Origin of the sequence: Brevibacterium sp. HMSC08F02, from assembly GCF_001807555.1 — a bacterium.
Classification (GTDB): domain Bacteria; phylum Actinomycetota; class Actinomycetes; order Actinomycetales; family Brevibacteriaceae; genus Brevibacterium; species Brevibacterium ravenspurgense.
In genome coordinates this window covers 80,857-138,235 of record NZ_KV789354.1, presented here as the reverse complement: position 1 = coordinate 138,235, position 57,379 = coordinate 80,857, and the positions used below count along the sequence as shown (strand labels likewise).

Sequence of the window (57,379 nt, the reverse complement as noted above, 5' to 3'; positions counted from 1 at the left end):
TCAACGGGGTGTGCCTCACCTCGGCACCCCTGGCTGCCGCTCAGGCGGAAGAAAAGGACGAGGTGCCGGCCGGCCACCAGCCCGAGGGCACCTTCCGTGCCCTGCTCATGGGCGAGACTCTGCGCCGCTCCTCCCTTGGTGCCCTGCAGCCGGGCGATCCGGTGAACCTTGAACGCTGCATGCCGGCGGGCGGTCGTTTTGACGGGCACATTGTGCAAGGTCACGTAGACGGCGTGGGGCGCGTGGCTTCCGTTGAGGACAACGGCCTGTGGCGCACAGTGCGCGTGAACATTCCCGCAGATCTTGCGCCCTACACCGTGGAGAAGGGCTCCATCAGCCTGTCCGGCACGAGCCTCACCCTGACCGCCGTCAGCCCCGCCGATGCTGATGAGCACTGGGTGGAAGTCGGACTGATCGAAGCAACCCTTGAGCGCACAATCTTCGGCCAGGTCAAACCTGGTGACCCCATCAACATCGAGGTCGACATTCTGGCGAAATACGCCGAACGCCGCGCCGAATTCGCAACTCTCACAGCAGGAAAGGACCAGCCATGACCGCCAACCTGGCCTCTATTGAATACGCGATCCAGCAGATCGCTGTGGGCCGCCCGATTGTCGTCGTCGATGACGAAGACCGCGAAAACGAAGGCGACCTCATCATGGCTGCCGACGCCGTAACGCCCGGATGGATGGGGTTCATCATCCGGTACTCATCGGGTGTTGTGTGCGCACCCATTCCCGCGCAGACCGCAAAGCGGCTGGCGCTGCCGCCCATGACGGCGAACAACGAAGACCCCAAGGGCACCGCCTACACCGTGAGCGTCGACGCGAAGGAAGGCACAACGACCGGCATCAGCGCGGCCGATCGCAGCATGACCGCCCGCCTCCTGGCAGAGCCTGGGACTCGCGCGGAAGACCTCACCCGGCCCGGCCACCTGTTCCCGCTCATCGCGCAGGATGACGGGGTGCTCGCCCGCGACGGCCACACGGAAGCCGGCCTCGATTTCGCCCGCTTGGCGGGCCGCAGCCCCGCGGCTGTCATCGCCGAGATCGTGCACGACGACGGGTCCATGATGCGCTTTGCGGCACTGGCCGAATTCGCTCGCGAACACGGCCTGGCCATGGTCACGATCGCCGACCTCATCGCCTACCGCAAAGCCAGCCCAAACGCCCCCATGACGCCGATTCCGGAAGCCGCGGAAGAAGACGGAGCCGAGCGGCGCCTCGTACGCGGAGAGACGGTTCCCCTGCCGACTGACTTCGGGACGCTCACGGCAACCGCCTACACCTTCGACGGAACCGACCACCTGGTGCTCAGCGGCCCACCGACCGCGGATGTCGCGCCGCTCGTGCGCGTGCACTCGGAGTGCCTGACGGGCGATGTCTTCGGTTCGCACCGCTGCGACTGCGGCGAACAGCTGGCCCAGGCGCTGCGCACAATTGCGACAGTCGGCGGACACGTGATCTACGTGCGCGGACACGAAGGCCGCGGCATTGGGCTGGCCGCCAAAATCGCCGCGTATTCCCTGCAGGACACCGGCGTGGACACGGTCGATGCCAACACCCGACTGGGCTTTGCCGCTGACGCGCGCAAGTACGACGCCGTCGCGGCAATCCTTGCCGACATGGGGCTGCACTCGGTGCGGCTCATGACGAACAACCCCACAAAAATCACCGCGCTGCAGCAGAAGGGCATCGACGTCCGCCGCGTGGATGCCGAAGTTGCCCCGCGGCCGGAAAACATCGCCTACCTGGCAGCCAAACGCGACAGGATGTCGCACCTTCTGGAAAGGACACTCTGATGGCAGGACACGGAGCACCCGAAATCTCGCCCCGCACGGCGGTTGAGGCGGGCTCGCTGAGCATGGCAATCATCGCCTCGCGCTGGCACGACCGGGTGATGGGCGGGCTTGTGGCCGGTGCCCAGCGCGCCGCAGCGGAAGCCGGCATCGACGCACCCGTCCACTGGGTGCCGGGCTCGTTTGAACTGCCCATCGCAGCCCAGGCTGCCGCCGAAAAGTATGACTGCGTTGTTGCCCTCGGTGTTGTCATTCGCGGCGGCACCCCGCACTTCGACTACGTGTGTGCTGCCGCCACCGACGGACTGGCGCGCGTGGCACTCGATTCCGCCAAGCCCGTGGGCTTCGGCCTGCTGACATGCGACACGGAAGAGCAGGCCCTCGACCGGGCCGGCCTGGAAGGTTCGAACGAAGACAAGGGATACGAGGCCGCAACCGCAGCACTGGCCACGGCCGACGCGCTGCGCGGGCTGCGCTGAACTTCGGGGCGGCTGGCGCCTCGGCTGGCTGTGCCGCTGCCGAGGTGCCGGTCGCCACAGCACCGGCCCAGGTGCCGAGGTGCCGGCGGCTGGGCCGGCTATCCTTAGCAGGACTGGTCTGACCGTCGAGGGAGTAGAAGTGACTGTTGCCGACATTGATCGCATCCTCCGCGAAGTGGCATCTGCCGGAGACAGATTCAACGCCGTCACCGAAATGCTGCCGGAACTTGCCCGCGAGCGCGCTGGCGAAGCCGCGCAGCGCGCCGACGAAGACCTTCCACCGCGAGCGCTGGAAGGCCAGCCGTTTGCCGTGAAGGACATCGTGTTCATTTCCGGGACCCCCACCTCGATGGGTTCGCGCGTGGACGTTCTGAGCCACCCGGATGCGACGACCGGCACCGCCGATGTCGTCGAACGGCTCATGGCGGCAGGTGCGATCCCGGTGGCCAAAACCAACTGCCAGGAGTTTTCGCACGGTATTTTCGGTGAGCACTCCGCTTTCGGCACTGTGGTCAATCCCGCGGGTGCTGAGCTGTGCACCGGCGGTTCGTCTTCCGGTTCGGCCGCGCTCGTGGCCGCCGGGGCGGTTCCCTTTGCCGTCGGCTCAGACACCGCCGGATCGGTGCGTGTTCCCGCTGGATGTCAGGGTGTTGTCGGCTTCAAACCCACACTGGGTGCGGTCAACACCGACGGTGTTTTCCCACTGTCACCGTCATTCGACACTCTTGGCTTCTTCACCCGCACCGTCAGCGAAGCAGTCCGGGTGTTCTCGGCTGTTGTGGACTTTTCGGCAGGTGCGCCCGCATCGGTCGCGGTCGGCACGTTCGAACTGAGCACACCGCACTGGATTGAAGACGGCGCGGACTACCTCGACACGACGAAACCGGTGGACCTCGAACCGTTCATCGAAGAGTCCGGTGCGCTGTATGACACTGTGCGCAAATACGAGTCCTTCCGGATTCTGGGCCCGCTGGCCGAAGACCAGCCTGAAGCCTTTACCCCCGGTGTTCTCGACCGGGTCAAACAGTCTGCCGATGTTTCTGAATCCGACTACCAGCAGGCTTTGGCTGATGTTGAGGCTCTGCGTGAGCGCGCTCTGGCTCAGTTCGCTGATGTCGACGTCATTGTGTCGCCCGCGCTGGACGGCGGGACCGTCCCGTGGGACAGCATCGGGCCCGATGCCCGCCCGGCCTTTGTCCGCTACTCCCAGCTGTTCAACGTGCTCGGCTGGCCCGCCATCACCATCCCCACCGGCCGCAAGTACGAAAGCGGTGCACCCGCATGCCTGCACATTGCCGGCAAACCCGGCGAAGACGCAACCGTGCTCGCGGTGGCCGCTGAGGTTGAACGCCGACTGAAGGCTGAAGCGAATGCTGCGCAGCCGACTGACCCACAGGCCGGCGCTAACTGAGCAGACCGCCTGACACCATGAATGACCCCGCCTGAATGACACTGCCCTTTTCACGCGGCAGGACGCTCGACCTGCTGCCGCCCACCCAGCGATACACCCGGACCGCCTACCGTGCGGCTTCGGCTGTCATCCGGTCCTATTCCACCTCGTTCTCCTTTGCCGCATCACTGCTGCCAAAGCGTATGGAGCGCAGCATCGCAAGCCTCTACGCGGTGGTGCGGATTGCCGATGAAATCGTCGACGGCGCCTACCCCGCCGGCCCCGCCGCGCAGGCGGAGGCTCTCGATGACTTCCGACTGCGGATAGCTGAAGCGTGCCGCACCGGGTTTTCGTCTGACCTCATAGCCCACGCTTTTGCGGACACCGCGCGGCGCACCGGGATCGGGCCGAAACTGTGGGACCCGTTCTTTTCGTCCATGTACCGCGACATCCGGCCCGAACACCATTCGCCGGTTTCGCTGGATTCCTATATTCACGGTTCGGCGGAAGTGATCGGGCTGATGTGCCTGGCGATTTTCATGGAAGACGAAAACCCCACCGCGGAAGAACAGCCGATCCTGGAAGACGGCGCACGAGGTCTGGGCGCGGCCTTCCAACGCGTCAACTTCCTGCGCGACCTTGGGTCCGACACGGCTGAACTCGGCAGAACCTACCTGCTGGACAGCGAAGGCAAGTTCACAGAAGAGGAAAAAGCCCGCCAGCTGGACATTATTCAGGCAGATTTTGCCGCGGCGCGTAAAGCCATGCCGCTGCTGCCGTGGCGCGTGCGCACCGCAGTCGGCACCGCGCTGGGCATCTTCGAAGAACTCGCCGAACGGGTGGCGGCGACTCCCGTCGATGAACTCCAGCGGACCCGCCTGCGTATCCCCGCACCGCGCAAGGCTGTCTTCGCAGCCCGAGCCGCCGCGGTTCGCGGTTGGTCAGGTGCCTGATGCGCTCACTGACGGTCGTCGGCGGAGGTATTGCCGGTCTGGGCACAGCGGCGCTGGCTGCCGCGCGCGGCTGGAAGGTCACGCTCCTGGAATCCCGCAGCGAAGTCGGTGGGCGGGCCGGTCTGCACACGGAAGCTGGTTTTGCGTTCGACACGGGACCGTCGTGGTACCTCATGCCGGAGGTGTTCGACCGCTTCTTCAGCCTGCTGGGCCAAGACAATCCCCTCGACCTGCACGACCTCGACCCGGGATTCCGGGTCTGGCCAGCGGGCCTGCTGGAAACCGAACGGTTGCAAGACAGCGGGAGCGGCACCTCGGCAGTTGATGTTCCCCGTGGAACCGAGCCCTTCCTGCGGCTGGTGAGCCAGCGCGAACCCAGTGCGGCTCAGCGGGTGCGCCGCTACGTGGAATCGGCCTCGGACACGTACCGGCTGGCGCTCGAGCACTTCCTCTACACAAACTTCACTACCCGGGACTACACCCGGTTTGCCCGGCCCGATGTGCTGGCCCGACTCCCCCGGCTGCCGCGGCTTTTCGGCCAGTCCATGCAGCGGCGGATTGAGCAGACGGTGACCGACCCCGTGCTGCAGAAGATCCTGGGCTATCCGGCGGTGTTCCTCGGCACGCAGCCGAAAACCGCACCCAGCATGTACCACCTCATGACGAACCTCGATGTTGTCGACGGCGTGCGCTATCCCATGGGCGGAATGCACACGATCATCACCGCGATGGCTCAGGCGGCGGTCCGGTTGGGTGTGGACATTCGCACCGACTGCACCGTGACGGCGGTGCGCACGCAGGGCAGGCGGGTTGTCGGTGTGACGGCCCGCTGTGGTTCGGCTGATGTGCCGGGGGCGGCTGGCCAGGGTGCTCACGTTCCGAGTGCTGACGAGGTGGAGGCCGGCTCTCGCGGTACGGGCTCTGTTGTCGACTTCGACAGTGACGCAGTTGTTGCGGCCTGTGATCTTGAGGCGTTCGAGGCTCTGCTGCCCCAGCGGCTGCGGACGCGGAGTCAGCAGTGGTGGGCGCGGCGCGATTACGGCATCGGCGCGGTCACGCTGCTGTTGGGTGTTGACCGGAAGCTGCCGCAGCTGCACCACCACAACCTGTTCTTCACGTCTGACTGGGACAGCAATTTCACGCAGATCTTCGGGGCGGACAAGCGTCTGCCGCAGCCGGCGTCGGCCTATGTATGTGCGCCGTCGCGGACGGATGCTTCTGTGGCTCCAGCGGACTCGGAGAACCTGTTTGTGCTGGTGCCGGCCCCAGCTGACCCACAGCTGCGCACCGGTTCACAGGAGCTTGAGCAGTACGCCAACCGGATCATTGACTCTTTGGGCGCGAGCATCGGCGTTGATCTGGCCTCACACCTGCGGGTGCGTCGGGCTTTTGGTCCCGGCGATATCGACCCGCGGCGCGGATCGGCACTCGGGCCGGCGAATGTGCTGTCGCAGTCGGCGATGTTCCGCTTCCCGCAGAAGGCGCGTGCGCGCGGGCTCGTGCACGCTGGCGCCTACACAGCGCCGGGCGTGGGCTTGCCCATGTGCCTTATCAGCGCTGAAAACGCCGTCGACCTACTGGAGCGCACATGAGCTGGGCCTACGCGGGCGCACTCGGCTTTTCGCTGCTGGGCATGGCGATCCTCGACTTTCGCCACGGCCTGTTCTGGGGTGCCGCGCTGCGCAGCAAATCGGGACACGTGTGGGCCCGCACCGCTGGCGTGCACTTCGGTGTGTGGGCCGTGTTCCTGCTGTGGGATCTGCTGGGCATTGGGCTGGACGTGTTCTTCCGCGGCGATTCGCCCTACATGACGGGCATCAACCTGGCTCCGCACCTGCCGATGGAAGAGCTGCTGTTCCTGTTCTTCCTGGTGTGGCTGACCATCAACGTTTTCGTCGGGGCCGCGAAACTGGCGGAATGGCGGGGCTCGCGAGGTGCCGGGTCGGCTGCCGGACGAGGTGTCAGGTCAGGTGCCGGCCGGGAGGCGGATTACCGGACTGCTGGGGAGGCAGGGCAGCCGTGACGTACACGCTTCTCAACGCCTGTTTCCTCATTCCCGCGGCACTTCTTGCGTGGAGTGCACGCAAGCGCATTCCCATCCGCCCGTGGCTGCTGACGGCAGCAGTGCTCATTGCCCTGACGATCATCTTCGACAACATCATGATCGGTGTTGGACTGTTCTACTATTCGCCGGAAACATCGTCGGGCATCACGCTTGGCCTCATGCCGATCGAAGACCTTTCCTACACCGTTTTCGCAGTGCTCGTCCTGCCCGCACTCTGGGCTCACCTGCTCCAGCCGAGAACAGACCAAGCCGCCCGTGACGGCGGTGGTGAGCGGCGCCTCGTCAGCGGTGGTGACGAGAAGTGCTGAAGCACCTGTTCCTGTCATCCCGCCCGCTCAGCTGGGTCAACACGGCCTACCCGTTCGGGGCGGCGTACCTGCTGATGGGCGGCGGGCTGAGCCTCGATTTCTGGTTGGGGTGCCTGTTCTTCCTGGTGCCGTACAACCTGGCCATGTACGGGATCAACGACGTTTTCGACTACGAATCCGACATGCGCAATCCGCGCAAAGGCGGTGTGGAAGGCAGTGTGCTCGACCCCGCACTGCACCGGCCGACCCTTCTTGCGGCCGTCTTCAGCTGTCTGCCGTTCGTGCTGTATTTCCTGGTGACAGCGCCATGGATGGCCAAGGCGATGCTGGTTTTCAGCCTGTTCGCGGTTGTCGCGTACTCGGCGAGGGGCCTTCGGTTCAAAGAAATCCCCGTGTTGGATTCCGTGACCAGCTCCCTGCACTTCTCTACGCCCGCCTGGTTCGCCGTGACGCTGCTGGCCGGGGGTGCTGGTGGTGGTTCTGCAGGGGCTGGGGCTGACGGTGCCGCTTCGGGAGTGCTGGGCTCGGGTGTGAGTACAGCGGGAGTCTTGGGGCTCATCGCGTTCTTCCTGTGGGGCATGGCAAGCCAGGCGTTCGGCGCAGTGCAGGACATCGGGCCCGACCGCGAAGCCGGCCTCAAGTCGATCGCCACGGCATTCGGCGCGCGCGGCACGGTGGCTGTGGCGGTTGCTTTGTACGCGGCGGCGGCCGTTCTCATGGGTCTCACCCCATTCCCGCTGGACATCATGGCGGTCGTCGGGCTGGCCTATACCGCCAACGCGGTGCGCTTTTTGAACATTGATGATGCCTCGGCTGAGCGGACGCGTTCCGGCTGGCAGGTTTTCCTGTGGCTGAACTATGCCGCGGGCTTCGTCCTGACGATGATTCTGCTGGCGGGTGCTCTGCTGTAGGGGTGCGGCAGGCGTTGTTGCCGCGCCCGCGCGGGTTGGCAGATGCTTCTGTGGAGCGCGCCGAATGGGCGCCTCGGCCCCTGTTGTTCCGGGCCTTATTGTGGAGGCATGAGGATCCACATTGCCGCCCTGGGCGGAACGATTGCGTCTGTTCCCACTGAGTCCGGTGGGGTTTCTCCCAGCATTTCCGGCGAAGACATTGCACGCGCCGCCCGCCTCGACACGATTGACGTCGGTTCTGTGGTTGGTCACGTTGCCCCACCCGCGGGGCAGGCGGGTGAGGAAGGCGGTCAGGGGGCTGGCGCCTCGTCATCCGGTCTGCAGCTGACATTCGAGCAGGTGGCGCAGGTCGGTTCCGGCTCAATTACGGTCGAGCACCTGGTGAGCGTCGTGGAATCGGCGCGGGCGGCTGCGAATGAAGGAGCCGTTGGGGTTGTTCTCACGCAGGGCACCGACACGCTTGAGGAAACCGCGTTTGTGCTGTCGCGGATCAACGATTCGGGTATCCCGATTATGGTCACGGGGGCCATGCGCAACCCGTCATTGCCCGGCGCCGATGGCCCTGCGAATGTGCGGGCGGCTGTCATTGCGGCACTGTCGCCGCAGGTCCGGGGCCTGGCGAGCGCCTTGGTGATGGCCGATGAAATCCACGATCCCGTTTTTGTGCGCAAAGACCACACAAGCTTCATCCACGCTTTTTCCTCCGGACCGTCTGCCGGGCCGCTGGGTTGGGTGAGCGAAGACCGCGTCATCCTGCCACATGTTCCGGCGGACGGTGGTTTGGCTGGTGCTGTGGGGGCCGGTGGTGTGGCGGCAGCCGGAGTGGCAGGAGCGGCCGGGGCGACACCTCGTCCCCAGTTCCCCGGCCTGACCAGCGACGACGTCTTCCCTCAGGTGGCTGTTATTGCCGTTGGCTTGGGTGATTCGCTGGCGATTCTCGATGGGGTTGCCGATGCCGGGTATGCCGGCTGTGTCCTTGCCGGTGTCGGCGGTGGGCACGTGCCGCAGTCGGCGCTTCCTGCGGTTGAGCGGCTAGCTCAGCGGATGCCGGTTGTGTACTCGTCGCGCACGGGTTCGGGGTCTGCGCTGGAGAACACCTACGGCTATCCCGGCGCTGAAATCGGTTTGCAGAAGATGGGACTTGTGCCCTCGGGTGTGCTTGACCCCTATAAGGCAAGGCTGCAGCTGCGGCTGGCCCTGGCTGTTGGTGAGAACGGCGGTGCTGGCGGGGTTGGCGCTGATGTGCGAGCTGGCGCTGACGTTCGTGCTGGCGTCGAGGCGGCTTTCGCTCCCTTCCGCCCCGATTTCACAGGCTGATGCAGCTCACCACCCACACCAGACTCACGCGGTAATGCAGACTTGCGCGTTAATGTGGGCGCGCCACCCAGGCCAGACTCACGCGCTAATGCAGATTTGCGCGTTAATGCGCTGCAACAACGCGTGAAACTGCATTAAAGCGCAAATCTGCACCGGCAAGAGGGCAAACACGGCCCGACAGAAACCGTCCGAAGCCCAGCTCCACCTCGCCCACCAAATACGGCACCACCCAGGCCACGCCAGACTCACGCAGTAATGCAGACTCACGCGTAAATGCGCCACAACAACGCGTGACTCTGCACTAAAGCGCAAATCTGCACCCACAAACAGGCGAACCCGGCCCGACAGAAAACACCCAAAGCCCAGCACCACCTCGCCCACCAAACCCGGCACCACCCAAACCACACCAGACTCACGCGCTAATGCAGATTTGCGCGTAAATGCGCCACAACAACGCGTGAAACCGCACTAAAGCGTGAATCTGCACTGGTAAGAGGGCAAAACCAGCCCGGCGGCAAGCGCTGACAACGCGGTTTACAGAGTGGAGGGACAGCAGACGGCGACGGCATCAGCGCCCAGTGCCGTTTACAGCTGCGCGTTTACAGCTTCGGGGCGGGCGGCAGGGTCCACGAGGGATCGGGCTGGAACAGCGTCCAATCCCTGTCAAAAGCCCAGTGACCGGAGCGCATCTGGTCAAGAGCCAGGCGCTTTTCGGCTTCGATCGCCGCGGCAATGCCGTCATCCCATTGACCGAAGCGGACGGCGGCCTCCAGTTCGTCGCGGTCTTTTTCTTCCACCGTCCCGTCCGGCCGCACCAGAATGTCGAGCACGTGATCCGCAGTGAACAGGGAATCCCCTGCAAGGGTGTGCGGGTGCTCCAGATTGATGTACCAGCTGCGGAACTCGCCCGTTCCCGCCCAGAACAGCCACACCGAAAACGGCATGCCCGCAGGCACAATCCGCAGCACACCCGTGCCGTGCCAGTGCCGCCGATAGCTGACACGGTCAGTGGCCGAAGGTGAAAAACGCTCGGCGTAGCCCAGGTCGTGCAGATTGACGTCCTCGCGGCCGGCAAAACGGCTGTCGACCGTCGGAGTACCGCCGGCAAGCCACACAACCAGACCGCGCTCATCATGCTGAACAACGCGCACCGGCTGGACTACCTCGGTGCCGTGGGCTTCAAAATCGTGCCGCCTGAACCGCCAGTTCAGAAGCGAACCGCGGGACAAAAACGGTGCCTGGCCCACTCCCCTGCCTTCCGGATGGGGAACAGCAAATGGCCCCAGCGGATCGAGCGGACCAGAATGCTGGCGAACCCGAACCGAATTGAGAATCTCAGCCACGCAGCTGCGCCCATTCCTCAACCACCCACGGGCTGAAGGCAAAAGGCGCCTGGCGCAGAACATCCGTCAGCGCATCAGGATCAACCCATGCAAAATCCATGACTTCGTCAGTAACCGGCAGAAGCTCGCCGTCGATCTTCGCCGAAAACACGGGGCAGATTTCGTTTTCGACAACACCCGATGCGTCAATCGCCCGATACCTAAAGTCCGGCAGGATCTCGGTGACCTCAACAACCTTGGTGCCCAGTTCCTGCGCGGCGCGCCTTTCAATGGCTGCTGTGAACGATTCCCCCGGCGCGGGATGCCCGCAGAAGGAATTGGTCCACACACCGGGCCACGTGGCCTTGCCCAGTGCCCGTCGAGTCATAAGCACCTGGCCCAAGTCGTTGTACAGAAAACACGAAAACGCCAAGTGCAGCGGGGTGTCAGCCGTGTGCACAGCAACCTTGTCAGCCTCACCAATGGGCTTGCCGTCTTCATCGAGAAGAACAACGTACTCCGTCATGCGGACACTCCTTGGGCTGGCGGACCTTGCGGCTGATGTTCTCACCCTATCGGCTGGCACTGACACGACTATCCGGCCAGCAGTTCAACCGGAGCACCACTGACGAGGTGGAGGGCGCCTCGGCAACCACCGGCGCCTCGGCAACCACCGGCACCTCGGCAACCACCGGCACCTCGGCAGGTACCGGAACCTCCCAGGCTCCCAGCCAGCAGCCGTTACACCTTTTCAGCTGACAGTCGGACTTCCATTTCGGCCGACGGCAAGTGCTTCTCGCGCGGACGGATGAACAGCCAGTACACGCCATAGCAGACAGGCACCACGCCCAAGCCGATGACAAGCGACAGCCTCTGGGTGGGATCGAGCGCCATGCCGACGAACACAGCCAGATTGAGCAGCACCACGAGGATCGGCACCGCCGGGAACAGCGGCACCCGGTAAGGAAGCTGCTTGACGTCCCCACCGGACTTCACGAACTTGATGCGGAACGAGTACTGGGTGAGCGCAATCGTGATCCACGACAGTGCACCGCCGATGCCGGAGACCGACATGAGGAACACGAAAAGCGTGTCCTCTGCAACGAAGCTCGACAGCAGCGACAGCAGCCCGAACACCATCGTGAAGATCAGCCCACCATAGGGCGAACCGTTCTTGAGCGTGCGGGTGAAGAACTTCGGCGCATGCCCATCGTGGCCAAGCGACCACAGGATGCGCGAACACATGTACAGACCGGTGTTGCCCACCGACAGGATCGACACCAACACGACAAAGTTCATGATGTCCGCGGCAAAGGGAATGCCGATCGCTTCGAACACCGTGACGAACGGGCTTTCCGAAAGCCCCGCCTGACGCCACGGGATGAGCGCAATGAGGATGACAACAGCACCCAAGTACAGAAACACCAGACGGAACACGATCGTCCGCACCGCCTTGGGGACCGCCTTGGCGGGGTTTTCCGCCTCGCCAGCGGCAACACCCATGACTTCCGAACCCATGAACGTGTAGATAACCGTCATCATTGCGGCAAGAACCGCACCGATCCCCGTGGGGAAGAAACCGCCGTCAGCGTAGAAGTTCTCCCACCGCGGCCGCGTCTCACCGTCCATGCCGACCAAGCCGACAAGCACCAGGCCACCGATCACAATGAACGCGGCAACCGCTGCGACCTTGACGAACGCCAAACCGGATTCAACCTCCGCGAAGCCGCGGACGCTGAACAGGTTGATGACGAACAGCACGACGATGAACACACCGGACCACACCGCCGTTGGAACATCCGGGAACCAGAACTTCATGACAATGCCGGCCGCCAAGAACTCCAGGCCGATGAAGCTTGCCCACGACAGCCAGTAGATCCAGCCGATCGTGAATCCCGTCCCGGGCCCTAGGAGCTTTGTGGCGTGCGCCTGAAAAGACCCAGAAGCCGGCATCACCGACGACGTTTCACCCAGACACGACATGGTCAGCCACAGGAGGAAACCGCCGACAACATACGCGGCGATCGTCCCACCGGGGCCCGCACGGTTGATGACATCCCCCGTACCCAGGAACAGTCCCGTGCCGATGACCCCGGCGAGCGCAATCATGAACATGTGACGGCTCTTGATGCTGCGTTTGAGCGCCTGCCGCTTGTGTCCGCGCACTCCCTTGGGGATCGGGTCTTCCACACGAACGCTACTGACACGGTTGTTGTCATGACCTGACATCGATGAAGCCTCTCGTTGGTGGGCTTTTAACTATTCGCCCACCAACGGAGATAGTCAAGGCTGCCGCCGGGCTCCCTTCCCGACCGCGGCCGTGCTTTATTCGTCGAGGTCGGCCTCTTCGGAGTAGTCTCCACCGGCATCCCAGTAGCCGATTTCAAGGTCACCCACACCGGCGTTGATGTGCACTGGGATGTCCTCACCGACTTCTGACATGTCAGCCACTCGCTTGGCTTCGATTTCGATTGTGGTGCTGCCCAGGTTGGCCTGCCGGTCATCGACGATGACGTACCCCCGTCCGTTCTCCATGTCTTTCGGATCGGGCAGCAGCAAGCTGGCGGAGCCGGCTGCCACACTGAGGTCGACACCTTCAACAGGCTGTGTATTCGGTCCCAGCTGCAGGTCAGCACTTCCCGCGGTGACGTTGACGGACACTTTCTTCTTCGCATCGAGATGCTCCGCACCGACCTCACCGCCTTGAACTTTGAAGCTCGCATCGTCGAAGACTCCGTCGACGTCGGCCTCGCCGCCCTTGATGTCGATCGCCAGCTTTTCGGCTTCACCTTCGACTTCTACGGCACCGCCGCGTATCGAGGCGGCAATGTCTTTGTACTTGCCGTCGACGTAGATCGCACCCCGACTGAGCTTCAAGTCGATCGCCAGCTTTTCGGCGAGGTCCTTCGGCAGGCCGATGGTCACCTCGGCTCCCCGTACGTTCTGAGGTTTGATGTCAAGAACCGCTGTCGGTCCGCTCTTCTTCACCTTGACCGGGCCTGCGCCGGTGCTGGAGTCCTTGTGCTGCCGGTAGCGGGTGTCGAACCAGCCGGTGACCTGCGACTCCAGCGGCATGTCACGGTCTCCGATCTCCGCGGAATCCACGACGATCACCTCGGCGAGGTTCGTATTGATTTCGAGCCGGTCGATGCCTTCGGGAATCGCGCCGTTCTGTGTTCTGTGCTCGTAGCTGGCTGATGCCACCATCGTGACGGCAATAACGCCGAGCGGCACGATCAGGGCTAGCACCGCCGCGATGGTGATCGCGATCTTCCACCCGATGCGCGATGATTTCCGCGCGGGTGCGGGCTGGCCGGGGTGCTGCCCCGGCTGTACTGGCTGAGCAGGCTGCTGGGCGGGTTGGTTGGGCTGGTTGAAATTACGAGGTGTCGGCATGGGCTGGTTGGTCATGTCATGCTCCTAGAAACTTCAGGACCGCGAGGATGCGGCGGTTGTCGTCGGCTCCGGCTGACAGGCCGAGCTTGGTGAACACCGACGAAATGTGCTTTTCGACTGCTCCGGCACTTAAGAACAGCGCGGAGGCGATGGCCGAGTTCGACTTGCCTTCGGCCATGAGTGCCAGAACTTCGCGTTCACGGGCCGAAAGCTGGTCGATTCCCGTGTCCCGGCGGGAACGCACCATGATCTGGCTGACGACTTCCGGGTCGAGCACCGTGCCGCCGGAAGCGACTTTGTCGACTGCTTCCAGGAAGTCGCTGACGTCTGCCACGCGGTCTTTCAGCAGGTAGCCGAAACCGCCGGAATTGTCGGCAATGAGATCTGATGCGTAGCGCTCTTCTACGTACTGGGAAAGGACGAGAACTCCAACTTCCGGGTTCTGCGCGCGGATGAGCACAGCCGCCCGGATGCCTTCATCCGTGAACGTCGGCGGCATCCGCACATCGACGATCGCCAGATCAGGTTCGTGGGCACTGACCGCGCCGAGCAGATCAGTCGCATCACCCGTCGTGTGGACGATGTCGTGGCCGGCATCGGTCAGCAGGCGCACCAGGCCTTCCCGCAGGAGGACAGAGTCTTCGGCAATCAGAATGCGCATGGCACCTCGACTTTCAGTTCGGTTGGTCCGCCCTCGGGCGATGAGAATTCCCAGCTGCCGCGCACAGCCCGCACCCGGTCCCGCAGACCCGCAAGACCCGAATTTCCGTGCACCGGGAGGTGAGCTCCACCTCGTCCGTTGTCAGAAACCTCGATCTGCAGTCGGGAAAGGTCGGCGGTCATGCCGACCCGCACAGTCGCGCGGGTGGCGTGCGCGTGCTTGTTGATGTTGGTGAGGGCTTCGGCCACAACGAAATAGGCGACGGACTCGATGTCTCGATCGATGCGCCCGGGCAGATTCACGGTGAGGTCCACCGGGACGACCGACTGGGCTGCCAGGCCGGACAGGGCGGCATCGAGGCCGCGGTCGCCCAGCACGGCCGGCTGCAGGCCGCGCACCAGACGGCGCAGTTCCGCAACCGCCTGCTTGGAATCTTCGTGTGCTTCCGCAATGAGAGTGCGGGCCCCTTCGGGGTCGGTTTCGAGTTTCGCCTTCGCCATGCCGATCTTCATCGACTGGGCCACCAGCATGGGCTGCACGCCGTCGTGAAGGTCGCGCTCGAGGCGGGCGCGCTCAGTTTCTGCGGCACCAACCGCTCCCTGCCGGGCGTCGTCGAGGGCCGTGACCTCTTGTGTCAGAGTGTCAGCTTTCGACGGCGCCAACAGCAGCTTGTCGATCGCACGGTCAAGCATGGCCGAGTACCACAGGATGACCAGGGTGAAGACCGTCAGAACCGCGGCGAGTACAAAACGCAGCGGCCTGTCGACGTTGTCGAAAACGATCTCCTGGCTGATGGTGTCCGACACGGCGATGCCGAAGAACACGATGGCAAAGGCGAGTGCCAAAAACGACAGCCCGCCCAGGACGGCACCCGTGAAGGACTTGAGGAAATGATGGGCGGTGCCGCGCCAGAAAACTGCCGAGGTCACAGCTCGGCCCAACCACTTGAGCCAACCGGTGAAACCGGGTCCACGCTGCGGCATCTGCGGTTTGGGGTAGCCCAGGCTGTAAATCGATTCAGCGCGGTGGCGCTCCACAGTGTTGATGCCCCACTGAAAGTAGAACCACGCCAGCAGGAAGATGATGCCGGAACCGGCAGCCGGCAGTGCCGACAGTCCGCCGAAGAACAGGAAGATGGACAGGCAGGAGATCGTCCACCAGACAAAACCGGAGGCCAGCAGGTTCACTGTGCCTATCAGCCCCGGATGCCCGGCTGGTTTGATCCAGCTGCCGTCCTGTGTCTGAGATTTCATGCTTCAATCCTCGCGGGGCCGCAATCAGATTCCCATGGTGAAAGCCCGAGGAACACTGAGGGTTTTCCCTACTTTCCGCTCTACAGTAAACCGCATGAATCAGCATTCCCCGGTGCGTTCCAAAGCTCGCACGCAGATTCTCTTCTTCTTAGCCGCAAGCGCCGGTGTGACCATGTTCGGCATGTACCACGTGCTCGAAGCGCTCGGCTACATTGCACCACCGCGACCGTTCGGTGATTCGATCGGCACGGTGGCATTCGGGGTTGACATCGCTCTGGGCGTTCTGGCGCTGGCGCTGCTGCCGTCCGCTATTCACCACGACCCCATGGAAGTTGAATACGGCTACGTCGGTCCGCCCTCAGCACTCGTAGCCTGCCTGGTGATCCTGTCTGTCTGGATGGTGTCAGTCCTGGCGGCACCCGCCGGAGCCATTGTGCTCATCTCACTGTCGGCCAGGCTGTCGCTGTACTGGACAGTGCCGGCGGTCTGCGCGTCACTCATGTCCGCACTCGTCTATCAGCTGACCCACAGCCCCGCGGATCCGAACATTTCGTGGTCGACCGTGCTGGGCTCGGTTGTTCTCACTCTGGTACTCATCGCAATGGGATCCGTCCGCGGTCTCGTGCTGCGCCGACAGGCCGAACGGGCCAAGCAGGCCAAACAGGCCCGGCAGGCGCAGTCTCCGCAGCAGACGCAGTCTGCTGGGTAGAGTAGCCACCATGACTCACTCCACATCCGAGCCCTCGGCTCCGCGCAATGCGGCTCGTGCGGGTGACGATCCAATGATCCGGGTGCGCGATGCGCAGCTTCACAACTTGAAACACGTCGACGTCGACCTGCCGCGGGATACCCTCGTGGCGGTCACCGGTGTTTCGGGTTCGGGCAAATCCAGCCTGGCCTTCGGCACCATCCACGGCGAGGCGCAGCGTCGCTACCTGGAGTCTGTCTCCCCCTTCGCGCGCCGCCTCATCGGCGGCGCGGTCAACCCGCGCGTCGGCTCGATCACGGGCCTGCCGCCGACGGTGGCACTGCAGCAGTCCACCACCCTGGGCGGCGCGCGCTCCTCCGTGGGCACGATCTCGAATATCTCAAACAGCGTTCGGCTGCTCTTCTCCCGCTCCGGCAGCTACCCGGACGGTATGCGCGAACGGCTGGAATACGGCAGGCTCGACTCCGACGCCTTCTCGCCCAACACCACCGCCGGCATGTGCCCCGAGTGCCAGGGAACCCGCACCGTGCACCGGCCGACAGAAGAGTCAATGGTGCCGGATCCCAGCCTGTCTATCAGGGACGGCGCGATCGCCGCGTGGCCGGGAGCGTGGCTGGGTAAGAACTTCCGAGACATCCTGGGCACCCTCGGCTACCCACTCGACGTCCCGTGGCGAGATATTCCTCAAGAGGACCGCGACTGGATTCTGTTCACGGACGAACAGCCGGTGGTCACCGTCCACCCGGTGCGGGACGAAAACGCCATGCAGGGGTCGTATAGGGGCAAATGGCGCTCGGTTGCCACCTACCTCACCGAGTCCCTGGCGGAAACGGAGTCAGACAAGACCCGCCGCCGAGTGCTCTCTTTCATGCATTCATCGACATGCCCAACCTGCCAGGGCCGCGGTTTCCAGCCGGATACCCTGCTGGTCACCTACGCGGGTTACGCCATCGACGAATTCAACGACTTGGCGTTGAAGGACGTTCTGGCTGTGTTGGAGGACCGCCTCGAGCACTTGGCGGGGATCGCCAAGCAGGAGTGGAACGAGCACGACGAGGCCGAAGAGCTGCTGCTGGATCAGGTGCTGCCCACGGTCCGCGCGGCGATCGAGCTGGGGCTGGGACACCTGAGCCTGTCGCGGCCGGCACGGAGCCTGTCTGCCGGCGAGCATCAGCGTCTGCGGCTGGCCTCCCAGCTGAACTCGAGCCTGTTCGGCACGGCCTATGTGCTGGATGAGCCCTCGGCCGGCCTGCACGTCGTAGAGCGGAAGGCAGTCTCCGAGCTGCTGCAGCGCTTCATCGACGCGGGCAATTCGGTGCTTCTGGTGGAGCACGATATGTCCCTGGTCGCCGGATGCGATTGGATCGTAGATATTGGCCCTCGCGCCGGTGAGCGCGGCGGGCAGCTGGTGTTCTCCGGCCCTACGGACCAGTTCCGCGCCAACGCCGAGCAGCTGGGCTCGCCCACTGCCGCCGCCCTGAACGAGGACTTTCCCGAGCTGACGGACACCCCGGCTGGCACCGGTGAATCCATCAGCCTGCGCGGCGTGCACGCGCGCGCCTTCGACGGGGCCGACGTTGACTTCCCGCTGGGGGCTCTCACCGCGATCACGGGAGTATCCGGTTCCGGAAAATCCACCCTCGTCATCGGGGTGCTGGCCGATGTGGCGTCCCGCTCAGCCAAGCAGGTAGTCGGCACCGAAGAAGCCACTGACGAAGATTCTGATGCTGAGGTCACGGCGGATTCCGACGACTCCCGGAATTTCCGAGTGGACAGCGCAGCGGGGGTCGATGAGATCCGCCGGCTGGTTCACATCACCCAGAAGCCGATTGGGCGCACCGTTCGTTCAACCGTCGCGACCTATACGGGCCTGTTCGATCACGTGCGCAGGCTCTTTGCTGACACCCCGGAGGCCAAGCGGAGGGGAATGTCGGTGTCGGACTTTTCCTACAACACGAAAAAGGGCCGCTGCCCGGAGTGCGATGGCGCGGGCAGCATCGAAGTTGAGCTGGTGTTCCTGCCCGGCACGTACACCACCTGCCCGGCCTGCCACGGCAAGCGCTATAAGCCGGAGATCCTTCAACTGCAGTGGAACGACCGCAGCATCGCGGATGTTTTGGCGCTGACCGTAGACGAGGCGCTGGAGGTCTTCGCCGAAGAACCGAAAGTTCTGCGCTCTGTCGAATTCCTGCATGCACTCGGCTTGGGCTACCTGCGCCTGGGACAGGGCTCCCCGGAGCTGTCAGGCGGCGAAGCGCAGCGCATCAAGCTGGCTTCCGAAATGCAGCGGGGCTCCAGCCGCAAGCACAGCCTGTACCTCCTGGACGAGCCGACAACGGGGCTGCACCCGGCGGATGTGGACCTTCTGCTCACCCAGCTGCGCCGCCTGGTCGACGACGGCGCGACAGTGGTCGTCATCGAGCACGACCTCCGGGTGGTCGCGCAGGCCGACCACGTCATCGACATCGGCCCGGGAGCCGGCGACGAGGGCGGCCAGATTCTGGCCACCGGGACGCCAGCGGCGGTCGCCCAACAGGGTCTGCGCCCGGATTCGCGTTCGGTGACGGCCCAGGTGCTGGCCGAACGAGCCGGCTTGAGCTGAGCCTCGGAATCCGGCTTACGGGAGCACAGCCGCCCACAAGAACGCGCGCCCAAAAACAGACGAGGTGCCGCTCCCCAAAACGGGGACGGCACCTCGACCGGTCACAGCTGAGGTGACCTCAGCTCACGCGAATCATTTCGGCTGCATGCGGATGGCGCCGTCCAGACGGATGGTGTCGCCGTTGAGCATGGGGTTGCGCACGATCGATTCGACCAGCTGGGCGTATTCGGCGGGCTTGCCCAGGCGCGCCGGGTGCGGAACCATTTTGCCGAGCGAGTCCTGAGCTTCCTGCGGCAGCCCGGCCATCATCGGGGTTTCGAAGATGCCCGGTGCGATGGTGACCACGCGGATGAGCGATTCGGCGAGTTCGCGGGCCATCGGCAGGGTCACGGCAGCAACGCCGCCCTTGGAGGCCGAGTACGCAATCTGGCCGATCTGGCCGTCAAAAGCTGCGACCGAAGCGGTGTTGATGATGACGCCGCGCTCTTCGCCGTCCGGTTCGCCCTGCTGCATTGCCGCAGCTGCCAGACGTGCCACGTTGACGGTGCCGACCAGGTTGATGCCGACGACCTTGCTGAAGGTCTCGAGTTCCAGCGGGCCACGGCGCGAAACGAGCTTGCCGGGTGTCGCCACACCGGCGCAGTTGACGACGATGCGCAGGGGGCCGAGCTCAACTGCCTTGTCGACAGCGGCCTGAACCTGCTCTTCGTTCTGCACGTCGGCCTTGACGAAGTGGGCGCGTTCGCCGAGTTCTTCTGCGGCCTTCGCACCGGCTTCTTCGTTGAGATCGATCATGACGACGTTGGCACCGGCCGCGAGCAGACGCTCGGTTGTCGCGCGGCCAAGACCGGACACGCCGCCGGTGACGAGGGCGGATACTCCCTGAATTTCCATAGCTATCTCCTCACTGTGGTGTTGCACAGCTCACTTTAGCGGCAAGTGATGCACCTTACGAACGGGGCTTGGGACGGAAGCGCTCCAGCGGATCGGTGACCACTTCGATGACGGTCGGCGCGGTGATTTCGCCGAGTTCTCCCAGCACCGAATCGAGTTCATCCAGGGAGCTCACGGTGTGCCCGGCAGCGCCCATTCCTCGGGCCATGGCGGCAAAGGACGGCCATTCGACGAACGAGGTTTCGCCCTTGGAACCGAAGTTCTCCAGCTTGTAGAACTCGGCACCGTAGCAGGAGTCGTTGAGCACGACGACCACCAGCGGCAGGCCGTCGCGCACCGCGGTGGAGACTTCCATGAGCGAGTGCATTGCCGCGCCGTCGCCGACCCACACGACCGTCGGGCGCGACGAATCCGCGTAGGCCGCACCGACACCCAGGGGGATGGCCAGACCGATCGCACCGAAGTAGCCGGCGAAGTCCCACTTGCCGGGGTCGACAACCATGTGCTGGACGACCGACGGGAAGTACATGCCGATGTCGGACACCTGGTTGATCTGCTTCTGGCCGTCGTGGCTGATGGCCTCGCTGATCCGCATTGCTGCGTCACGCACGTCAATGTGGTCTTCGCGCGAGGTGGAGCGGTAGTCATCGAGTGCCTCCCGCTGGGGGCGGTCCTCAAGTGCCGCAACGTACTTGGGTGCCGTGCGGCTGTCCGCGTCCGGGTCGGCTTCCAGCAGGGTTCCGGCAAGAGCGTCGACCGCTGCCGCAACATCCGCCTGGATGGCGACGTCGACGGGACCGTATTTGCCGAGCGCTTCGGCGCAGCTGTCCACCTGGATGACCTTCTTGCCTTCCATCAGGTGGTAGTGGTCGGTCTGCCAGTTGTTCAGTGACGCCCCGAAGGCGATGACGACATCAGCGTCGCCCATGTACTCAACGCCCACTTCGTTGGACAGGGTGCCGTGGATACCGAGATTTTCCGGTTCGCCGCGGAACAGGTCCTTTGCAATGAGAGAGGTCATGACGGGAGCGCCGATCATGCGGGCGAAGCGCAGAACAGAATCGCGCGCACCTGCCGAAATGACACCTCGTCCGGCCAGGACCAGGGGACGGCGAGCCGACATGAGGTAGCCCAGAGCGTCCTCGACCCGGTCGGAGTCCGCGCCGAGCACCGATGCGGGCTGGCTGAGGTCGGGCAGTTCGGGCAGGTCGACTTCGTCGTTCATCTGCGCGTAGGGGATGTTGACGATCACCGGCTGCTGGCGAGCGCGCGCCCGCATAACGGCCTTGTGGATCGTCTTCACTGCATCTGCGCCGGAATAGGAGCGCTCATAGGCGGCACCTGTCAAAGCTGCGACTGCCGCGATGTCGATGCGCTGGTAGTGCTCATTGACGTCCGGGGTGTCGCCGGTCAGCAGCACCAGCGGTGTGCGGGCGCGCGCAGCTTCGGTCAGTGCGGTGATGGCGTTGGTGATTGCGGGGCCGAAGGTGACAGTCGCCATGCCGACTTCGCCGGAGAAGCGGGCGTAGCCGTCAGCTGCCAAAACGACAGCGTCTTCGATTGACATGCCGATGTAGCGACCGTCGGTCTGTTCGATGAAATGACCCAGATACGCGAGGTTGGCATCACCCATAAGGCCGAACAGCGGCTTGCCGGAACGTTCGTGGGCAAGGAAGCGGCTGATCGCTTCGTAGTTCTTCACTGCGGACTCCTTTGTAACAGCGGCTGCGCATGGTGCACGCTGCACTGTACCCCGGCAGCGACCCTTTTGTATGCAGAACGATCGTTTGAACCTACGATAGCCTGGCGCTTATGAAACGTTCAGGACAACAGCTCAAGGGCCGCGACGCTATTCTGCGCGCCGCGCGGGAAACATTTGCGGCAAAGGGATTCGACGGTGCATCCATCCGCGACATCGCCAACACGGCGGGGCTGAACCTGTCTGCCCTCTACTACTACTTCGATTCGAAGCAGGCTGCCCTTTTCGAACTCATCCGCACCAGCTACCAAGAGTTCAACACCGCAATCGACGAGGCCCTCAACGCCGCCGAACCGGACCCGGTTGCCCGCGTGGCGGTGTTTGTGCGCGTTCTTGTGCGCTACCGGGCCGCGAACCTCGCAAGCTCCCGGCTTCTGCTGTTCGAAACAGAGCGCCTGAGCGAGGACTACCGGCCTGAAATCGATGAGCTGCGCGTCTTCACCCGCGGTCAGCTGTACGAACAGGTCCGCCTTGGCAAAGAGCAGGGTGTTTTCGACATCGACAACCCCGACCTCGCGGCCCGCTCCATTCTGGCCATCAGCAATGTCCTCCCCCAGTGGTGGAATCCGGACGGCCCACTGCAGGTGGACGACCTCGAACGCGAATACCTCGAGCAGAGCCTGCGGATTCTGGGCTGCACCGAACGCGGTCCCCGCCTGACCGCCACAACGCTGCCGCCGATCCCCTCCGACGCATAAGGCCCAACCGTGGAGTTCTACGCGGCACTTGAGGACCTGCGCAAGGCGATCGAGGCGGGCAAGGCGAGCGGCACCTCGGGAAATGACAATGAAGAACCAACCGGCCGCACGGCAGGCGCCGACCCGGCGGTGTGAGCTGTTGCGCAATTTGGAACAATGAGGCTATGGCTCGCATTGTGAATACTGTTCTCGCGGACAAGGTGATGTCTGCCGAGGAAGCTGCTCGTTTCATCAACCCCGGCGACAACGTCGGAATGTCCGGCTTCACCGGAAGCGGATACCCGAAAGCCGTACCCACGGCACTGGCAGACCGCATAGAAGCAGCACACGATGCGGGGGAAGACTTCTCGATCGGACTGTTCACCGGGGCATCGACTTCGGATGAACTCGACGGAGCACTCGCCAAAGCCAAAGGCGTGCACTTCCGCACCCCGTTCAACACCGACCCCGACATGCGGGCAGCCATCAACAACGGCGACGTCGACTACCTCGACGCCCACCTGAGCCACCTGGCCCAGCAGGTGTGGTTCGGCTTCTACGGCAAACTCAACGTCGCCGTCGTCGAAGTCGCGGCCATCCTGCCCAACGGCCTGCTGGTGCCCGGCGCGTCCGTCGGCAACAACAAAACCTGGCTCGACCTGGCCGACAAGGTCATCCTGGAAGTCAACGAGTGGCTGCCGAACGAAATCGAGGGCTTCCACGACATCTACTACGGCACCCACATCCCGCCGCACCGCAATCCCATTCAGATCCTCGACCCCGCACAGCGGATCTGCGACCCCTACCTGCGGGTTGATGAATCGAAGGTCGTTGCGGTCGTCAAAACCAACTCCCCGGACCGCGACAACAAGTTCAACCCGGTTGACGAAAAGTCCGAGGCGATGGCGAACTACCTGATCGACTTCCTCCGTTCGGAAGTCAAGCACGACCGCCTGCCGAAGAACCTGCTGCCGTTGCAGTCGGGCATCGGCAACGTCGCCAACGCGGTGCTCGCAGGCCTGCAGGAATCCGAATTCCGCAACCTCACGTCCTTCACCGAGGTGGTGCAGGACAACCTGCTGAGCCTCCTGGAAGAGGGCACGTTCACATCCGTGTCCGCCACCGCACTGTCCCTGACCCGCGAAAAAGCCCAGTACTTCAACGACAACGTCGAAAACTTCAAGGGCCGCCTGCTCCTGCGCCCGCAGGAAATGTCGAACCACCCCGAAATCGTCCGCCGTCTGGGGGTCATCGGCATCAACGGCATGGTTGAGGCCGACATCTACGGCAACGTCAACTCCACCCACATCACCGGAACGAAGATCGTCAACGGCATCGGCGGGTCGGGCGACTTCGCGCGCAACGCGTTCCTCAACTTCTTCGTTTCGCCGTCAACGGCCAAGGACGGCGCGATCTCGTCAATCGTCCCGTTTGCCAGCCACGTCGACCACACGGAGCACGACACCCACGTTCTCGTCACGGAACAGGGCATCGCAGACCTGCGCGGACTGTCGCCCATCAAGCGCGCCCGCCGCATCATCGACAACTGCGCTCACCCGGACTTCCGCGACAGGCTCAACGACTACCTCGACCGAGCCATTGCCGCCGACCCCGGCGGCCAGCACACACCGCACATTCTGGAAGAAGCCCTCAACTGGCATATCAACCTGCGCGACAGCGGAAAGATGTGATCATGTTCGAAGAACCCACCTGCTCAGTCACCGAAGTCCCCGAAGACGCGATCGTCCTCGACGTGCGCGGCCGCGACGAGTTCGCCGCCGGCCACATCAATGACGCCATCAACGTTCCGCTTGACGAACTGCAGGAACGACAGGAAGAAGTGCCCTTCGACGTCGATGTGTACGTCATCTGCCGCACCGGACGCCGCTCGGCACACGCCACTCAGTTCCTCAACATGGCCGGTCACGACTGCATCATGGTCGTCGGCGGCATGGACCAGTGGCACCACGAAGCTGAACTGCCGATCGTCGCCGAAGGCGATGCCGCGCCGTACGTGAAGTAAAACTGCGCGTGGAATAAAGCCGCGTGTAAAGCAAAGCCCTCAGAGACAGCGAGCGGGCCGGAAGGAAAACCTTCCGGCCCGCTCTGTTTGGTCAAGGCAAGCAGTCGTTGACAGCCGCCCTCACCAGGGCTGTCAGCGATGCTTCCGGCGTGCCGACAGCCAGTTTTTGGGGCTCACGGCCAATCTGAAGATGGCCGCGGAGCATTGCCCATAATGCACGACACGGTGCCATTTTCGAAACTTTACTGCCGACACCTCGGCCTCATTCCGGACACCCGGAATCCGCTATTCAAGATTTACCGGCCCCACGGTGGAACTGAGCCGATAACTTCGGCACACTCTGCTGTATGAATGACCGCGCTGGACTTCCCGCTTCTGAAAGCGACCTCACCGACATCCCGCAGCTGCTGGATGACTACCACGACATCGTCCCGGACCCTGACGATCCGGCTCAGCGGGTGTCGTTCGGCACCTCGGGCCACAGGGGCACCAGCTCTGCGGGTTCGTTCAATGAGGCCCACATCGCGGCCATCACCCAGGCGATCGTGGAATACCGGCAGGATCAGGGCATCACCGGCCCGCTGTTCCTGGCCCGCGACACGCACGCACTTTCCGAACCGGCTTTCCTCACGGTCAACGAAGTTCTGGCGGCGGCGAACGTTCCCACGTTCATCGACGAACGTGACGGCTACACGCCCACTCCCGTGCTGAGCTTCGCGGTGCTGCGCCACAACCGTGAAGCCGCCGGCACCCACGGGCAGGCCGACGGCATCATCTTGACCCCCAGCCACAACCCGCCGACTGACGGCGGCATCAAGTACAACCCGCCACACGGCGGTCCGGCCGGTGCGGAGGAAACCGCGTGGATTGAGAACCGTGCCAACGAACTCCTTCCCCAGTGGCAGGACATTCCGCGCACCGAGTTCCAGCGAGCGTTCCACCTGGAGAACACGCAGAACTTCGACTACATCGGCGCCTATGTCAGTGCGCTTGACGATGTTGTCGACATGCAGGCCATCCAGTCTGCTGGTCTACGGATCGGCGCTGATCCTCTGGGCGGTGCGGCTGTCGACGTGTGGGCGGCGATTGCCGACACCTACGACCTCGATCTGACCGTCATCAACCCCACGATCGACCCCACGTGGTCGTTTATGCACCTGGACTGGGACGGCAAGATCCGCATGGACTGTTCGTCCGAGTACGCCATGGCCGGACTGATCGAAGCGCGTTCGAGCTTCGACATCGCCATGGGCAACGACCCCGATGCCGACCGCCACGGAATCGTCACCCCGGATGGCGGACTGATGAACCCCAACCAGTACTTGGCCACCGCGATCGACTATCTGCTCACCCACCGACCCGGTTGGACTGCCGGTGCGCTCGGCAGTGCCGGGGTCGGCAAGACGCTGGTCAGTTCGCGCTTGATTGATGCGGTCATCACGTCTCACGGCAGGTCCGTGTACGAGGTGCCTGTCGGCTTCAAGTGGTTTGTTCCGGGTCTTCTGGACTCAAGCTTGGTCTTCGGCGGTGAAGAGTCCGCTGGTGCTTCGTTCCTCGACAAGCAGGGACGCCCGTGGAGTACTGATAAGGACGGCATCATCATGAGCCTCCTGGCCGCGGAAATGCTGGCGGTGACGGGGCAGACGCCTTCGCAGCGCTGCGCTGAGCTCATCCAGAAGCACGGCGAATTCACCTACCGCCGCGTGGAAGCTGCTGCCGACCGCGAACAGAAGGCGAAGCTCAAGTCGATTTCGGCTGACAGCGTCACGGCTGACTCTTTGGCCGGTGAGCCGATTACGGCTGTGCGCTCTCACGCTCCCGGCAACGAAGCGGCAATCGGCGGTCTGAAGGTCGAAACCGAATCCGCGTGGTTTGCTGCTCGCCCTTCGGGTACGGAAGACATCTACAAGATCTACGCTGAATCGGCGCGCGGCAGCGAACACCTGCAGCAGGTCATCGACGAAGCGCAGGCACTCGTAGACTCGGTTCTGACTGACTGAGGACGGCCTGTTTAGGCGGGCGCTGGCTGAGGCGGTTGGCGGCCCCGTGAGGAACAGTTTCGCTGCGCCGTAACGTGGCATTTGGCGTTGCCGTGAGGCGGGCGTTTGGCCCGTTGTGTCGCGGTCTAGGATGAGACCATGTTCTCTGCCTACCGCGATATCTTCGGCATCCCCGGCGCTTTGAAGTTCTCTGCGGCAGGTCTTATCGCCCGATTGCCGATTGCCCTTCTGGGCTTGGGCGTGGTGCTGTTCATTCAGGCAGAAACGGGTTCTTACGCTCAGGCGGGAATTGTGGCCGCCACCTTCATGACCGCGCAGGCGATTTCGAACCCGCTTCTGGGCAAGCAGATTGACCGGCACGGCCAGGCGAAGGTCATGGTGCCCGCGACGATCATCCACGTCATCGGCCTGGCAGGCCTGCTGCTGGTGGTGTACCTGCGGCTGTGGCCGGGACTGCTGTTCACCTCGGCCGCTGTTGCCGGCGCAACCGTCGGCTCCGTTGGGGCTCTTGTCCGTGCTCGGTGGGCCGCGGTGACGAGGAACCAGAAAGAGCTCGACACCGCGTTTTCGTGGGAAGCGGTTGCCGATGAGCTCATGTTCGTTTCCGGACCGGCCGTTGTCACCGCTTTGGCTACCGCACTGTGGGCCCCTTCCGGTGTTGTTCTCTCGATGGTCGCCGTCACGATCGGCGCAATGCTGCTCTACCCGCAGAAAACCACGGAACCTCCCACCAGCAAGCGAGAACCGCGAGCTATGCGGGGCAAGGTGCTGCGCAATCGCGGCATCCTGTTTGCCGTCATCGGCCAGTTCTTCCTCGGGATCAACTTCGGTGCGGTCGATGTTTCGACGATCGCCAGCGCAGAAGAGCACGGGGTGAAGAGTGCTGCCGGCATCGCACTGGCCGCCTACGCCCTCGGCTCGCTCATTGCGGGCATCGTCTACGGTGCAGTGAATTTCCGGGCGCCGGTTCGCGTGCGCTACGCCGCTGCCGCGGGTGCCCTGGCGGTACTGTCGTGGCCGCTGGTGTTCGCACCGAACATGGTGGTGCTGACCCTGCTCATGCTGCTTGTGGGCTTCGCGGTGTCGCCTACGCTCATCACCGGCAGTTCGGTTGTGCAGTCTTTGGCTCCGCCTAAGCGAATGACGGAAGCCCTTGCCTGGATTTCAACAGCCATCGGCTTCGGTGTTGCCGTCGGTTCGGCGCTGTCGGGAATCGTCATCGACCACTACGGCGCCCACGAGGGCTACCTGGTAACTGCCGTGTCCATGACGGCGGGGGCTCTGTTCATCCTGGCGGCCAACCGCTCGTTCGAACCGCCGAAACCGCAGCGCGTCGTTCTCGCCTGACAAACCTCGGGCAGAACTGTCATCGAACTAACGTTCTCACTGATGGCTGTTTGAGCCTTGCACGTCACCGTCGGCCAAATATGTTCACTTGACGGGCGTCCGCCTCAAGAATCCACGGGACAGCACCGTCCGACACGCCCAAATCTGCGTTTGGGAAAAATCTTGACCAAAATCACACATTGTGACTGTTCTTTACGCTCACTCCCAGAGTACTATTGGGTTACCGCGGTGGTCCGGCTGAAAAATGTCTGGCCATCGCGGATTAATTTTGTCCACTTTCGGGCCGCAGACAGCTTCAGACCCCACCCCAGAAAAACACCCCTTAGCCGGGATCTGCGCCTTAGCCACAACAAAACACCCCTTAGCCGGGATCTGCGCCTTAGCAGTCACTGCTAACGGGAGTTTCCATTGCTAAAGCGTGGCTGGGGGTGCGTGGCGAGCAGCGCCTCGTGAGCTTCCCCTCCCTACCCGGCACCCCGTGCCCAAAAAGACACCCGATAGCCGGAATCTGCGCCTTAGCCGCAACAAAACACCCCTTAGCCGGGATCTGCGCCTTAGCAGTCACTGCTAACGGGAGTTTCCATTGCTAAAGCGTGGCTGGGGGTGCGTGGCGAGCAGCGCCTCGTGAGTTTCCATTGCTAAAGCGCAGGTGGGAGGTAAAGGACGAGGCGGAGGATGCTGGGTGGGGCTGAAGAACGAGGCGCCGGACCCTGATCGTGCCCGGCACCTCGCACTGCACCTGCCTCGGACTGTGGCCTCAGCCTGTGGTCTCACACCGCGGCGGGTACGGGTTCTTCGGCCAGAGAAGCCTCGGCCGGTTCTTCGTGGTCAAGCGCCTGCCCGCGGGTTTCCTGCAGCAGCCACGCGCATACCAGCGAAATGACACCCGTTGCGCTCAGCAGCAGCCCGATTCCCGTTCCGCCGTATGTCGCGCTGATGGCACTGGCGACAATCGGCACGATTCCACCACCCAGAATTCCGCCGATGTTGTAGCCCAGACCAGCACCGGTGTAGCGGTAGCGGGGCTTGAACAGCTCCGGCAGGTACGAACCCAGCGGTCCGTAAGCGCAGGCGTAGAACAGCAGCGTCAAGCACTGGGCCAAAGCGAAAGCCGCACCCGTGCCAATGGAAATGACGGGGAAGATGAACAGCGCCCACACGGTGCCGGCGGCAAAGCCGAAGATCAGCAGGCGACGGCGACCAAAGCGATCGGACAGCCATCCGGCGAGCACAACCGTCACACCGAGAACCACGGCGGCGAGCATGTTGATTGCCAGCACAACGGTGCGCGGCAGGCCGATGCCCTCGGGGTCGGAAGCGTAGGACGTGAGGAACGACGTCGAGGTGTGGAAGAAGGCAAACAGCATCACGAGGCAACCGCTGGCCAGCAGAACTTCACGCGCCTGGAAGCGGAACACGTCGATGAACGGCGAGCGCTCACGCAACTTGCGGCCGCCGGCTTCGCCAGCGTCAGCGCCCTCAGCGCCAGCACCACCCGCGGCACCGGCCTCACCAGCCTCAGCTTCGCGCTTGAGCGCTTCCTCCGCGGCGGCCTGAGCCTGAATGAACGCGGGGGTTTCGGCAATGCTCAGACGAACCCACAGGCCAATCGCAATGAGCAGCGCCGAGGCAACGAACGGAATCCGCCAGCCGTAGCTCAGAAACGCTTCGGATGAGTCCCCGGCAACCAGCGCGGAAACGAGGAACGTGGCGTTGGCCAGGAACATGCCGGCGGGCGTGCCCAGCTGTGGAAACGCTCCGTACAGGCCGCGCTTGTCCTTCGGCGCATATTCGGCCGTCAGCAGCGCGGCACCGGCCCATTCGCCGCCCACCGCAAAGCCCTGCAGGAACCGCAGAGTCACCAGGATGATGGGCGCGGCAATGCCGATCTGCGCGGCCGGCGGGATGAGGCCCATGAGCACGGTGGCCGCACCCATGATGAGCAGTGTCGAGATGAGCGACTGTTTGCGCCCGATCCTGTCGCCGAAGTGACCGAAGAAGATCGACCCCACCGGCCGGGCCACGAAGCCCACGCCGAAGGTCGCGAAGGACGCCACGAGCGCCGCACCCGAGCCCAGAGCCGGGAAGAACACGGTGGGGAACACGAGCGCCGCCGCTGTGCCGTAGATGAAGAAGTCGTAGAACTCGATGGTGGTCCCGGCAAAGCTTGCCGCTCGTACGCGGCGCAGCTCCCGCGGTGTGGGCGGTCCGCTGTTTCCCGTTGCCGAGGTGCCAGCCGCCGAGGTGCTGGTTGCCGAGGTGCCGGGCGGGCTGGTGTCGCCGCCGGCGGGTGTCGCTGTTGTCGTCATGAGGTCTCCTTTGTGGTCTGAGCCGCTGCTGCGCGGCGATTCGAAGACGACGCTAAAGACACACCGAGACCGCGTGCGGCACCGTTTGCAACACGGCGACGCGGTTTGTCACACGTTTGTCGCCCGGCGTCACACAGGGCCACTTCGGCGTCATAGACCTGTCGCGGGACGTCATAGAGCCGCGGCACTCACGGAACGGCCGAGACTGCAGCCTGAGCAGTGCCCACACACGCCACCACCGAATGTGACCCGCGTCGCGTTTGACAGAAATTGAACACTGTTCAATAGTTGAACGGTGTTCAATTTCAGTGAAATCGCCGATCGCGCCGTCGCGGGAACCCCAGCGTCCGCTGACGAAGCGCTGAGCATTCTGCGCTCTGACGACTCCCAGCTGCTTGACCTCGTTGCCGCCGCCGGCCGCGTGCGCCGCCACCACTTCGGCATGAAGATCAAGGTCAACTACCTGGTCAACCTCAAATCAGGTCTGTGCCCCGAAGACTGCGGCTACTGTTCCCAGCGCTTGGGCTCGGACACTGAAATCCTCAAGTACTCGTGGCTCAAGGGCGATGAAGCCCGCCGCCAGGCAGAGTTCGGACTGGCCGGCGGAGCATCGCGCGTTTGCCTCGTGGCATCCGGCCGCGGACCGTCGAACCGCGATGTCGAGCGGGTCGCCGGCATGACGGAAGACATCAAGGCCAACAATCCCGATGTCGAGATCTGCGCCTGCCTCGGCATCCTCAAAAACGGCCAAGCTGAGCGCCTGCGCAATGCCGGAGTTGACGCCTACAACCACAACCTCAACACCGCGAAGTCGCACTACGAGGACATCTGTTCAACCCACACGTGGGACGAACGCGCTGAAACCGTCAGCCGCGCACACGAAGCCGGCATGTCGCCGTGCTCCGGCCTCATTGTCGGCATGAAGGAAACCGACGAGCAGATTGTCGAAGCCGTCGAATCGCTGCGCGAACTCGGTTCGGACTCCATCCCCGTCAACTTCCTCATCCCCTTCGAGGGGACGCCGCTGGAAGGCGTCAACTACCTCACGCCCACCCAGTGCCTGCGGATTCTGTGCGCCGTTCGGCTCATGTGTCCGGACAAGGAGCTGCGCATGGCCGGTGGTCGCGAAATGCATCTCAAGACCCTGCAGCCCATGGCCCTGCACGTGGTCAACTCGCTGTTCCTGGGCGACTACCTGACCTCGGAAGGCCAGGCGGCTGAAGATGACCTCGACATGATCGTCGACGGCGGCTTTGAAATCGTCGGCCAGGACGACGCCCGCGCACTGCGGGACCGTCTGCGCTCCCACCGCAAGGCACACGCTGAGGCCATGGGCGGCAACACAGACGACGCCCCTGCAGCCGAAGTCCCGTCAACCCTGCCGTGCGGCAAGAGCGCACCCCCGGCAGGCACCTCGGCAGCCGGAGGCAGCGTCACCGTGCCCACCATCCGTAGGCGCGGAGCGGGAACGGCACTCGCCCCGAACGCCTAAGCGACACTCACCCCCAGCCCCTACCGTGTTGGCGCGACTCACCTCGCGCCAAGCCGCAGACAACAGAAGAACCCCGGCGCAAACCGGGGTTCTTCTGTGCTCTAGAGCTTTAAGATCAGAGGCCGAGCGCCATGGCGTCCGACTGCAGGTCACCGAGGTTGGTCACGCTGCAGCCGCTGAAGCCGATACCCAGCACAAACAGGACAACGGTCACAATCCATGCCAGCTTCTTGTGCTGTTCGTAGCCTTCCAGCGGCTGGCCGCTCTTATCGCGGCCTGCGCCGACCAGGTAGATGATGAGGTCGATGATCGACCAAATGCCGAAGCCGCCCAGCGTGATGAGCTTGAGCACGCCGGTGCCGATCTTTCCAAGGTAGAAGCGGTCGATGCCCAGGGATCCGAGGAACCAGGCAAGCAACCAGGTAACGAGAAAGCTTTTCTGAGGTGTGTGCGTATTAGTAGTCACATGCCAACCCTAGGGGCACTCGGCCGGTCGCGCCACATTCCCCGCCCACCCGCCTGTCCGAAATTCTGGAAGTTCCGCACTGTGGTGAGCGGCACCTCGTACCGGATTTTTGTGCCATGCTGAGGCCATGCGCGCTCTCATCGCTGTCGATAAGTTCAAGGGCACCCTCACCGCGGCCCAGGTGACGGACCACCTGCGCCCCGCCCTCGAGGGGGCCGGCATCAGGGTCGATGCGACTCCCTTGGCTGACGGGGGCGATGGCACGCTCGAGGCGGCACGCGCCGCCGGCTTCTCACTTCACGAGGCGCCGGTCACCGGGCCGCTGGACGGCACCGTGACTGCCCGGTGGGCACTGCGGGGTGGGCAGGCGATCATCGAAATGGCCGAAGCGAGCGGCTTGGCATTGCTGCAGAGGCAGGGAGGTTCCGTCGATCCGGCCAGCGCACGGGCTGCCACGAGCGTGGGCACCGGCGAGCTCATTGCCCACGCGGTCAAAGCCGGGGCACGCTCGATCGTGCTGGGACTGGGCGGTTCTGCCACTACCGACGGTGGGCTCGGGATGCTCATGGGACTTGGTGCTGTGGTCTTCGACGCTCACGGCCAGCGGGTTGACGATCCGCGTGGAGCGCTGGGGCGTGCGGCTGAAGTTGATATGTCGGGCCCGCTGCAGCTTCTGGACGGCATTGAGCTCACGGTGGCGTGCGATGTCGACAATCCGCTCACCGGACCGCGGGGTGCCGCCGCCGTGTTCGGACCGCAGAAAGGTGCAGACGAACAGACTGTCGAAGAACTCGATGCTCAACTGGCCGAATTCGCCCGGCTGCTCAAAGCTCAGGACACTGCCGGACTGGCCGGTGCCGGAGCCGCCGGCGGCATGGGCTTCGCAGCGCTCGTGCTCGGCGCGCACATGGAGTCCGGAGCCGATCTTGTTCTGGACCTCACGGGCTTTGATAAGGCGCTGGCTGAAGCTGATGTCGTCATCACCGGTGAGGGCCGCTTTGATGTGCAGACACTCAGCGGAAAAGGCCCCGCTGTTGTCATAGACCGCGCCCACAGGGCCGACCTTCCGGTTTTTGTGGTCTGCGGTTCTGCTGACTCTGATGTTCCGCGTGAAGGCCTGGCAGGGCTGTTTCAGCTGACAGACAAGGCCCCGGTCGAACAGGCGATGTCCGATCCGGGGCCCGTGCTCACAGCCGTTGCGGGTGATCTGGCTGCGGCAGTCCTCAGTTGTCTTCGGTGATGTTCTTCTTGCGGGTGAACATCATGATGACCGCGGCGAGCGCACCGAGGCCGGCAACTGCCAGGAGAACCAGCACAACCGGCGAAACTCCGGCGCCTTCCTCGCTGGCCTTTTCCTGATCCGAGGCGTTTGACTGCTGGTCGCCTTCGGCCTTGTCTGCTGCCCCGTCCGCGGCTTCGTCGTCGCCAGCACCTTCCACTTCGCCGCCGCTGCCGGCGGAGTCAAGGATGGTGAATTCAACCGTGCCGGAAATGGGGTGTCCGTCCTGGCTTACAACCCTCCAGGCAATCGTGTAGTCGCCAGGCTTGAGATCGTCCGGCAGAGCCGACTTGACGGTGCGGCCCTCCACTGTGATTTCGCCAGCGGAGTAGTCTTCACCGTCTCGCTCGACGCGGATTTCCGTGCCGATGTCCTGGATTTCACCCGAATAGTTCAGTTCGATCCACTCGGGCTGTTTGTCCAGCTTGGCACCCTGCTTGGGATTCGAGCCGATGAGCTGGTCGTGCGCCTGTGCGGGCACCGAACTGAACGCCAGAGCCAAGCAGGCGAAAAGCGCGGCTGCAAGAAGCCGGGAAAGCGAAGAACGGGTAGTCATCAGTACTTCTCCAGTCGGTGTGCGGGCGAGGTTCGTGCCCTCAATTGTCCCTTATGGCGTCTACCGCGGTGATGATCCCCGGCTGTGCGTCAGCGAGCTCTCGGTAAGTCGTTATGAAATCGTCAGCTGTTCCGTACCAGGGATCAGCGACATCGGCGACCGCCGCTGCTTCAGGGTCTTCATTCGGATTCGCACCCTCGTCAAACTGGTGGAGCATGCGCACCATCGGCACATGTCCACCTGCCTGCTTCTCCAAACGGCGGATGCCCGCTACGTGACGCGACGTCATGGCGATTGCCAGATCGATATCAGCCAGGTGCTCTGCCCGCAGCTGGCGGGGACTGTGCTCGGTGACAGGCACCTCGTTCTTTTCCAGTTCAGCACGCGCCCGATAGTCGATGGGATTGCCGACCTCTTCGTCGCTGATGCCGAATGATTCGACCTCGATATCGGTCCGGCCCTGGCTGGCCAGTTCGTGTTTGAGCATCATTTCGGCCATAGCGGAGCGGCAGATGTTGCCGGTGCACACAAAGGCAATGCGGAAGGGCTTCATAGTCACTACGATGGCACATCGACGTTCACCCGGCAGAGCCTGTCAGCGATACCGGCCCCGCCCGGGTAGCGTGGATGCCATGACTTCAGCTGAACTGCCCTACGGAGACCCTTCCGCAACTTTCCGGGACGACCTGTTCCGCCGCGTCAACGGCGCGTGGCTGGAGGACCACGTGATTCCCGACGACCGCGCCGGCGACGGAGCCATGCGCGGACTGTTCGACGCGGCCGAAGAGAACGTCCGCACCATCATCACCAACCTGCAGCAGGCCGATTCGGATGCCGACCCGGACACCCAGATGCCGGCGGACCTCTACGCATCGTTCATGGACGTCGACACAATCGAACAGCTGGGTGTCAGCCCACTGCGCGGACAGTTCCAGGCGATTGCCGACGCCGGCAGCAAGGAAGAGCTCGCCGCCGTCATGGGCCGGCTGGAACAGGAGGGTGTGGGCGGTCTGCTGGCCGGTTTCGTGTCCGCAGACGCCAAGAACTCCGACCGTTACGCGCTGTACTTCGAACAGTCCGGCCTCAGCCTGCCGGACGAGTCCTACTACCGGACGGAAGAATCGGCGCCGATCCGCGAAGCCTTCCTCGTCCACCTCGAGGCAATGTCCCGCCTGGGCGGGCTGAGTGAATACTCTGGCCTGTCGGACGCTGATTTCGCCCGCACCGTCTTCGACTTCGAAACCGCAGTTGCCGAACACCACTGGGACAACGTCCGCACGCGCGATGCCGAAGCCACCTACAACCCGACCACGCCCGAACAGCTGCGCGAACTCGCTGCCGGGTTCGACCTCGACTCGTGGCTTGAAGCCCTCGGCATCAACCCGGAGCCGGAGCAGTTCATCGTGCGCGAGCCCGACTTCGTCACCGGAGCAGCCGGGCTGTGGAACAGCACCGAGCTTCCCACCCTCAAGGCGTGGCTGCTGTTCGGTGTTCTCAGCCGCTACGCGGGCTACCTGAGTTCTGACATCGTCGAAGAGGACTTCGGCTTCTTCGGCCGGACCCTGTCCGGCACTCCCGAACTGCGCGAAAGGTGGAAGCGCGGGATCAGCACCGTTGAAGGTCACCTGGGCGAACTGGTGGGCAAACTCTACGTGCAGAAGCACTTCCCACCGGCCTCAAAGCAGGCCATCACGGAACTCGTCGACAACCTGCTGAAGGCCTACGAAAACTCCATCCGGAACCTCGACTGGATGACAGAGACCACGAAGACCCGCGCCCTGGAGAAGCTGTCGAAGTTCTCCGTCAAGGTCGGCTACCCCGATGTGTGGCGCGAGTACAGCTTCACCGTGACCCCTGATGACCTCGTGGGCAACATCCGCCGATCCGCGCAGGCTGAACACCGCAGGCAGCTGGACCGCATCGGCGGCCCGGTTGACCGCACGGAATGGTTCATGACCCCGCAGACGGTCAACGCCTACTTCCACCCCGTGCTCAACGAAATCGTGTTCCCCGCTGCCATCCTGCAGTCGCCCATGTTCGACGCTGAGGCTTCAGATGCCGCCAACTACGGCGCTATTGGGGCTGTCATCGGCCACGAAATCGGCCACGGCTTCGACGACCAGGGGTCCCGCTACGACGGTGACGGAAACCTGGTCAACTGGTGGACAGACGAAGACCGGGCGGGCTTTGAAGAGCGCACCCGCAAACTCATCGACCAGTACTCCGCGCTGTCACCGTGGGAAGTCACGGACGGAAGCACCGTCAACGGCGAACTGACGATCGGCGAGAACATCGGCGACCTCGGCGGTTTGGGCATCAGCTGGAAGGCCCTGCAGCTGGCGGCAGAGCACAGCGGACAGCCGCTGAGCCAAGCTAACCGCGAAGCGTTCTTCTGCCAGTGGGCCGCCGCGTGGCGCTCCAAGTTCCGCGAAGAAGAGCGCAAGCGCCGCCTGGCGATCGACCCCCACTCTCCGGAGGAGTTCCGCTGCAACCAGGTGGTCAAGAACATGGATGCCTTCTCCGAAACCTTCGGCACCAAGCCCGGCGACGGCATGTACTTGGCCCCGGAAGACCGCGTCACCATCTGGTGATGCGCTTCACCAGCACTGAAGAAACTCTAAGGACCCGCTTTTAACGTGAAGACTATGAAGAAGAACCCCCTGCTGTCCTCGGTTCGCCTGCCCTCGTTCCGCACTGCCGCCGTCATCGGCGGCTCGCTCGCACTCGCTCTCAGCGGCTGCGCCGTCAAGGAGGATGCTCCGAGCGAAGCACCCGCAACCCAGGAAGAAGCTTCTGCCTCTGAAGAGCCGGCCGGCGGCATCGCCACGGTCGGCGGCGGGCAGGACTCCGCCAAGTCATCCGAAGCTGCACGTACTGCAGTTCTCACCGCTGTTGCGGAAGTGAGCGACAGCGGTCAGGCCGTCGGCCTGAAGAAAGAAGACGACGGCTGGCTGGTGACGGTCTACGACGTGACCGTCTACGACGGCGGGAAGAACACACCGGTTCACGTCAGCGCTGACGGTGCGGAAGTGACGGCCAAGGACAAGGCCGAAAACCCGCCGTCAGGTGCCACGAACGAGTATTCGCTCATGCGTCAGACAGTCGACCAGGCCATCCAGTCGGCAACCCGCAACACACGCGGCGAAGTCGTTGAAGTCGGCCCGGACACAAAGGACGGCCAACTCAGCTGGAAGGTCAGCATCAAACAGGATGGCGCTGACAAGCCGAAGGACATCTACATCCACCACCGCTCCGGCGACGTCCTCTGACGGGTCAGCCGTACGCGGGTTGACCCCCACACTGAAGGCACTGACTTAGTGCACGCACACAACGAAAGGACAGTGCATTCCTCATGACTAAGCTTTCAACCCTCCTTGCCGCATCCGCTGCTGCCGGCGCTCTCGCTTTGGCCGGCTGTGGAAACTCTGAAGAAGAACCGCAGATCGAAGATGCCCAGCCGACCACGCAGGCTGAGGACACCGAATCAGCAGACGACGCGGGCGGTGATGACGCCGCGGCAAACGAAAAGGGCGGCAGCCTGGAAGCCGCTCAGGCTGCGATCGACCTGGCGGAAAAGGAAATCGGCGGCAAGGCGATTGAGATCGACTTCGACGACGAAAAGACCTGGGAACTGACTGTTCTCAAGGGCTCGGAAGAACACGAAGTTGAGATCAATGCCGAAGGCACCGAAATCGTCAAGAAGGAAAAGGACGACGACCAGGCCGATAAGAAAGACGTCGACGCCCTGAAGAAGGCGAAGACTTCGCTGAAAGACGCTCTGAAGAAGGCCATCGACGAGCAGGCCGGCACCATTGATGAGGCTGACCTTGACACCGACGGAGAGCCCACCTGGAGTGTTGAGATCTACCCCGAGGGCAAGACTGATTCGGTCGACGTCTATGTTTCGGCCATCGACGGCTCCATCGTCGACGAACCGGAAGACGACTGACGCTTCCCAGTAACAAACACACGAGGTGCCGCCCGGCTGGAACCGGGACGGCACCTCGGCTGTTTACTGGACCGGGCCCGTTCAGCTGCGCTCAGTGTGGAGCATACGGATGAAGCGGTTGACCAGGTCGTTCCACGAGCGGATGAGCGATTCGTCTTCGCCTTCCGTGCTGGCGCGCAGCCGGCCCAGCGGGGCGTTGGGGCTGGTGACCATGTTGCGGAACAGCGCGTCTTCGGCAACGTCGTCGCTGAGGCTGACTTCCACCGAATCGACTTCCGACACGAGCGACTGCGGAACAGGGAGATCTCCCCCGTCAATCTGCGCTCCGGCGGCCACCTCCAGCAGTCGGCAGGCATCACCGACGGCAATGGTTGGAATGTGCGAGCTCATGGCGTCATCGAGGAACCCGATGACATCGTCGCGTGAGACCGTCCACCGCTGTTCGTCGTCACCGTCGGCAAAGCCGAAGATGATGACGCCCTGATAGCCGATGAGGCTCGGCAGCTGTTCGCCTTCGTGCAAGCGCACGAAATCGCAGTGGATTCCGCCTTCGGCCAGCTGGTCGAGCGTGCGGCCGAAGAAGAGGTCGCCGCTGGTCTCAACGATGACGATCGGGGTGCGCAGACCGTTTTCGCTCAGGGTCTGCCGAGGTGCCTGTTCGCCGGCCGTGATCGGTTCGCTGATCCGGTTCTCGGGTACGGGTGCGGGGCACGTGGCGAACGGGGTGAAGGCCATGGGGTAGTTGACGGCGCGGTTGAAGTCGACGATGACACGGCCCGAGGAATCGGGGGTGCCGATCGACAGGCGACGCCACTGCGAGGTGGTGCCTCCGTTGGTGCCGTCGTAGAAGTCCAGGTGGAGCCCGGTTTCGGGGTGGCCCGTGGCCAGCAGCGTGTGCGTGGTTCCGTGCAGATCGAATTCGACGGTGCCCACAACATAGGTGTTGATCTGCAGGCCGGGAGCCGCCGTGTCGATCCGCCGCAGCTCCGGCTGGGCGTACGGGGTGAACTGGCCCTGAGCTGCGAAGCTCCGATCGAGTTCAAAGGCGGGAATGTCGATGAAGCTGCTCAGCAGCTTCGAACGGGAATCGCGGATCCGCAGACCCATGTAGCCGTCGCGGTTGAGAGCTTCGATGACAACGGGCCCGTCGGTCAGCCACATGAGCGAAGCGCCCTGCGGCAGCCAGACGGACAGCCGGCCGGTGTCGACGCTGCGCACGACCTGCACGCGCTCGGCCCGCGGGAAGGTGATGTCGTCTTCCATGACGTCAAGAGCTGAGGCCGTAGGACCTGCCGAGCTGCCCGGTTCGGGGTCGAAGTGCAGCCATTCGCTGCTGCGGGTGAACGTCCCGGGAATCTCACGGATTGTTCGCTCATCACCTTCGGCCAACCAGATGAGGCCCGTGAGCGAGAGCCACCCGTTCGGGGTCGCCAGACCGGCGATTCGGGAGTCGTGCCACTCCTCCCAATCTGCTCTGTACTGTTCCACTGATCACCTTCTGTTGAGCAGTTCTGCACGGACCAGGATCAACAATAGCGTCGATGGCTGCACGAGAACAGGGTTCTACGCCCGAAGCGAAGCCGCCGAAACATCAATCCGACGACGGTACATATTGAGGCAGCTGAGCGCAAAGAGCGCAGCGCAGGCACTCGAGGTTGCAAGGAAGCCCGCCGAAGTGCCGTAGGCGTCGATGAGAGAGCCGACGATCGCACTGATGAGTGCCTGGCCGACGACAACGCCCGTGGTCATCATGGCCATCACGGTTGTCACACGGCCCACAGGGGCGACCTCCGCGGCAATCGAGAACAGCGTCACGAGCGTCGGGCCGATGCCCACACCGCACAGAACCAGGCCCACGAGAACCGCGGGGAAGACCGGCAGCACCGTAAACAGGAGGGTTCCTGTGAATGCCACCGCGGCAAACACCATCCAGCGGGCCGCGAAGGTGAAGCCACGAGGCAGAAGCACAACGGCAAAAGCACACAGCGCCGATCCCACACCCATGACGGCGTAATACATGCCCGCGGCAGCCGCCTTGTCGAACTGCTCCAGGAAGCTGGTGAGGCTGGCAAGCGTCGAACCGAAGAACATGCCGATGCAGGCCATACCGGCCGGCGGCAGCAGAACAGACAGCCGGAAGATCTCGGAAGCCGGAGCAACAGCGGGAGATTTCTCCGCCTCGTCAGCTGTGGACTGCTCCATCAGGTTCCGAACGTGGCCGCGCACAAAGCGCGAAGACGGGTGCAGTGCAAAGCCGCTGATGCCGATGAGAGTGGTCAGCGCTGCAACATCAAGCGGCACAACAATGCCGAAGGCCACCGCAATGGCACCCACGATGATCGGTCCGGCGACAAAAACAGCCTCGTCGGTGAACGATTCATAGGGCAGAACGACCGAGGTGGCCTTCTCGGCTTGGGTGCCGGAATAGGAGCCGCGGATGGCCTCAAGCCAGCGGGAGCGGACCATGGACGCCGCCTGCGGACTCGTGGCGCCGATTGCGAAGGCAGCGGCGTAGATGACCCACGTGGGGGCGTCAGCCCGCAGTGCCCAACCCAGACCCCACAGTGAAGCCGCATTTGTGATCGCAAGGCACAGAAGCAGGCCCCGCTGACCGAAGCGGTCGGCAAACCAGCCGAAGAACGGGCCGGAAAAAGCGGTGGCCAGGCCCACGAGAGCAGAGGCCACACCGGCCTGCGTGTAGGAACCGCGTACGCCCACGACAGATGTCATGACGGCTACAACCGACATGGCATACGGTAGTTTTGCCAGTATCGCCAGGGGGAAGAACCCCCAGCCCACCAGCCGCGCTAGACCAGAGAACACCGTGCAAGGCTAACAGGCGGCTCTGAGTCCAGCGCTGTGACGACAAGCTCAGGAGGAGCGCATGTCCACCGCCGCTGAAAAGACAGCCGCGCAGAATTCCTCGGCGCAGGCCGCCGCCCAGTTGACCCAAGCGTCATTGACCCCAGCGCAGAAGACCGCGCTGGAACTCGGCGAGTATGCCGCGGCTTCGCCGTCGTCCTACCACGCAGCCGACGAAGCCTCCCGCCGGCTGCAGGCTGCAGGCTACGAGCTGCTTGATGAAGCGCAGACGTGGAACCTGGTTCCCGGCGGCCGCTACGTACTGGTTCGCGAAGGCGCCGTGGCCGCATTTGCCCTGCCGGCTGATGTTTCCGCTGATGCTCTGCGCTACCGGGTTTTCGGTGCCCACACCGACTCCCCCGGCTTCAAGCTCAAGCCGGGAGGGGCACACACCGCGGCCGGTTTCACCCAGGTGGGCGTTGAAGTGTACGGCGGAGTGCTGCTCAATTCGTGGCTTGACCGCGAACTGTGCTTTGCCGGCAGACTGGCGCTGCGCGACGGCACGACCGTGCTTGCCCGCACGCCGGGCATCGCCCGCATCCCCCAGCTGGCCATCCACCTGGACCGGCAGGTCAACGAAGGCCTCAAACTCGACCGCCAGCAGCACACCGTGCCGGTTGTCGGCCTTGAGGTGTGCGGCGGCGACGTCCTCGCGCTGCTGGCCGAATCCGCCGGTGTATCCGCTGATCAGGTAGTCGGCCACGATGTCATCACCGCACCCGTGCAGGAAGCCGCCCTGTTCGGAGCAGCCCAGGAGCTGCTGGCGTGCTCCCGCATGGACAACCTGTCCTCCACGTTCGCCGGCCTGCGGGCAATGGAAGAACTCGACACGAAGAACCTGACAGCCGTGTCGGTCTTCATTTCCAACGACCACGAAGAAGTCGGCTCAGAAACCCGCACGGGCGCATCGGGCCCAATGCTCGCAGACATTTTGGAGCGAGTGTCCATCAGCGTGGGAGCTGACAGGGAAGCACACCTGAAGGCTATAGCGGGCTCCATCTGCATCTCCGCTGACGCCGGCCACGCCGTCCACCCGAACTATCCAGAGCGCCACGACCCACAGGTGCGGCCGACCCTCGGTGAAGGGCTGCTGCTGAAACTCAACGCCGTACAGCGCTATGCAACGGATGCTGTGGGGACCGCCGAATGGGCCCGCCTGTGCGACGAGGCCGGTGTGCAGTACCAGCCGTTCGTATCGAACAACGCCATGCCGTGCGGTTCGACCATCGGCCCGCTGACGGCCACCCGCCTGGGCATGACGGTCGTTGACGCGGGAATCCCGCTTCTGTCCATGCACTCTGCCAGGGAAATGGCGGCGGTTGAGGATGTCGAAGCCCTCGTCAAGGTCGCCGCAGCGCACCTTGGGTGAGGACTGGCGGATGACTGAGGCTGGAAGTGCCGGACACACCAGCCGTTTGGCTGGGGCGACCTCGCCGTACCTACGTGCCCACGCCGAACAGCCGGTCGACTGGTACCCGTGGGGCCCGGAGGCGTTTGCCGAGGCCAAACGGCGCGATGTGCCGGTCATGGTGTCGATCGGCTACTCCACCTGTCACTGGTGTCACGTCATGGCGCGAGAGTCCTTCAGTGACCCGGCAATCGCAGCGCAGATCAACGAACACTTCGTTGCGGTCAAGGTCGATCGTGAGGAACTCCCCGCCGTCGACGAGCAGTACATGAACGCGCTGCAGGCCATGCGCGGTCACGGTGGCTGGCCCTTGACGGCATTTGCCGATGCCGACGGGGTGCCGTTCTTCCTGGGCACCTATTTCCCACCGCAGCCGCACATGGGTCAGCCGTCGTTTTCCATGGTCCTGCAGGCTGTTGCCAACACGTGGCAGGAGCGGCGAGCGCAGGTTGCGGACATCACGGCGAAGATGCGATCGACTCTTGAACAGCTGGCGGCTGGCCCAGAATCCGCGCAGACTCAAGCGCAAGCTGCACAGACCGGGGCACCGGGGCAGGCCTGCCCTGCTGACTCAGCCGCGCAGACCGACCAGCGGCACCTCGACCGCTCCTTCGCCGACGCGGTATCCGCCGACATTCTGGGCGCCCAGCACTGGGCGCTCATGGACGAAGCCGATGCCACAAACGGAGGTTTTGGCTCCGCACAGAAGTTCCCGCCGCTCATGTCGCTCATGGCTCTCATCAAGAGCCACCACCGTGGTCCGGAACGGCTGAAGTTCATTCGCCGCACGTTCTTGTCGATGGCTTCGCGCGGTCTGCGCGACCATGTTGCCGGCGGGATTTTCCGCTACTGCGTGGACCCGCACTGGTCGGTGCCGCACTTCGAGAAGATGCTGTACGACAACGCGCTGTACCTGCGGGCGGCCGCCGCGTGGTTTGGGCTGGAAGAGTCGCTGGAGCCCGGTTCTCGCTGGGCTCGGCTGGCCCGCCGCGAGGCCTATGACACCGCCGAGTTCTTGCTGCGGGACATGCGCCTGGATTCCGGCGGCTTTGCCACTGCGCTTGACGCCGATTCTCTCGATGCGCACGGGCAGCCGGCCGAGGGCGCCTACTATATGGAAGATCACGAGGTGGAGCTCACCGGATCTCCATACGCACCTGTTCTGTCGGAGGAGCTGGGATTTGTGCTCCACGCTCCGGGAATTGAACACTGGGCTGAGGGATCAGACGGCGCGGTTGGTGACAACAGCGGTGGCAGCAGGCCGGAACCATGGCTGACAGAGACAGCGCTGACTGCCCGCGAACGCCTGCTGCGAGCGCGCGAAGACCGCTTCGCCCCTTTGCGTGATGACAAGCTCATCACGGCGCACACCGCTATGACAGCATCGGCTTTTGCATTTGCTTCAGCTGTTTTTGTCGAGCCCGAATGGCTTAGCGCCGCTGAAGAAGCATTTGCCGCTGCTGCAGCTTTGCGCACAGACAGCGGCTTGGCCCGCTCGGCTTTTCAGGGTGAGCCCGGCCCGGGTAAGGCAGGGCTCAGCGACTGGGCGCAGCTGGCCGGAGCTGCGGCGGAACTGGGCAAAACCAGCGTGGCTCAGGAGCTTCTCACCGAGCTCAGCGAGCGCTTCCTCACGGGCGCCGTGCGGGACTACGAACACGATCCCCTGCTGACCACGGGTGGGATGAGCGCGTTTGATGACACTGAGCCGTCCGGTGTGGCGGCGGCCGCCCACGCGGCCCTGTGCTTGGGGCTGCTGGATGAAACAGCTGATGGTCCGCAGTGGCTGCAGACGGCACAGCGTCTGGTGCTTGCGGCATCGGACATCATGTACCGCGCACCGCGGGCCGCCGGCTGGCTGCAGGTAACGGCAGAAGGGCTGCTCAACGCCGTCCGAGTTGAAAGCGACGACCCTCACCTGCTGAGCATCGGCGCCCGCCACCCCGCGACGACCGTGCTCAGTCGACAGGCCCCCGGAAGTGCTGCCGGTCAGCCGCAGACCGGCACGGCAACCGTGTGCCGCGGTTACGAGTGCAGCCTGCCCACAGCGGATCCGCAGCAGGTGCGACGGTTGCTGGACGGCACCTCGTCATAGAAGAGCGGGCGAGGCAGATGGCCTGCCCCGCCCGCTCTGTACGCCCGAATGTCAGACCGTGGCGGTTTCAGCGGATTCGTCGAACACGATCACCTGGCGGATGGCGCGCCCATCGGCCAGCTGGTCCATGGCCTCGTTGATTTCGGACAGACGGATGCGCGAGGAGATCAGCTCGTCCACCGGCAGCTTGCCCTCCAGGTACAGCTGCGCGTAGGTCGGGATGTCACGGGACGGCACCGCCGAACCCAGGTAGGACCCCTTGACTTCGCGGGCACCGGCGGTCAGTGCCAGGGGCGCAATTGTCGAGGTGGCTGCCGGGTTGGGCAAGCCGACCGTCACCATGGACCCGCCGAAGCCGATCGCGTTGTACGCCGTTTCGAAAGCCTTGGCGTTGCCGGCAGCTTCGATGACCCTGTCGGCGGTGATGCCCTGTTCGGCGACTTCCTGAGGTGTGAAAACGCGGCCAGCGCCGAGTTCCTTGGCGCGCTCGAGTTTTTCCTCAAGGGCGTCGACAGCGATGACCTCTTTGACGTCTTGCGCCAGCGCCACGATGAGCGCAGCCATGCCGACACCGCCCAGACCGACGATCATGACGGAGTCTTCCGGACCGGGCTTGGCGGCGTTGAGCACCGCCCCTCCCCCGGTCAGCACGGCACAGCCGAGCACTGCCGCGATGTCTGCCGGAAGTTCCGGCGGCACAACGACCGCGCTGGCGGCGTCGACAACCGCGTGGGTGGCAAAGCCGCTTACACCAAGGTGGTGGTAAACGTTCTCGCCGTCACGAGTCAGGTGGGCCGAACCGTGCAGCAGAACACCGTCGTTGTTGGTCTTCGAACCAACAGAGCACGGGAGTTTGCCGTCAGTGCGGCACTCGCGGCATTCACCGCAGCGCGGCAGGAACGACATGCTGACCCGGTCGCCCACAGAAATGCCTTCGACGTCGCTGCCGATCTCTTCGACAATGCCCGCCGATTCGTGCCCCAGCAGCATGGGTGTGGGGCGGGGGCGGTTGCCGTCGACCACCGAAAGGTCAGAGTGGCAGACACCCGCCGCTTCGATGCGCACGAGGATTTCAGTGGGTCCCGGGCCTGCCAGTTCGACCTCGGAAATGCTGATGGGCTGCGACTGCGCGTAGGGCCGTTCAGCATCCATGCGCTCAAGCACTGCGCCGGTGATCTTCATCGGGAACCTCCTGAATTCTTCGGCGGTGGTGCTTGAGTCTAAACGCTCAACAGCGCCGTTACAGCGTTCCGCCGGACTTTTCCTTCATCCGGGCGTCAAGACGGGCCGTGTGATCCTGATCGTGACGGCCCAAAACAAAGTGCAAGACAACGCCGATTGCCACACCCACCAGAGCGGGCACGACCCAGCCGAGACCATCAGCACCCCACGGCAGCGCGTCGAGGATCGAATCGACCGCCTCGCCACCCAGACCGGCTTCTTTCAGGCCGCCAAGAACACTGATGACAGCCGTGAAGATGACGGCCAGACGATAGACCAGACGGTCACCTCGGAAAAGCTTCTCGAAGAAGTACAGGAGCACCAGCACCAGAGTGACCGGGTAGACCGCCATGAGCATCGGCAGAGCAAGCGCGATGAGCGCATCCAGACCAACATTCGCAAACAGGAAGCCGATGACCGAGAAGATGATCGCCCACGCGCGGTAGGACACCTTCGGAACAAGATCCGAGAAGAATTCCGCCATCGACGACACCAGACCAATCGAGGTCGTCAGGCAGGCCATGATGATGACAGCCGCCAGAAGAGCACCCCCGACGCCGCCGAAAAGGGCACGCGACACCTCGGCAAGCAGAGCTCCGCCGTTGTCCTGCTCACCCACCGCGGAGCGGCTGGTGGCCCCGATGTAGCCCAGCGAAATGTAGACCAGCGACAGCCCGATCGACATGACGAGCACAACCCACGGCATCTTCCTGCGGATGATGGTCGGGTTGGTCACTCCAACACCGGCAAAGCCGGAAACAACAAGAATGCCGAGTACCAGAGCAGCGACCGCATCAACCGTCAGATAACCCTGAACAAAACCAGTCTGCAGAGCGGCATTTGAATAATCGCCGACCGGCTCACCGAATCCACCCAGAGGGTTGATCAGAGCCTTGATGGCAAACACCGCAATCACAAGCACCAGCACCGGGGCGAGCATCTTGCCGATCCAGTCGACGATCTTCGTGGGGTTGGCGGCCAGCACGAGGGTGATGATGAAGAACACCAGCGCGTACACCACCAGAGGCCACTGCGAATCACCCGCATTCGGCAGAAGCGGGGCGACCCCAACCTCATAGGACACCGTCGCGGTGCGCGGAATGCCGAACGACGGTCCGATCAGCAGATAGGCGAGCACAGTGAAGACGACTCCAAAGGCGCTGCCGACCCTGGCGGACAGGCGCTCCAGCCCGCCCACGCGTGAAACAGCCACAAGCGCAAGTGCCGGAAGGCCCACACCGGTCAGAAGAAAGCCGATCATCGCCAACGGGAACGCAGTTCCCGACTGCTGTCCCAGAAGCGGCGGGAAGATGATGTTGCCCGCACCCATAAACACAGCGAAAAACATCAGCCCGAGGGTGATGACAGTTCTGAAGGGCACGGTCTGAGCAGTCTGGTTGGGCACGGGATCTCCGTTGATTGAAGGGCCTGAGTGCCGCGCGGGCAGGGGGTGTTGCCCCCGCGGAACAGATTCGAGAACGAACACTACCCCTTTGTGCCCCAATCCGCTTCCCAATGCCTTACTATTCCTCTCATGACAGATTTTCGTTCAGCGTTGAACAGGCATCTGGCAGGCATTGGAGCCTCCCCTATCCGCAAACTCTTCGACCTTGCCGAATCCCCCGGCATCATCAGCTTCGCGGGCGGTCACCCCGACCCCGAACTATTCGATGTTGAAGGCATCCGCGAAGCCATGAACATCGTGCTCGACACGATCGGCGGTGACGCGCTGCAATACGGCAGCACCATGGGCGAAAGCAGCATGCTGGCCGCCGCTGCCCGCGAACTGTCCCGCAAAGGGCTGCCCACAGAGCCCGAAGACGTCGTCATCACCTCCGGATCCCAGCAGGGACTCGGACTGATCGCCCAGACCCTCTTCAACGAGGGCGATGTTCTGCTGGTGGAGAACCCCACCTACATGTCCGCCATCCAGGCCTTCGGACTGCAGGGTGTGGACTTCCAGCCCGTTCGGGTGGACGAAGACGGCGCTGACCCTGAGCACCTTGCCGAACAGATCCGCAAACACCAGCCGCGCGGTGTCTACCTGATCCCCACATTCCAGAACCCAACCGGCGTGACAATGCCAGAATCCCGCCGCAAACAGGTCGCCGACATCATGGCCGAAAGCGAAACCTGGCTGATCGAAGACGACCCCTACTCGGCCCTGTGGTTCGATGAGATCTCAGACCTCCTGCCCATTTCCGCTGACCCGCGCCTGGCCGACCGCAGCCTGCTGTGCAACACAGTGTCGAAAACACTGTCACCCGGTCTGCGCGTGGGCTGGGTTCGCGGACCGCGTGACGTCCTGTCGCACATCGGCCTGGCCAAACAGGGCAGCGCCATGCAGACGGGAACCCTCGACCAGCTGATCACCGCCCAGTACCTGGACACCACCGACCTGGACGCGAAAATCGCCGTCCACCGCGCCGCCTACAAGCAGCGCATGGAAACCATGCTGGAAGTGCTCGGCGAAATCCTGCCGGAAGGGTCCGAATTCAACCGACCGACCGGCGGCATGTTCATCTGGGTTCGCCTGCCAGAAGGCTACCGGGCCTCCGAAATGGTCTACAGCGCAATCGAACACGGCACCATCTACGTGCCCGGAAAAGAATTCCACGTGGCAGACCACGACGACCGCACCCTGCGCCTATCGTTCGTTTCGCACACCCCGGAAGTCATCCGCGAAGGCCTCAACCGCCTCGTGCCCGTCTTCGAAAAGTACCGGGCACAGGACTGAACCCTTCGTTCACTTCTCTCCTATTCACTCTCTCCGCGGGGCGCAGCTGCTGACAGGCACTGCGCCCCGCCGGCATTTCCACGTCTTTTCCTGCCCTACAGTGGAACCCGTTCTACAGTGGAAGAAGCGAGCGCCGACAACAGACACATCGTGTGACCACCACACCCCGTCAGAAACCTTGGGAGTCCCCTATGGAAGCCTTCAACGAACTGCTGTCGACCGTCGATGGATGGCTCGGGTGGGTCTTGCTGTTCGCCCTGCTGCCGCTGGGCCTGTACTTCACGGTGCGCACCGGGGTTGTGCAGCTGCGCCTGCTGCCGGAGATGTTCCGCGTCATCAAGGAACCAGCAGGGCACGACAAAGACGGCAACAAGAACATCTCGCCCTTCCGCGCCTTCTCGATCTCTGCCGCATCACGCGTGGGCACCGCCAACATCGCAGGTGTCGCGCTGGCAATTTCAGTCGGCGGACCGGGTGCCCTGTTCTGGATGTGGGTGACCGCAATCGTCGGCGGTGCCACCGCTTTCGTCGAATCGACCCTCGGACAGCTGTACAAAGTGAAAGACGGCGCGGCATTCCGCGGCGGACCGGCCTACTACATTGCGCGCGGACTCAAGAGCCCGTGGCTCGGCTCCGTTTTCGCCGTCATCGTGATCGTCACCTACGGCATCGTGTTCAACACCGTGCAGTCGAACTCGATCGTGGATTCCCTGTCCACCTCGTTCAACATGGATACCCCCAGCTTCGGCTTCAAGGCAATCGTCGGCATCGTCCTCGGTGTCGCCGGCCTGGCGATCTTCCTCGGCGGTGTGCAGCGGATTTCCAACGTCACCGCGTTCATCGTGCCCGTCATGGCCGTCCTCTACCTGTTCCTCGGCATCCTCGTGGTGATCACAAACCTGTCGGCCGTCCCGCCGATGCTCGCGCTCATCGTCCAGCAGGCGTTCACCATGGAATCCGTGTCCGGTGCCGCAATCGGCGTCATCATCACCCAGGGCATCAAACGCGGTCTGTTCTCCAACGAGGCAGGTATCGGTTCGGTGCCCAACGCGGCTGCCACCTCGTCGGCATCGCACCCGGCCAAGCAGGGCCTCGTGCAGGCCCTCGGCGTGTACTTCGACACGATCCTCGTGTGCACCATCACCGGTTTCATCGTCCTGCTGTCGAACCCCGAATACGACGAAGCAGTCGGCGCTCAGCTGACCCAAACCGCCCTGGCTGCCCAGCTGGGCCAGTGGGCCGTGCACTTCCTGACGATCGCGATCTTCTTCTTCGCGTTCTCGTCGATCATCGGCAACTACTACTACGGCGAATCGAACCTCGAGTTCATCACGAAGTCCAAGGGCGCAATGCTCGCCTACCGCATCGTCGTGATGGCCTCGGTGTTCATCGGCGCCGTCGTCGCCCTCGACACCGTCTGGACGGCGGCGAACATCTTCATGGCCATCATGGCGGTCATCAACCTGGTCGCCGTCGTCATCCTGTCTGACAAGGCGTTCACGGTGCTCAAGCACTACATGAAACAGCGCCGCAGCGGCGAAGACCCCATCTTCCACCAAAAGGACTTCCCCGAGTTCGAAGGCGTCACCGCGTGGGACGGCACCGACGAAGTGACCACGAAGGAATTCTGGGAACGCCAGCGCCAGAAGAAAGCCGACAAGAAGAACGGCTGACCGCAGCGAGGGTCAGCCGGCGATGTAGCCGCGGGCGAACTGCTCCAGCTGCCGGGCGGCCGTCTGGAAGGCGCTGCGGTCGGACAGGAAGACGTCGTGGACGGCTCCTGCCACTCGGGCGAGCACGGCCACTCGTCCCAGCCTGACGGCGCGCCGGGCGATCCGATCAACGTCCAGCACAATGTCCGAATGCGCCATCTTCGTCGTGTACGAGGTACCACGGAAGCTTTCCTGGGAGATCTGCACGAGCACCGGTTCCTGAATGTCTAAGCCGGCTGCCACCTCCTCGTGCCCATCGAAGATCGCGCGCAGCCACTGCCCGTAAACCGGGAAGCCGTTCGGCGGTTTGAGCGCCAGATCCCACGGCGGGGCGCCGTGATTCTCGCTGGCCGCCTGCACGTAGAAGTTCGGGATGGCCAGCGGAAGTGCACGAGGCGCCCTCTCCTTGCGCTTGCTGCTTCCCAGGAATGGGGTGGTGATCCGCCGGGCCGCGGCAGAGAACTGAAACTCAAGCCACGGCGCGTTGAGGGCCAGGGCTTTAAGCCGACCCGGATTTCTGTTGGCCCACAGTGCCGCAATGAGCCCTCCAGTGGAGTGCGCCGCAAGAACTGTCCGACTAGTCGGATTCTCTGCGCTGATGATGGCGAGTGCGGCTTCGATCTCTTCGTCATAGGTCGCCAGGTCATCGATGTAGCCGGGCATTTGGTCAGGATCGCCGGGCCGCAGGTTACGGCCGTAGTCCCGCAGGTCCAAGGCGTAGAACCGCGCACCGAAGCTCGTCCACAGGCGCGCCAAACGGCGGTTGAAGAAGTAGTCTGACCAGCCGTGCAGGTAGAGAACCGCTGTGTCGCGCAGGAAATTTTCCCCTGCCGGCTGACTTCCCGATTCGTCTTCGGGCACGCGCTCTGCCGCAAGTGCCGCATCAAGTGCCGAATCGCACCGAACAAGAGTCGCCCTCTGCCCATTGGCAAGCGGAAGGGCAAGCTGCTGAAAACCGGGACCGAGGATGTCCCGCTGCCATTCGCAGGATTCCATAACTCAACTTTACTGGAGGGTTTTTTGACGATTTTTTGAGGATTCGGCCACAGGTGTCCGTGACTTGCATTACTATCGATGCATCCGATGTGTTTCACATCACGGCACTGGTGCCGTGGTTGAAGAACATCGGGCACCCCCTGTGAATGTCCCCGACACCAATGAGACCAGATGATCGCCTACATCCTCCGGCGAGTTGTCAACTACGTGATCCTCACGGCACTGGCAACCACGTGCGCGTACATGCTGACCTCCAGCTTTATGGACCCGGCGAAGCGCTATCGCGGTAAGAATCCCCCACTTCCCGAAAGCACCATCACCGCCAAACTCGATGAACTCGGCGTCAACCCCGACACCCCGCTCATCACCCGAACCTGGAACTGGGCGACCAACATCCTCTTCCACGCAGACTTCGGTCTAACGGTAGGCGGGCAGCCCGTGCTGACCGAAATGCTCGGCCGCTCCGTTGTCAGCCTGCGCCTGCTGATCGTCGGCAGCATCCTCGGCGCCCTCCTGGGTGTGGCGATCGGCGTGTGGGGTGCAGTCCGCCAGTACAAGGCCTCCGACAACATCATCACTGCGCTGACCTACGTCATCAACGCAACCCCGACGTTCGTCTTGGGCATCATCCTCATGATCCTCGCGACCGGATTCAACAACGCGGTGGGCACACAGCTCATCAGATTTGTGGGGCCGGCAACGCCCGGGGTGCACGGCTTCTGGCCGCAAGTGGCCGACACGATATCCCACATGCTCTTGCCCACCATCGCGCTCGTCGTTTTCGGTGCGGCCATCTACTCCCGCTACCAGCGATCAATGATGCTCGACGTCCTGGGAGCCGACTACATTCGCACGGCCCGCTCGAAGGGGCTCACCCGCAAAACCGCGCTGTGGAAGCACGGCGTGCGCGTCGCCATCATCCCCATGTCCACGTACTTCGCGTACAGCTTCGGCACCATGCTCGCCGGCTCGACGTTCCTGGAGATCATCTTCTCCTGGAACGGCATGGGACAGATGGCCCTTGACTCCATCACCGGCTCCGACATCAACGCGGCCGCCGGCACCACCTTCTTCGCGGCAGTGCTCGTTCTGATCTCCTCCACGCTGTCAGAAGTGCTCTACGCCGCGCTCGACCCCCGAGTGAGGTCATGATGAACAAGAAAACCGCGCACAACGCAGACCCCTCAATCAACGCAGCACCGACCGCAGACATCGAACGTCCGGCAGGCAACATCGGCGAAGACGCCCTGAAGACAGTTGCCGACGCCAAGCCGGTTTCCCGAACCCGCCTGATCTTCCGCAGGCTGTTCTCATCACCGCGCTTCTGGATCGGCGGTTCGATCCTTGCGTTCATGGTTCTGTTCGCCGTGTTCGGCAACATGTTCAACATCTACGGGCCGAACGATCAGGACGCCTTCAACCTCAACAAGGCGCCGTCGGCCGAACACTGGTTCGGAACCGACACCGACGGCTACGACATCTACGCCCAGGTGGTCGTCGGCCTGCGCAAGTCGATCATCATCGGTCTTGCCGCCGGCATCATCGGCACCATCATCGCGGCCATCATGGGCTCGCTCGCCGGCTACCTGGGCGGCAAGGTCGAAATGGCCATCAACTGGCTGATCAACTTCATGCTGGTGTTGCCGTCGTTCTTCGTCCTGCTGCTGTTCGCCCCCGCACTCAAGGGACTGTCGTGGGTCGCGATCATCATCATCGTGGCGCTGTTCGCGTGGATGGTCACCGCGCAGGTCGTGAAAGCACAGACCAAGTCACTGCGCAACGCCGAATTCGTCCAGGCTGCCCGCTACATGGGCCTTGGCACACCCACAATCCTGGTTCGCCACATCATCCCGAACATCGCATCGCTGCTCATCGTCGACGCCACCCTCGGTGTGGTCGGAGCCGTGCTGGCTGAAACGTCGCTGTCGTTCTTCGGCCTGGGCGTGCAGTCGCCTGACATTTCAATCGGCACCCTGCTCTCGGCGGGAACCTCCGGCGCGGTCACCCGCCCCTGGGTCTTCCTGTTCCCCGCCGCCGCCCTCGTACTGCTGCTGACAGCAGTGTCCGTCGTCGCCGACGCACTGCGCGATGCCATCGACCCCACCTCAGGAGTGAACCGTGGCTGACACCGAACTCTCCACCCAGACCACCGCCTCGGGCGGTGCTGTAGACGAGGCTCCCGTCCTCGAAGTCGAAAACCTTTCCGTCACCTTCCCCCAGCGGAAGTCCGCCCCCGTCCAAGCCGTCCGCGGAGTCAGCTACTCCGTGAAGAAGGGCGAGTTCCTCGCGATCGTCGGTGAATCCGGTTCCGGTAAGTCCGTGTCGTCCACCGCGGTCATGGGGCTTCTGCCGTCAACCGCGCAGATCAGCGGCGACATCCGCTACAAGGGCGAATCGCTCATCGGCAAAACCGACCACCAGATGTCGCGCCTGCGCGGATCGAACATCGCGATGGTCTTCCAGGACCCGCTTTCGGCACTCAACCCGGTCCACCCGGTGGGCAAGCAGATTGTGGAAGCGCTCATCATCCACGACCCCAAGCTCTCGAAGGAAGCAGCGTGGGAACGCGCGGTTGAACTGCTGCGGACCGTCGGCATTCCCGACCCCGAAAACCGGGCGAACGCCTTCCCCCACGAATACTCCGGCGGTATGCGCCAGCGAGCCATGATCGCAATTGCGATCGCGAACGACCCCGACCTCATCATCGCCGACGAACCTACAACGGCACTTGACGTGACGATCCAGGCGCAGATCATGGAACTTCTGCGCAAGGCACAGGAAATCACGGGGGCGGCCATCGTCCTCATCACCCACGACCTCGGTGTTGTTGCCGGCTACGCCGACAAGGTGGCCGTCATGTACGCCGGGAAGCTCATTGAGACCGGCAGCATTGACGACATCTTCTACCGGCCGCGCATGCCATACACCATCGGCCTGCTGCGCTCCGTGCCGAACGTCGTCACCGCCGGCAAGGAGCGCCTGGTACCGCTTGAAGGTCGGCCTCCGCAGCTGAACGCGCTGCCGAAGGGCTGCCCCTTTGCGGAGCGCTGCCCGATTGCCGTCGAGGCCTGCCTTGAAGCCGAACCGGATCTTCAGGAGGTCCACGGCGAGGTGCCGGCCGCGGAATCCGTGGTCGACTCCGAGGGTCACTTTGCGGCCTGTATCAGGGCTGACGAGATCGATTCGGGTGCGCTGAAAGCCCACGAGATCTTCCCGCGCCCCGAACCGGTTGAAATCGTCGACCGTTCGGGTCGGGAAAAGGTTCTCGAGGTGACTGACCTCGTCAAGCACTTCCCGTTGACGAAAGGCGCTGTTTTCCGCCGTCGCGTGGGTACCGTCCGGGCTGTCGACGGGATCTCCTTTGAGCTGCAGACCGGGCAAACGCTCGGCTTAGTGGGCGAATCCGGATGCGGTAAGTCGACTGCTGTCACGCAGGTCATGGAGATGAAGAAACCCCAGTCGGGCACCATCAGCATCAACGGCATCGACGTCGAAAGTGCAAGTCCTCAGCAGCGTCGGGAAATGCGCAAAGACGTGCAGATCGTCTTCCAGAACCCCTCGGCTGCTCTCGACCCGCGCCTGCCGGTGCTCGACATCGTGGGCGAACCGCTGACCGCCCACGGCGTGGCAGCAGCAGACCGCGAAAAGCGAGTCGGCGACATGCTCGAACTTGTCGGACTCGACCGCAGCATGGCATCGCGCTACCCGCACGAATTCTCCGGCGGTCAGAAGCAGCGCATCGGCATTGCCCGAGCACTCATCACCGACCCGAAGGTGCTCGTGCTGGACGAACCGGTGTCAGCACTCGACGTGTCGATTCAGGCCGGTGTCATCAACCTGCTGGAAGACCTGCGCGACCGCCTGGGACTGTCCTACGTTTTCGTTGCCCACGACCTCGCGGTTGTCCGCCAGATCTCCGACGTCATTGCCGTTATGTACCTGGGCCGCATCATCGAATACGGGCCCGTGGCAGACGTCTACGAAAACCCCAAGCACCCGTACACGCGTGCGCTCATTTCGGCTGTACCGGTTCCAGACCCGGAGGTCGAATCCAAGCGCACCCAGGTGCTTCTGGAGGGCGATCTTCCTGCACCCACGCAGGAATTCACGGGGTGCGCGTTCGTGTCGCGCTGCCCCCTCTACAAGCTGCTCGACGCTGACGCCCAGGCCAAGTGTCGAGAGGTCAGTCCCGAACTGCGCAAGGTTGGGGAATCGGCAGCCGCGTGCCACCACACGGAAAACAGCGGGCTATTGGAGAAAAGCCACCCTACGGTCTGAACGACCCCGGAGAAAGGAAACTCATGGCAATCAAGAAGACGCGCTTGAGCGCCCTGGTAGCCGCAACAGCGGCGGCAGCGCTGGTGCTGTCGGCATGCCAGAGCGGCGACAGCGGCTCAGCTGGCGGCGGCGAAGGCGGCGGCGACCAGCCTGAACTGCCAAACGTCGACATGACGAAGGCCGAAGCCGACGAAGTTCAGGACGGCGGCGAACTGACCCTCCCCCTGACGGAATGGCCCGGCAACTTCAACATCAGCCAGGCTGACGGCGCCCTCGTCGACGTTAACGACATGTACGGTCCGACCGTCAGCGGCGGCATCAAGCTCGACGCTGAGGGCAAGGCTGAAGCGAACCCTGACTACATCGAGTCGATGGAGCTCACCGGCGACAACCCGACGACCGTCAAGCTGAAGTACAACAAGGACGCTGTCTGGGACGACGGCACCCCGATCGACGGTGAAGACCTCAAGGCCTTCTGGGAAGCCACCAATGGCAAGAAGGAGGACTACCAGGTCGCTTCCACCCAGGGCTGGGAGAGCATCAAGTCCGTTGAAGTCGGTTCCGACAAGAAGGAAGTCACCATCACCTACGACGGTGTCTTCGGTGACTGGCAGAACTACGTGTTCCCGCTGCTGCCCAACGAAGTTTCGTCTGACGCCAAGAAGTTCAACGAAGGCTTCAAGGACGAATTCGTGCCGGCTTCGGGTCCGTTCAAGGCAACCAAGCTCGACAAGAGCGCCAAGACCGTGACGATGGAACCGAACGACAAGTGGTGGGGCGACAAGCCGAAGCTGGACAAGATCACCTACCGCGTGGTCTCGCAGCCGCAGCAGGGTCAGGCCTTCGCCAACAAGGAAATCGACCTCGTTAACATCGGCACCGACGGTGACGCCTACGAAACCGCTAAGAACCGCGGCGACGCGAAGATCTACAAATCGACCGGTCTGATGTACACGCACCTGACCATGAACGCCACCCGCCCGGGCCTGAAGGACGAAAAGGTTCGCGAAGCCATCGGTATGGCAGTCAACCGCGACGTCATCGGCCAGGCTGCTGTCGGTCCGGTTGAAGCTCCGGTCATCAACGTCAACAACTACACGTTCATGCCCGGTCAGGACGGCTACCAGGACAACACGGACGGCTGGGCACAGCACAAGCCCGAAGACGCCGAGAAGATCCTGCAGGACGCCGGCTACGAAAAGAACGACGACGGAGTCTACGAAAAGGACGGCGAAAAGCTCGAATTCTCGGTTGTCGTTCCGGCTGACACCGCTTCGAACGAAAAGCGCGCCAAGCAGGTCATGAACGACCTCAACAAGATCGGCATGAAGGTCAAGCTGGACACCGTCCCGGCTGACAAGTACTTCACCGACTACGTGACCCCGAAGAACTTCGACATGGTGACGTTCTCCTGGCAGGGCACCCCGTTCCCGATCACCACGACCGCGAACCTGTTCTATCCGGCTGAATCGCAGCAGAACTACTTCGGTATTTCGAACGAAGACATCGGCAAGGCCGTCAAGGCCTCCCAGAACGAAGCGGACCCGGACAAGCGCCTCGAACTGGCCAACGAAATGGACAAGCAGTTCTGGGCTGAAAAGGTCATGATCCCCTTCTACGCCACCCCGACCGTCCACGGTGTTTCGGAAGACGTCGTGAACCTCGGTTCGGCGCAGTTCGAAACCACGGACTGGACCATCGTCGGCCACAAGAAGTGATCAGCTGAAGCGCCGACGCTGAGGCGTTGACGCGCTGAAGCTGAGGCGCTGGCGCTGACGTTGACGCGCTTAAGCGGGGCTCGGGTAAACACCCGGGCCCCGCTTCTTTGTGCCTGCGGGGTGGCGGGTTGGCACAGCGCTCGCACGCCAGACTCACGCTTTAATGCAGAATCACGCACTAATGCGGCACATTAACCCGTGAACACGCATTACACCGCAAATCTGCGTCACCGGGCCGAACAACGAGGCGGAGGGACGGAATTATCGGCAACGTCCGGCTTGGTTACCGACGGGCTGGCTGCCAGAGGGCCAAACTCGCGGCGGCCGGCTGGGCTGCCGGCAGCTGAAGTGCAGCCTTAGCGGTCCAGACTCACGCTTTAATGCAAACTCACGCCGTAATGCGCCGCATTAACGCGTGAAAACGCATTACACCGCAAATC

49 protein-coding genes (1 of these 49 cut by a window edge) are annotated in these 57,379 nt (G+C 63.4%); 32 read left to right on the top strand and 17 right to left on the bottom strand.

Going from position 1 to position 57,379, the window contains the following annotated elements:
• From HMPREF3172_RS05360 to HMPREF3172_RS05315, 10 genes are all read left to right on the top strand, one after another.
• A protein-coding gene (locus tag HMPREF3172_RS05360) for a riboflavin synthase (protein ID WP_070516014.1) crosses the window boundary here: on the top strand, window positions 1–554 show its 3' portion. 127 nt of this gene lie to the left of the window's left edge; 554 of the gene's 681 nt are visible here — the last part of the coding sequence; the start codon falls outside the window, past its left edge; the stop codon is at window positions 552–554.
• A complete protein-coding gene (locus tag HMPREF3172_RS05355) occupies window positions 551–1,801 on the top strand; it encodes a bifunctional 3,4-dihydroxy-2-butanone-4-phosphate synthase/GTP cyclohydrolase II (protein WP_070516012.1) in 1,251 nt (416 codons plus the stop codon). Before HMPREF3172_RS05360 ends, HMPREF3172_RS05355 begins: the two co-directional genes overlap by 4 nt.
• A complete protein-coding gene (ribH, locus tag HMPREF3172_RS05350; RefSeq protein ID WP_070516011.1) occupies window positions 1,801–2,277 on the top strand; it encodes a 6,7-dimethyl-8-ribityllumazine synthase in 477 nt (158 codons plus the stop codon). The genes HMPREF3172_RS05355 and ribH overlap by 1 nt, the downstream gene beginning before the upstream one ends.
• Before the next feature lie 139 nt (window positions 2,278–2,416).
• A complete protein-coding gene (locus tag HMPREF3172_RS05345) occupies window positions 2,417–3,688 on the top strand; it encodes an amidase (RefSeq protein ID WP_070516009.1) in 1,272 nt (423 codons plus the stop codon).
• 35 nt (window positions 3,689–3,723) lie between these two features.
• The gene (locus tag HMPREF3172_RS05340) at window positions 3,724–4,620 is read left to right on the top strand and encodes a phytoene/squalene synthase family protein (protein ID WP_070428830.1); all 897 of its coding nucleotides are present in this window, start codon (window positions 3,724–3,726) and stop codon (window positions 4,618–4,620) included.
• A complete protein-coding gene (crtI, locus tag HMPREF3172_RS05335) occupies window positions 4,620–6,212 on the top strand; it encodes a phytoene desaturase family protein (RefSeq protein ID WP_070516007.1) in 1,593 nt (530 codons plus the stop codon). Before HMPREF3172_RS05340 ends, crtI begins: the two co-directional genes overlap by 1 nt.
• On the top strand, window positions 6,209–6,643 hold the full coding sequence (locus tag HMPREF3172_RS05330; RefSeq protein ID WP_070516006.1) for a hypothetical protein: 435 nt from the start codon (window positions 6,209–6,211) through the stop codon (window positions 6,641–6,643). Before crtI ends, HMPREF3172_RS05330 begins: the two co-directional genes overlap by 4 nt.
• Complete coding sequence (locus tag HMPREF3172_RS05325; RefSeq protein ID WP_070516004.1) at window positions 6,640–6,993, top strand: lycopene cyclase domain-containing protein; 354 nt, start codon at window positions 6,640–6,642, stop codon at window positions 6,991–6,993. The genes HMPREF3172_RS05330 and HMPREF3172_RS05325 overlap by 4 nt, the downstream gene beginning before the upstream one ends.
• Window positions 6,987–7,904 (top strand): prenyltransferase, encoded by a 918-nt coding sequence (locus HMPREF3172_RS05320; protein WP_070516002.1) that lies wholly within the window; start codon window positions 6,987–6,989, stop codon window positions 7,902–7,904. The genes HMPREF3172_RS05325 and HMPREF3172_RS05320 overlap by 7 nt, the downstream gene beginning before the upstream one ends.
• Window positions 7,905–8,012: 108 nt before the next feature.
• A complete protein-coding gene (locus tag HMPREF3172_RS05315; RefSeq protein WP_070516000.1) occupies window positions 8,013–9,221 on the top strand; it encodes an asparaginase in 1,209 nt (402 codons plus the stop codon).
• 599 nt (window positions 9,222–9,820) lie between these two features.
• Here the strand turns inward: HMPREF3172_RS05315 and HMPREF3172_RS05310 are convergent.
• On the bottom strand, window positions 9,821–10,564 hold the full coding sequence (locus HMPREF3172_RS05310; RefSeq protein ID WP_239233497.1) for a ribonuclease FAU-1 family protein: 744 nt from the start codon (window positions 10,562–10,564) through the stop codon (window positions 9,821–9,823).
• Window positions 10,557–11,069, bottom strand: coding sequence for an isopentenyl-diphosphate Delta-isomerase (gene idi, locus HMPREF3172_RS05305; protein ID WP_070515998.1), 513 nt, complete (start codon window positions 11,067–11,069; stop codon window positions 10,557–10,559). Before idi ends, HMPREF3172_RS05310 begins: the two co-directional genes overlap by 8 nt.
• Window positions 11,070–11,104: 35 nt before the next feature.
• On the opposite strand from idi, the gene HMPREF3172_RS10395 reads away from it, so the two are divergent.
• On the top strand, window positions 11,105–11,302 hold the full coding sequence (locus HMPREF3172_RS10395; RefSeq protein ID WP_141741586.1) for a hypothetical protein: 198 nt from the start codon (window positions 11,105–11,107) through the stop codon (window positions 11,300–11,302).
• On the opposite strand, the gene HMPREF3172_RS05300 is transcribed toward HMPREF3172_RS10395, so the two are convergent.
• The 4 genes from HMPREF3172_RS05300 to HMPREF3172_RS05285 all read right to left on the bottom strand — a co-directional run bounded on the left by HMPREF3172_RS05300 (window position 11,285) and on the right by HMPREF3172_RS05285 (window position 15,853).
• Window positions 11,285–12,772, bottom strand: coding sequence for an amino acid permease (locus tag HMPREF3172_RS05300; RefSeq protein WP_083281429.1), 1,488 nt, complete (start codon window positions 12,770–12,772; stop codon window positions 11,285–11,287). The genes HMPREF3172_RS10395 and HMPREF3172_RS05300 overlap by 18 nt on opposite strands.
• A gap of 96 nt (window positions 12,773–12,868) precedes the next feature.
• Entirely contained in the window at window positions 12,869–13,954 is a 1,086-nt protein-coding gene (locus tag HMPREF3172_RS05295) for a DUF4097 family beta strand repeat-containing protein (protein ID WP_070515997.1), read from the bottom strand.
• A 1-nt stretch (window position 13,955) separates the two neighbouring features.
• Window positions 13,956–14,600 carry a response regulator transcription factor gene (locus HMPREF3172_RS05290; protein WP_070428823.1) on the bottom strand — a complete coding sequence of 215 codons (645 nt, stop codon included), beginning with the start codon at window positions 14,598–14,600 and terminating at the stop codon, window positions 13,956–13,958.
• Entirely contained in the window at window positions 14,588–15,853 is a 1,266-nt protein-coding gene (locus HMPREF3172_RS05285) for a sensor histidine kinase (RefSeq protein WP_070515994.1), read from the bottom strand. Before HMPREF3172_RS05285 ends, HMPREF3172_RS05290 begins: the two co-directional genes overlap by 13 nt.
• Window positions 15,854–15,947: 94 nt before the next feature.
• On the opposite strand from HMPREF3172_RS05285, the gene HMPREF3172_RS05280 reads away from it, so the two are divergent.
• The gene (locus HMPREF3172_RS05280; protein WP_231864057.1) at window positions 15,948–16,562 is read left to right on the top strand and encodes a hypothetical protein; all 615 of its coding nucleotides are present in this window, start codon (window positions 15,948–15,950) and stop codon (window positions 16,560–16,562) included.
• A 10-nt stretch (window positions 16,563–16,572) separates the two neighbouring features.
• Window positions 16,573–19,164: an excinuclease ABC subunit UvrA gene (locus HMPREF3172_RS05275; protein ID WP_070515992.1), complete on the top strand. Its 2,592-nt coding sequence runs from the start codon at window positions 16,573–16,575 to the stop codon at window positions 19,162–19,164.
• A gap of 132 nt (window positions 19,165–19,296) precedes the next feature.
• On the opposite strand, the gene HMPREF3172_RS05270 is transcribed toward HMPREF3172_RS05275, so the two are convergent.
• Both HMPREF3172_RS05270 and HMPREF3172_RS05265 read right to left on the bottom strand, forming a co-directional pair.
• Complete coding sequence (locus HMPREF3172_RS05270; protein WP_019174350.1) at window positions 19,297–20,058, bottom strand: SDR family NAD(P)-dependent oxidoreductase; 762 nt, start codon at window positions 20,056–20,058, stop codon at window positions 19,297–19,299.
• Between the two features lie 55 nt (window positions 20,059–20,113).
• Window positions 20,114–21,760: a thiamine pyrophosphate-binding protein gene (locus HMPREF3172_RS05265; RefSeq protein ID WP_070515989.1), complete on the bottom strand. Its 1,647-nt coding sequence runs from the start codon at window positions 21,758–21,760 to the stop codon at window positions 20,114–20,116.
• Between the two features lie 110 nt (window positions 21,761–21,870).
• On the opposite strand from HMPREF3172_RS05265, the gene HMPREF3172_RS05260 reads away from it, so the two are divergent.
• From HMPREF3172_RS05260 to HMPREF3172_RS05240, 6 genes are all read left to right on the top strand, one after another.
• Window positions 21,871–22,515, top strand: a complete 645-nt coding sequence (locus HMPREF3172_RS05260; protein WP_070515987.1) for a TetR/AcrR family transcriptional regulator — start codon at window positions 21,871–21,873, stop codon at window positions 22,513–22,515.
• Between the two features lie 9 nt (window positions 22,516–22,524).
• A complete protein-coding gene (locus HMPREF3172_RS10670; RefSeq protein ID WP_256173218.1) occupies window positions 22,525–22,650 on the top strand; it encodes a hypothetical protein in 126 nt (41 codons plus the stop codon).
• A gap of 29 nt (window positions 22,651–22,679) precedes the next feature.
• Complete coding sequence (locus tag HMPREF3172_RS05255) at window positions 22,680–24,185, top strand: acetyl-CoA hydrolase/transferase family protein (protein WP_070515985.1); 1,506 nt, start codon at window positions 22,680–22,682, stop codon at window positions 24,183–24,185.
• Between the two features lie 2 nt (window positions 24,186–24,187).
• Complete coding sequence (locus HMPREF3172_RS05250; RefSeq protein WP_070515983.1) at window positions 24,188–24,517, top strand: rhodanese-like domain-containing protein; 330 nt, start codon at window positions 24,188–24,190, stop codon at window positions 24,515–24,517.
• 347 nt (window positions 24,518–24,864) lie between these two features.
• On the top strand, window positions 24,865–26,517 hold the full coding sequence (gene pgm / locus HMPREF3172_RS05245) for a phosphoglucomutase (alpha-D-glucose-1,6-bisphosphate-dependent) (RefSeq protein WP_070515982.1): 1,653 nt from the start codon (window positions 24,865–24,867) through the stop codon (window positions 26,515–26,517).
• Between the two features lie 138 nt (window positions 26,518–26,655).
• Complete coding sequence (locus HMPREF3172_RS05240; protein ID WP_070515976.1) at window positions 26,656–27,864, top strand: MFS transporter; 1,209 nt, start codon at window positions 26,656–26,658, stop codon at window positions 27,862–27,864.
• A 770-nt stretch (window positions 27,865–28,634) separates the two neighbouring features.
• Here HMPREF3172_RS05240 and HMPREF3172_RS05235 read toward each other — a convergent pair.
• Window positions 28,635–30,173: an MFS transporter gene (locus tag HMPREF3172_RS05235; protein WP_070515974.1), complete on the bottom strand. Its 1,539-nt coding sequence runs from the start codon at window positions 30,171–30,173 to the stop codon at window positions 28,635–28,637.
• A 295-nt stretch (window positions 30,174–30,468) separates the two neighbouring features.
• Between HMPREF3172_RS05235 and bioB the strand changes: the two genes are divergently transcribed.
• A complete protein-coding gene (gene bioB, locus HMPREF3172_RS05230; protein ID WP_070515972.1) occupies window positions 30,469–31,665 on the top strand; it encodes a biotin synthase BioB in 1,197 nt (398 codons plus the stop codon).
• 115 nt (window positions 31,666–31,780) lie between these two features.
• Here the strand turns inward: bioB and HMPREF3172_RS05225 are convergent, their stop codons facing one another.
• Window positions 31,781–32,131 carry a TM2 domain-containing protein gene (locus tag HMPREF3172_RS05225; RefSeq protein ID WP_070515969.1) on the bottom strand — a complete coding sequence of 117 codons (351 nt, stop codon included), beginning with the start codon at window positions 32,129–32,131 and terminating at the stop codon, window positions 31,781–31,783.
• A 127-nt stretch (window positions 32,132–32,258) separates the two neighbouring features.
• Here HMPREF3172_RS05225 and HMPREF3172_RS05220 point away from each other — a divergent pair, with 127 nt between their 5' ends.
• A complete protein-coding gene (locus tag HMPREF3172_RS05220) occupies window positions 32,259–33,371 on the top strand; it encodes a glycerate kinase (RefSeq protein WP_070515967.1) in 1,113 nt (370 codons plus the stop codon).
• Here the strand turns inward: HMPREF3172_RS05220 and HMPREF3172_RS05215 are convergent.
• Both HMPREF3172_RS05215 and HMPREF3172_RS05210 read right to left on the bottom strand, forming a co-directional pair.
• Window positions 33,355–33,966: a copper resistance CopC family protein gene (locus HMPREF3172_RS05215; protein WP_070515966.1), complete on the bottom strand. Its 612-nt coding sequence runs from the start codon at window positions 33,964–33,966 to the stop codon at window positions 33,355–33,357. The two genes, HMPREF3172_RS05220 and HMPREF3172_RS05215, sit on opposite strands and share 17 nt — an antisense overlap.
• Window positions 33,967–34,006: 40 nt before the next feature.
• Window positions 34,007–34,519, bottom strand: a complete 513-nt coding sequence (locus HMPREF3172_RS05210) for a low molecular weight protein-tyrosine-phosphatase (protein ID WP_070515963.1) — start codon at window positions 34,517–34,519, stop codon at window positions 34,007–34,009.
• 79 nt (window positions 34,520–34,598) lie between these two features.
• On the opposite strand from HMPREF3172_RS05210, the gene HMPREF3172_RS05205 reads away from it, so the two are divergent.
• The 3 genes from HMPREF3172_RS05205 to HMPREF3172_RS05195 all read left to right on the top strand — a co-directional run bounded on the left by HMPREF3172_RS05205 (window position 34,599) and on the right by HMPREF3172_RS05195 (window position 37,915).
• Window positions 34,599–36,557, top strand: a complete 1,959-nt coding sequence (locus tag HMPREF3172_RS05205) for a M13 family metallopeptidase (RefSeq protein WP_070515961.1) — start codon at window positions 34,599–34,601, stop codon at window positions 36,555–36,557.
• 54 nt (window positions 36,558–36,611) lie between these two features.
• Window positions 36,612–37,235 carry a PepSY domain-containing protein gene (locus HMPREF3172_RS05200; RefSeq protein WP_070515957.1) on the top strand — a complete coding sequence of 208 codons (624 nt, stop codon included), beginning with the start codon at window positions 36,612–36,614 and terminating at the stop codon, window positions 37,233–37,235.
• Window positions 37,236–37,318: 83 nt separating this feature from the next.
• Window positions 37,319–37,915, top strand: coding sequence for a PepSY domain-containing protein (locus tag HMPREF3172_RS05195; RefSeq protein WP_070515953.1), 597 nt, complete (start codon window positions 37,319–37,321; stop codon window positions 37,913–37,915).
• A gap of 81 nt (window positions 37,916–37,996) precedes the next feature.
• Here the strand turns inward: HMPREF3172_RS05195 and HMPREF3172_RS05190 are convergent, their stop codons facing one another.
• Both HMPREF3172_RS05190 and HMPREF3172_RS05185 read right to left on the bottom strand, forming a co-directional pair.
• Window positions 37,997–39,403 carry a DUF1684 domain-containing protein gene (locus tag HMPREF3172_RS05190; protein ID WP_070515951.1) on the bottom strand — a complete coding sequence of 469 codons (1,407 nt, stop codon included), beginning with the start codon at window positions 39,401–39,403 and terminating at the stop codon, window positions 37,997–37,999.
• Between the two features lie 75 nt (window positions 39,404–39,478).
• The gene (locus tag HMPREF3172_RS05185; RefSeq protein WP_256173215.1) at window positions 39,479–40,663 is read right to left on the bottom strand and encodes an MFS transporter; all 1,185 of its coding nucleotides are present in this window, start codon (window positions 40,661–40,663) and stop codon (window positions 39,479–39,481) included.
• A 136-nt stretch (window positions 40,664–40,799) separates the two neighbouring features.
• Between HMPREF3172_RS05185 and HMPREF3172_RS05180 the strand changes: the two genes are divergently transcribed.
• Together HMPREF3172_RS05180 and HMPREF3172_RS05175 are read left to right on the top strand one after the other, a co-directional pair.
• On the top strand, window positions 40,800–42,146 hold the full coding sequence (locus HMPREF3172_RS05180) for a M18 family aminopeptidase (protein ID WP_256173214.1): 1,347 nt from the start codon (window positions 40,800–40,802) through the stop codon (window positions 42,144–42,146).
• A gap of 10 nt (window positions 42,147–42,156) precedes the next feature.
• Entirely contained in the window at window positions 42,157–44,277 is a 2,121-nt protein-coding gene (locus HMPREF3172_RS05175; protein ID WP_070515947.1) for a thioredoxin domain-containing protein, read from the top strand.
• A gap of 51 nt (window positions 44,278–44,328) precedes the next feature.
• Here the strand turns inward: HMPREF3172_RS05175 and HMPREF3172_RS05170 are convergent, their stop codons facing one another.
• Window positions 44,329–45,459 (bottom strand): alcohol dehydrogenase catalytic domain-containing protein, encoded by a 1,131-nt coding sequence (locus HMPREF3172_RS05170; protein ID WP_070515945.1) that lies wholly within the window; start codon window positions 45,457–45,459, stop codon window positions 44,329–44,331.
• Window positions 45,460–45,517: 58 nt separating this feature from the next.
• Complete coding sequence (gene brnQ, locus HMPREF3172_RS05165) at window positions 45,518–46,903, bottom strand: branched-chain amino acid transport system II carrier protein (protein WP_083281426.1); 1,386 nt, start codon at window positions 46,901–46,903, stop codon at window positions 45,518–45,520.
• 129 nt (window positions 46,904–47,032) lie between these two features.
• On the opposite strand from brnQ, the gene HMPREF3172_RS05160 reads away from it, so the two are divergent.
• Both HMPREF3172_RS05160 and HMPREF3172_RS05155 read left to right on the top strand, forming a co-directional pair.
• On the top strand, window positions 47,033–48,235 hold the full coding sequence (locus HMPREF3172_RS05160) for an aminotransferase-like domain-containing protein (protein WP_070515942.1): 1,203 nt from the start codon (window positions 47,033–47,035) through the stop codon (window positions 48,233–48,235).
• Window positions 48,236–48,426: 191 nt separating this feature from the next.
• On the top strand, window positions 48,427–49,908 hold the full coding sequence (locus tag HMPREF3172_RS05155) for an alanine/glycine:cation symporter family protein (protein ID WP_070515940.1): 1,482 nt from the start codon (window positions 48,427–48,429) through the stop codon (window positions 49,906–49,908).
• Between the two features lie 12 nt (window positions 49,909–49,920).
• Here HMPREF3172_RS05155 and HMPREF3172_RS05150 read toward each other — a convergent pair whose 3' ends face one another.
• Complete coding sequence (locus HMPREF3172_RS05150; protein WP_070515938.1) at window positions 49,921–50,943, bottom strand: alpha/beta hydrolase; 1,023 nt, start codon at window positions 50,941–50,943, stop codon at window positions 49,921–49,923.
• Between the two features lie 171 nt (window positions 50,944–51,114).
• Between HMPREF3172_RS05150 and HMPREF3172_RS05145 the strand changes: the two genes are divergently transcribed.
• Genes HMPREF3172_RS05145 through HMPREF3172_RS05130 form a run of 4 tightly spaced genes read left to right on the top strand, consistent with a single transcriptional unit; the run spans window position 51,115 to window position 56,939 of the window.
• Window positions 51,115–52,095: an ABC transporter permease gene (locus HMPREF3172_RS05145; RefSeq protein WP_019174325.1), complete on the top strand. Its 981-nt coding sequence runs from the start codon at window positions 51,115–51,117 to the stop codon at window positions 52,093–52,095.
• A complete protein-coding gene (locus HMPREF3172_RS05140) occupies window positions 52,092–53,069 on the top strand; it encodes an ABC transporter permease (protein WP_231864054.1) in 978 nt (325 codons plus the stop codon). The genes HMPREF3172_RS05145 and HMPREF3172_RS05140 overlap by 4 nt, the downstream gene beginning before the upstream one ends.
• Entirely contained in the window at window positions 53,062–55,221 is a 2,160-nt protein-coding gene (locus tag HMPREF3172_RS05135; protein WP_070515936.1) for an ABC transporter ATP-binding protein, read from the top strand. Before HMPREF3172_RS05140 ends, HMPREF3172_RS05135 begins: the two co-directional genes overlap by 8 nt.
• Window positions 55,222–55,244: 23 nt before the next feature.
• Complete coding sequence (locus HMPREF3172_RS05130) at window positions 55,245–56,939, top strand: ABC transporter family substrate-binding protein (protein WP_070515933.1); 1,695 nt, start codon at window positions 55,245–55,247, stop codon at window positions 56,937–56,939.
• The last annotated feature ends 440 nt before the right edge of the window (window positions 56,940–57,379 follow it).

Excerpts from the sequence above, each read along its gene's own strand:
- HMPREF3172_RS05130 (WP_070515933.1), top strand. The coding sequence starts at position 55,245 with ATGGCAATCAAGAAGACGCGCTTGAGCGCCCTGGTAGCCGCAACAGCG.
- HMPREF3172_RS05155 (WP_070515940.1), top strand. The coding sequence starts at position 48,427 with ATGGAAGCCTTCAACGAACTGCTGTCGACCGTCGATGGATGGCTCGGG.
- HMPREF3172_RS05215 (WP_070515966.1), bottom strand. The coding sequence starts at position 33,966 with ATGACTACCCGTTCTTCGCTTTCCCGGCTTCTTGCAGCCGCGCTTTTC.
- pgm (WP_070515982.1), top strand. The coding sequence starts at position 24,865 with ATGAATGACCGCGCTGGACTTCCCGCTTCTGAAAGCGACCTCACCGAC.
- crtI (WP_070516007.1), top strand. The coding sequence starts at position 4,620 with ATGCGCTCACTGACGGTCGTCGGCGGAGGTATTGCCGGTCTGGGCACA.
- HMPREF3172_RS05180 (WP_256173214.1), top strand. The coding sequence starts at position 40,800 with ATGTCCACCGCCGCTGAAAAGACAGCCGCGCAGAATTCCTCGGCGCAG.
- HMPREF3172_RS05235 (WP_070515974.1), bottom strand. The coding sequence starts at position 30,173 with ATGACGACAACAGCGACACCCGCCGGCGGCGACACCAGCCCGCCCGGC.
- HMPREF3172_RS05210 (WP_070515963.1), bottom strand. The coding sequence starts at position 34,519 with ATGAAGCCCTTCCGCATTGCCTTTGTGTGCACCGGCAACATCTGCCGC.
- HMPREF3172_RS05250 (WP_070515983.1), top strand. The coding sequence starts at position 24,188 with ATGTTCGAAGAACCCACCTGCTCAGTCACCGAAGTCCCCGAAGACGCG.
- HMPREF3172_RS05200 (WP_070515957.1), top strand. The coding sequence starts at position 36,612 with ATGAAGAAGAACCCCCTGCTGTCCTCGGTTCGCCTGCCCTCGTTCCGC.
- ribH (WP_070516011.1), top strand. The coding sequence starts at position 1,801 with ATGGCAGGACACGGAGCACCCGAAATCTCGCCCCGCACGGCGGTTGAG.
- HMPREF3172_RS05175 (WP_070515947.1), top strand. The coding sequence starts at position 42,157 with ATGACTGAGGCTGGAAGTGCCGGACACACCAGCCGTTTGGCTGGGGCG.
- idi (WP_070515998.1), bottom strand. The coding sequence starts at position 11,069 with ATGACGGAGTACGTTGTTCTTCTCGATGAAGACGGCAAGCCCATTGGT.
- HMPREF3172_RS05160 (WP_070515942.1), top strand. The coding sequence starts at position 47,033 with ATGACAGATTTTCGTTCAGCGTTGAACAGGCATCTGGCAGGCATTGGA.
- HMPREF3172_RS05290 (WP_070428823.1), bottom strand. The coding sequence starts at position 14,600 with ATGCGCATTCTGATTGCCGAAGACTCTGTCCTCCTGCGGGAAGGCCTG.
- HMPREF3172_RS05280 (WP_231864057.1), top strand. The coding sequence starts at position 15,948 with ATGAATCAGCATTCCCCGGTGCGTTCCAAAGCTCGCACGCAGATTCTC.
- HMPREF3172_RS05300 (WP_083281429.1), bottom strand. The coding sequence starts at position 12,772 with ATGTCAGGTCATGACAACAACCGTGTCAGTAGCGTTCGTGTGGAAGAC.
- HMPREF3172_RS05330 (WP_070516006.1), top strand. The coding sequence starts at position 6,209 with ATGAGCTGGGCCTACGCGGGCGCACTCGGCTTTTCGCTGCTGGGCATG.
- HMPREF3172_RS05240 (WP_070515976.1), top strand. The coding sequence starts at position 26,656 with ATGTTCTCTGCCTACCGCGATATCTTCGGCATCCCCGGCGCTTTGAAG.
- HMPREF3172_RS05195 (WP_070515953.1), top strand. The coding sequence starts at position 37,319 with ATGACTAAGCTTTCAACCCTCCTTGCCGCATCCGCTGCTGCCGGCGCT.
- HMPREF3172_RS05140 (WP_231864054.1), top strand. The coding sequence starts at position 52,092 with ATGATGAACAAGAAAACCGCGCACAACGCAGACCCCTCAATCAACGCA.
- HMPREF3172_RS05260 (WP_070515987.1), top strand. The coding sequence starts at position 21,871 with ATGAAACGTTCAGGACAACAGCTCAAGGGCCGCGACGCTATTCTGCGC.
- HMPREF3172_RS05340 (WP_070428830.1), top strand. The coding sequence starts at position 3,724 with ATGACACTGCCCTTTTCACGCGGCAGGACGCTCGACCTGCTGCCGCCC.
- HMPREF3172_RS05205 (WP_070515961.1), top strand. The coding sequence starts at position 34,599 with ATGACTTCAGCTGAACTGCCCTACGGAGACCCTTCCGCAACTTTCCGG.
- HMPREF3172_RS05220 (WP_070515967.1), top strand. The coding sequence starts at position 32,259 with ATGCGCGCTCTCATCGCTGTCGATAAGTTCAAGGGCACCCTCACCGCG.
- HMPREF3172_RS05185 (WP_256173215.1), bottom strand. The coding sequence starts at position 40,663 with ATGTCGGTTGTAGCCGTCATGACATCTGTCGTGGGCGTACGCGGTTCC.
- HMPREF3172_RS05150 (WP_070515938.1), bottom strand. The coding sequence starts at position 50,943 with ATGGAATCCTGCGAATGGCAGCGGGACATCCTCGGTCCCGGTTTTCAG.
- HMPREF3172_RS05315 (WP_070516000.1), top strand. The coding sequence starts at position 8,013 with ATGAGGATCCACATTGCCGCCCTGGGCGGAACGATTGCGTCTGTTCCC.
- HMPREF3172_RS10395 (WP_141741586.1), top strand. The coding sequence starts at position 11,105 with ATGTTCTCACCCTATCGGCTGGCACTGACACGACTATCCGGCCAGCAG.
- HMPREF3172_RS05270 (WP_019174350.1), bottom strand. The coding sequence starts at position 20,058 with ATGGAAATTCAGGGAGTATCCGCCCTCGTCACCGGCGGCGTGTCCGGT.
- HMPREF3172_RS05145 (WP_019174325.1), top strand. The coding sequence starts at position 51,115 with ATGATCGCCTACATCCTCCGGCGAGTTGTCAACTACGTGATCCTCACG.
- HMPREF3172_RS05355 (WP_070516012.1), top strand. The coding sequence starts at position 551 with ATGACCGCCAACCTGGCCTCTATTGAATACGCGATCCAGCAGATCGCT.
- HMPREF3172_RS05170 (WP_070515945.1), bottom strand. The coding sequence starts at position 45,459 with ATGAAGATCACCGGCGCAGTGCTTGAGCGCATGGATGCTGAACGGCCC.
- HMPREF3172_RS05275 (WP_070515992.1), top strand. The coding sequence starts at position 16,573 with ATGACTCACTCCACATCCGAGCCCTCGGCTCCGCGCAATGCGGCTCGT.
- HMPREF3172_RS05285 (WP_070515994.1), bottom strand. The coding sequence starts at position 15,853 with ATGAAATCTCAGACACAGGACGGCAGCTGGATCAAACCAGCCGGGCAT.
- HMPREF3172_RS05255 (WP_070515985.1), top strand. The coding sequence starts at position 22,680 with ATGGCTCGCATTGTGAATACTGTTCTCGCGGACAAGGTGATGTCTGCC.
- HMPREF3172_RS05295 (WP_070515997.1), bottom strand. The coding sequence starts at position 13,954 with ATGACCAACCAGCCCATGCCGACACCTCGTAATTTCAACCAGCCCAAC.